The sequence below is a fragment of the Pseudomonas sp. Marseille-Q1929 genome (genome assembly GCF_017316265.1).
GTDB lineage: Bacteria > Pseudomonadota > Gammaproteobacteria > Pseudomonadales > Pseudomonadaceae > Aquipseudomonas.
On record NZ_JAFLWU010000006.1, the window covers coordinates 1 to 55,680 of the forward strand.

General features: G+C 59.5%; 55 protein-coding genes and 1 pseudogene (1 of these 56 only partly in view). 29 read left to right on the plus strand and 27 right to left on the minus strand.

Going from position 1 to position 55,680, the window contains the following annotated elements; genetic code table 11:
- Positions 1-532: 532 nt before the first annotated feature.
- Both J1G37_RS09520 and J1G37_RS09525 read right to left on the minus strand, forming a co-directional pair.
- Complete coding sequence (locus J1G37_RS09520; protein ID WP_207041347.1) at positions 533-2,014, minus strand: methyl-accepting chemotaxis protein; 1,482 nt, start codon at positions 2,012-2,014, stop codon at positions 533-535.
- 96 nt (positions 2,015-2,110) lie between these two features.
- Entirely contained in the window at positions 2,111-2,917 is an 807-nt protein-coding gene (locus J1G37_RS09525) for a TatD family hydrolase (protein ID WP_207041349.1), read from the minus strand.
- A 236-nt stretch (positions 2,918-3,153) separates the two neighbouring features.
- Between J1G37_RS09525 and J1G37_RS09530 the strand changes: the two genes are divergently transcribed.
- The 3 genes from J1G37_RS09530 (at position 3,154) to J1G37_RS09540 (ending at position 5,673) form a co-directional block, all read left to right on the plus strand.
- On the plus strand, positions 3,154-4,584 hold the full coding sequence (locus tag J1G37_RS09530) for a transglycosylase SLT domain-containing protein (RefSeq protein ID WP_207041351.1): 1,431 nt from the start codon (positions 3,154-3,156) through the stop codon (positions 4,582-4,584).
- A 94-nt stretch (positions 4,585-4,678) separates the two neighbouring features.
- Positions 4,679-5,113, plus strand: coding sequence for a DoxX family protein (locus tag J1G37_RS09535; protein WP_207041352.1), 435 nt, complete (start codon positions 4,679-4,681; stop codon positions 5,111-5,113).
- A gap of 251 nt (positions 5,114-5,364) precedes the next feature.
- Positions 5,365-5,673, plus strand: a complete 309-nt coding sequence (locus J1G37_RS09540; protein WP_026136480.1) for a hypothetical protein — start codon at positions 5,365-5,367, stop codon at positions 5,671-5,673.
- Between the two features lie 6 nt (positions 5,674-5,679).
- On the opposite strand, the gene J1G37_RS09545 is transcribed toward J1G37_RS09540, so the two are convergent.
- Genes J1G37_RS09545 through J1G37_RS09555 form a run of 3 tightly spaced genes read right to left on the minus strand, consistent with a single transcriptional unit; the run spans position 5,680 to position 9,044 of the window.
- Positions 5,680-7,380, minus strand: coding sequence for a Gldg family protein (locus J1G37_RS09545; RefSeq protein ID WP_207041354.1), 1,701 nt, complete (start codon positions 7,378-7,380; stop codon positions 5,680-5,682).
- 15 nt (positions 7,381-7,395) lie between these two features.
- The gene (locus J1G37_RS09550) at positions 7,396-8,121 is read right to left on the minus strand and encodes an ABC transporter permease (protein WP_207041356.1); all 726 of its coding nucleotides are present in this window, start codon (positions 8,119-8,121) and stop codon (positions 7,396-7,398) included.
- Positions 8,118-9,044, minus strand: a complete 927-nt coding sequence (locus J1G37_RS09555) for an ABC transporter ATP-binding protein (protein WP_207041358.1) — start codon at positions 9,042-9,044, stop codon at positions 8,118-8,120. Before J1G37_RS09555 ends, J1G37_RS09550 begins: the two co-directional genes overlap by 4 nt.
- Before the next feature lie 254 nt (positions 9,045-9,298).
- Between J1G37_RS09555 and J1G37_RS09560 the strand changes: the two genes are divergently transcribed.
- Complete coding sequence (locus J1G37_RS09560) at positions 9,299-10,429, plus strand: hypothetical protein (RefSeq protein ID WP_207041360.1); 1,131 nt, start codon at positions 9,299-9,301, stop codon at positions 10,427-10,429.
- A 125-nt stretch (positions 10,430-10,554) separates the two neighbouring features.
- A complete protein-coding gene (gene greB / locus J1G37_RS09565) occupies positions 10,555-11,028 on the plus strand; it encodes a transcription elongation factor GreB (RefSeq protein WP_207041362.1) in 474 nt (157 codons plus the stop codon).
- 42 nt (positions 11,029-11,070) lie between these two features.
- Here the strand turns inward: greB and J1G37_RS09570 are convergent, their stop codons facing one another.
- Complete coding sequence (locus J1G37_RS09570) at positions 11,071-13,581, minus strand: ABC transporter permease (RefSeq protein WP_207041364.1); 2,511 nt, start codon at positions 13,579-13,581, stop codon at positions 11,071-11,073.
- Positions 13,581-14,264, minus strand: a complete 684-nt coding sequence (locus tag J1G37_RS09575; protein WP_005786391.1) for an ABC transporter ATP-binding protein — start codon at positions 14,262-14,264, stop codon at positions 13,581-13,583. The genes J1G37_RS09570 and J1G37_RS09575 overlap by 1 nt, the downstream gene beginning before the upstream one ends.
- Positions 14,265-14,274: 10 nt before the next feature.
- On the opposite strand from J1G37_RS09575, the gene J1G37_RS09580 reads away from it, so the two are divergent.
- From J1G37_RS09580 to J1G37_RS09590, 3 genes are all read left to right on the plus strand, one after another.
- Entirely contained in the window at positions 14,275-14,880 is a 606-nt protein-coding gene (locus J1G37_RS09580) for an arylesterase (protein WP_207041365.1), read from the plus strand.
- Between the two features lie 58 nt (positions 14,881-14,938).
- Positions 14,939-15,229 carry a hypothetical protein gene (locus tag J1G37_RS09585; RefSeq protein WP_192298733.1) on the plus strand — a complete coding sequence of 97 codons (291 nt, stop codon included), beginning with the start codon at positions 14,939-14,941 and terminating at the stop codon, positions 15,227-15,229.
- An 85-nt stretch (positions 15,230-15,314) separates the two neighbouring features.
- On the plus strand, positions 15,315-16,283 hold the full coding sequence (locus tag J1G37_RS09590) for a L,D-transpeptidase family protein (RefSeq protein ID WP_207041367.1): 969 nt from the start codon (positions 15,315-15,317) through the stop codon (positions 16,281-16,283).
- 136 nt (positions 16,284-16,419) lie between these two features.
- Here the strand turns inward: J1G37_RS09590 and oprI are convergent, their stop codons facing one another.
- The gene (oprI, locus tag J1G37_RS09595) at positions 16,420-16,671 is read right to left on the minus strand and encodes an outer membrane lipoprotei OprI (protein WP_003172710.1); all 252 of its coding nucleotides are present in this window, start codon (positions 16,669-16,671) and stop codon (positions 16,420-16,422) included.
- A gap of 611 nt (positions 16,672-17,282) precedes the next feature.
- Between oprI and J1G37_RS09600 the strand changes: the two genes are divergently transcribed.
- Positions 17,283-17,564: a GNAT family N-acetyltransferase gene (locus tag J1G37_RS09600; RefSeq protein WP_003233387.1), complete on the plus strand. Its 282-nt coding sequence runs from the start codon at positions 17,283-17,285 to the stop codon at positions 17,562-17,564.
- Positions 17,565-17,630: 66 nt separating this feature from the next.
- On the opposite strand, the gene J1G37_RS09605 is transcribed toward J1G37_RS09600, so the two are convergent.
- Both J1G37_RS09605 and J1G37_RS09610 read right to left on the minus strand, forming a co-directional pair.
- Entirely contained in the window at positions 17,631-18,707 is a 1,077-nt protein-coding gene (locus J1G37_RS09605; RefSeq protein ID WP_124527136.1) for a 3-deoxy-7-phosphoheptulonate synthase, read from the minus strand.
- Positions 18,708-18,837: 130 nt separating this feature from the next.
- Positions 18,838-19,272, minus strand: a complete 435-nt coding sequence (locus J1G37_RS09610) for a PilZ domain-containing protein (protein WP_017734423.1) — start codon at positions 19,270-19,272, stop codon at positions 18,838-18,840.
- Between J1G37_RS09610 and J1G37_RS09615 the strand changes: the two genes are divergently transcribed.
- From J1G37_RS09615 to cysB, 5 genes are all read left to right on the plus strand, one after another.
- Positions 19,271-19,657, plus strand: a complete 387-nt coding sequence (locus J1G37_RS09615; protein ID WP_207041369.1) for a thioredoxin — start codon at positions 19,271-19,273, stop codon at positions 19,655-19,657. The genes J1G37_RS09610 and J1G37_RS09615 overlap by 2 nt on opposite strands.
- Positions 19,654-20,607, plus strand: coding sequence for a putative 2-dehydropantoate 2-reductase (locus J1G37_RS09620; RefSeq protein WP_207041371.1), 954 nt, complete (start codon positions 19,654-19,656; stop codon positions 20,605-20,607). Before J1G37_RS09615 ends, J1G37_RS09620 begins: the two co-directional genes overlap by 4 nt.
- Before the next feature lie 15 nt (positions 20,608-20,622).
- Positions 20,623-21,540, plus strand: a complete 918-nt coding sequence (locus tag J1G37_RS09625; RefSeq protein ID WP_207041372.1) for a 5'-nucleotidase — start codon at positions 20,623-20,625, stop codon at positions 21,538-21,540.
- A gap of 71 nt (positions 21,541-21,611) precedes the next feature.
- Complete coding sequence (locus J1G37_RS09630; RefSeq protein WP_207041373.1) at positions 21,612-22,112, plus strand: universal stress protein; 501 nt, start codon at positions 21,612-21,614, stop codon at positions 22,110-22,112.
- A gap of 103 nt (positions 22,113-22,215) precedes the next feature.
- On the plus strand, positions 22,216-23,190 hold the full coding sequence (gene cysB, locus J1G37_RS09635; protein WP_017734418.1) for an HTH-type transcriptional regulator CysB: 975 nt from the start codon (positions 22,216-22,218) through the stop codon (positions 23,188-23,190).
- A gap of 5 nt (positions 23,191-23,195) precedes the next feature.
- Here the strand turns inward: cysB and J1G37_RS09640 are convergent, their stop codons facing one another.
- The gene (locus J1G37_RS09640; RefSeq protein WP_124527714.1) at positions 23,196-23,678 is read right to left on the minus strand and encodes a GreA/GreB family elongation factor; all 483 of its coding nucleotides are present in this window, start codon (positions 23,676-23,678) and stop codon (positions 23,196-23,198) included.
- Between the two features lie 5 nt (positions 23,679-23,683).
- Positions 23,684-24,052, minus strand: a complete 369-nt coding sequence (locus J1G37_RS09645) for a hypothetical protein (protein ID WP_207041374.1) — start codon at positions 24,050-24,052, stop codon at positions 23,684-23,686.
- Between the two features lie 132 nt (positions 24,053-24,184).
- Between J1G37_RS09645 and earP the strand changes: the two genes are divergently transcribed.
- Entirely contained in the window at positions 24,185-25,318 is a 1,134-nt protein-coding gene (gene earP, locus J1G37_RS09650) for an elongation factor P maturation arginine rhamnosyltransferase EarP (RefSeq protein ID WP_207041375.1), read from the plus strand.
- 49 nt (positions 25,319-25,367) lie between these two features.
- On the plus strand, positions 25,368-25,940 hold the full coding sequence (locus tag J1G37_RS09655) for an elongation factor P (RefSeq protein ID WP_017734414.1): 573 nt from the start codon (positions 25,368-25,370) through the stop codon (positions 25,938-25,940).
- A gap of 65 nt (positions 25,941-26,005) precedes the next feature.
- Here the strand turns inward: J1G37_RS09655 and J1G37_RS09660 are convergent, their stop codons facing one another.
- The 3 genes from J1G37_RS09660 to J1G37_RS09670 all read right to left on the minus strand — a co-directional run bounded on the left by J1G37_RS09660 (position 26,006) and on the right by J1G37_RS09670 (position 28,189).
- On the minus strand, positions 26,006-26,425 hold the full coding sequence (locus J1G37_RS09660; protein ID WP_207041376.1) for an organic hydroperoxide resistance protein: 420 nt from the start codon (positions 26,423-26,425) through the stop codon (positions 26,006-26,008).
- Between the two features lie 282 nt (positions 26,426-26,707).
- Positions 26,708-27,160, minus strand: coding sequence for a MarR family transcriptional regulator (locus tag J1G37_RS09665; protein ID WP_207041377.1), 453 nt, complete (start codon positions 27,158-27,160; stop codon positions 26,708-26,710).
- A 78-nt stretch (positions 27,161-27,238) separates the two neighbouring features.
- On the minus strand, positions 27,239-28,189 hold the full coding sequence (locus tag J1G37_RS09670; RefSeq protein WP_207041379.1) for a LysR family transcriptional regulator: 951 nt from the start codon (positions 28,187-28,189) through the stop codon (positions 27,239-27,241).
- 107 nt (positions 28,190-28,296) lie between these two features.
- On the opposite strand from J1G37_RS09670, the gene J1G37_RS09675 reads away from it, so the two are divergent.
- Complete coding sequence (locus J1G37_RS09675; protein WP_207041381.1) at positions 28,297-29,046, plus strand: sulfite exporter TauE/SafE family protein; 750 nt, start codon at positions 28,297-28,299, stop codon at positions 29,044-29,046.
- Here J1G37_RS09675 and J1G37_RS09680 read toward each other — a convergent pair.
- The gene (locus J1G37_RS09680) at positions 29,036-29,917 is read right to left on the minus strand and encodes a LysR family transcriptional regulator (RefSeq protein ID WP_207041383.1); all 882 of its coding nucleotides are present in this window, start codon (positions 29,915-29,917) and stop codon (positions 29,036-29,038) included. The two genes, J1G37_RS09675 and J1G37_RS09680, sit on opposite strands and share 11 nt — an antisense overlap.
- A gap of 70 nt (positions 29,918-29,987) precedes the next feature.
- Here J1G37_RS09680 and J1G37_RS09685 point away from each other — a divergent pair, with 70 nt between their 5' ends.
- On the plus strand, positions 29,988-30,182 hold the full coding sequence (locus tag J1G37_RS09685) for a DUF1127 domain-containing protein (RefSeq protein ID WP_207041384.1): 195 nt from the start codon (positions 29,988-29,990) through the stop codon (positions 30,180-30,182).
- Between the two features lie 45 nt (positions 30,183-30,227).
- Positions 30,228-31,457, plus strand: coding sequence for a winged helix-turn-helix domain-containing protein (locus J1G37_RS09690; RefSeq protein WP_207041386.1), 1,230 nt, complete (start codon positions 30,228-30,230; stop codon positions 31,455-31,457).
- Positions 31,458-31,572: 115 nt separating this feature from the next.
- Here the strand turns inward: J1G37_RS09690 and J1G37_RS09695 are convergent, their stop codons facing one another.
- A complete protein-coding gene (locus tag J1G37_RS09695) occupies positions 31,573-32,919 on the minus strand; it encodes a 3-deoxy-7-phosphoheptulonate synthase class II (RefSeq protein WP_207041388.1) in 1,347 nt (448 codons plus the stop codon).
- Between the two features lie 124 nt (positions 32,920-33,043).
- On the opposite strand from J1G37_RS09695, the gene J1G37_RS09700 reads away from it, so the two are divergent.
- Complete coding sequence (locus J1G37_RS09700; protein WP_207041390.1) at positions 33,044-33,799, plus strand: spermidine synthase; 756 nt, start codon at positions 33,044-33,046, stop codon at positions 33,797-33,799.
- 120 nt (positions 33,800-33,919) lie between these two features.
- On the opposite strand, the gene J1G37_RS09705 is transcribed toward J1G37_RS09700, so the two are convergent.
- The gene (locus tag J1G37_RS09705) at positions 33,920-34,711 is read right to left on the minus strand and encodes a crotonase/enoyl-CoA hydratase family protein (protein ID WP_207041392.1); all 792 of its coding nucleotides are present in this window, start codon (positions 34,709-34,711) and stop codon (positions 33,920-33,922) included.
- A gap of 423 nt (positions 34,712-35,134) precedes the next feature.
- Here J1G37_RS09705 and J1G37_RS09710 point away from each other — a divergent pair, with 423 nt between their 5' ends.
- Complete coding sequence (locus J1G37_RS09710) at positions 35,135-36,808, plus strand: DEAD/DEAH box helicase (RefSeq protein ID WP_017734403.1); 1,674 nt, start codon at positions 35,135-35,137, stop codon at positions 36,806-36,808.
- A 187-nt stretch (positions 36,809-36,995) separates the two neighbouring features.
- On the opposite strand, the gene J1G37_RS09715 is transcribed toward J1G37_RS09710, so the two are convergent.
- Positions 36,996-37,763: a class III extradiol ring-cleavage dioxygenase gene (locus tag J1G37_RS09715; protein WP_207041394.1), complete on the minus strand. Its 768-nt coding sequence runs from the start codon at positions 37,761-37,763 to the stop codon at positions 36,996-36,998.
- A 103-nt stretch (positions 37,764-37,866) separates the two neighbouring features.
- On the opposite strand from J1G37_RS09715, the gene J1G37_RS09720 reads away from it, so the two are divergent.
- Positions 37,867-38,517: a thiopurine S-methyltransferase gene (locus J1G37_RS09720; protein ID WP_207041397.1), complete on the plus strand. Its 651-nt coding sequence runs from the start codon at positions 37,867-37,869 to the stop codon at positions 38,515-38,517.
- A gap of 163 nt (positions 38,518-38,680) precedes the next feature.
- Here J1G37_RS09720 and htpX read toward each other — a convergent pair whose 3' ends face one another.
- The gene (htpX, locus tag J1G37_RS09725) at positions 38,681-39,568 is read right to left on the minus strand and encodes a protease HtpX (RefSeq protein WP_124525376.1); all 888 of its coding nucleotides are present in this window, start codon (positions 39,566-39,568) and stop codon (positions 38,681-38,683) included.
- Positions 39,569-39,872: 304 nt separating this feature from the next.
- Complete coding sequence (locus tag J1G37_RS09730) at positions 39,873-41,084, minus strand: pyridoxal phosphate-dependent aminotransferase (RefSeq protein ID WP_017734399.1); 1,212 nt, start codon at positions 41,082-41,084, stop codon at positions 39,873-39,875.
- Between the two features lie 202 nt (positions 41,085-41,286).
- On the opposite strand from J1G37_RS09730, the gene msrB reads away from it, so the two are divergent.
- The 3 genes from msrB (at position 41,287) to J1G37_RS09745 (ending at position 42,777) form a co-directional block, all read left to right on the plus strand.
- On the plus strand, positions 41,287-41,679 hold the full coding sequence (msrB, locus tag J1G37_RS09735) for a peptide-methionine (R)-S-oxide reductase MsrB (RefSeq protein ID WP_207041398.1): 393 nt from the start codon (positions 41,287-41,289) through the stop codon (positions 41,677-41,679).
- A gap of 124 nt (positions 41,680-41,803) precedes the next feature.
- Positions 41,804-42,289: a glutathione peroxidase gene (locus tag J1G37_RS09740; protein WP_207041400.1), complete on the plus strand. Its 486-nt coding sequence runs from the start codon at positions 41,804-41,806 to the stop codon at positions 42,287-42,289.
- Positions 42,286-42,777: a MarR family transcriptional regulator gene (locus tag J1G37_RS09745; protein ID WP_207041403.1), complete on the plus strand. Its 492-nt coding sequence runs from the start codon at positions 42,286-42,288 to the stop codon at positions 42,775-42,777. The genes J1G37_RS09740 and J1G37_RS09745 overlap by 4 nt, the downstream gene beginning before the upstream one ends.
- On the opposite strand, the gene J1G37_RS09750 is transcribed toward J1G37_RS09745, so the two are convergent.
- Positions 42,731-45,040, minus strand: coding sequence for a response regulator (locus J1G37_RS09750; RefSeq protein WP_207041405.1), 2,310 nt, complete (start codon positions 45,038-45,040; stop codon positions 42,731-42,733). The two genes, J1G37_RS09745 and J1G37_RS09750, sit on opposite strands and share 47 nt — an antisense overlap.
- A gap of 163 nt (positions 45,041-45,203) precedes the next feature.
- Here J1G37_RS09750 and J1G37_RS09755 point away from each other — a divergent pair, with 163 nt between their 5' ends.
- On the plus strand, positions 45,204-46,094 hold the full coding sequence (locus J1G37_RS09755) for an ATP-binding protein (RefSeq protein WP_207041407.1): 891 nt from the start codon (positions 45,204-45,206) through the stop codon (positions 46,092-46,094).
- Entirely contained in the window at positions 46,091-46,573 is a 483-nt protein-coding gene (locus J1G37_RS09760; protein WP_207041409.1) for a GAF domain-containing protein, read from the plus strand. The genes J1G37_RS09755 and J1G37_RS09760 overlap by 4 nt, the downstream gene beginning before the upstream one ends.
- 46 nt (positions 46,574-46,619) lie before the next feature.
- Here the strand turns inward: J1G37_RS09760 and J1G37_RS09765 are convergent, their stop codons facing one another.
- The 4 genes and pseudogenes from J1G37_RS09765 to J1G37_RS09780 form a co-directional block, all read right to left on the minus strand.
- Positions 46,620-50,252, minus strand: a complete 3,633-nt coding sequence (locus J1G37_RS09765; RefSeq protein ID WP_207041411.1) for a transporter substrate-binding domain-containing protein — start codon at positions 50,250-50,252, stop codon at positions 46,620-46,622.
- Between the two features lie 8 nt (positions 50,253-50,260).
- The gene (locus tag J1G37_RS09770; RefSeq protein WP_124525368.1) at positions 50,261-50,884 is read right to left on the minus strand and encodes a response regulator transcription factor; all 624 of its coding nucleotides are present in this window, start codon (positions 50,882-50,884) and stop codon (positions 50,261-50,263) included.
- Between the two features lie 251 nt (positions 50,885-51,135).
- Positions 51,136-51,537 carry a response regulator gene (locus tag J1G37_RS09775; RefSeq protein WP_207041413.1) on the minus strand — a complete coding sequence of 134 codons (402 nt, stop codon included), beginning with the start codon at positions 51,535-51,537 and terminating at the stop codon, positions 51,136-51,138.
- Between the two features lie 173 nt (positions 51,538-51,710).
- Positions 51,711-52,451: pseudogene (locus tag J1G37_RS09780) on the minus strand (deoxyguanosinetriphosphate triphosphohydrolase); the annotation flags it as partial.
- Between the two features lie 242 nt (positions 52,452-52,693).
- Between J1G37_RS09780 and J1G37_RS09785 the strand changes: the two are divergent.
- Positions 52,694-53,860, plus strand: coding sequence for a hypothetical protein (locus J1G37_RS09785; protein WP_207041414.1), 1,167 nt, complete (start codon positions 52,694-52,696; stop codon positions 53,858-53,860).
- Positions 53,861-53,997: 137 nt separating this feature from the next.
- On the opposite strand, the gene J1G37_RS09790 is transcribed toward J1G37_RS09785, so the two are convergent.
- Positions 53,998-55,170, minus strand: coding sequence for an N-6 DNA methylase (locus tag J1G37_RS09790; RefSeq protein WP_207041416.1), 1,173 nt, complete (start codon positions 55,168-55,170; stop codon positions 53,998-54,000).
- 67 nt (positions 55,171-55,237) lie between these two features.
- Here J1G37_RS09790 and J1G37_RS09795 point away from each other — a divergent pair, with 67 nt between their 5' ends.
- Positions 55,238-55,680, plus strand: the 5' end (the start) of a protein-coding gene (locus tag J1G37_RS09795; RefSeq protein ID WP_207041418.1) for a zinc ribbon domain-containing protein. 1,261 nt of this gene lie beyond the right edge of the window; the window shows 443 of its 1,704 coding nt (coding positions 1-443); it begins with the start codon at positions 55,238-55,240; the stop codon falls past the right edge of the window.

The window sequence follows — 55,680 nt, forward strand, 5'->3', positions numbered from 1 at the left end:
GGGCGGGGCGGCGAATCAAGGCTGGCTATGGGGGCTATAGGGATCTGCACAACTTTCAGCATTGCTGCTGTACCCGTGACGGCCGGGCGATTTTTACCGGGTGTAAACCGGTTCAAAATGTGGGAGCTGGCTTGCCTGCGATAGCTATGTGTGAGGCGCTGGAGGGCTTTGGGTCGGAGTACATATCCGTTGCTGCGGTAACGGCCACTTAGGGTTCCGCTCTTACAGCGGCTCACTTTTGGAGGGACCCAAAAGTAAGCAAAAGGTCCTCGCCCCACCACTCGGCACCTCGCTTAGGCTCGGTGTGCCCTCACTCCGGCTTGAATCCGTGGGCCGCCGTCATGGGCCATCCTTGGCCCAGGACGGCTAACCCGGCGTCCTGCCGGGTTACCCACGGATTCAAGCCTGCGTTCGGCCAGCGTGGTTGACGGGGCGCCTAAGATCAAAAGCTGAAAAGCCAGAGCCAGAGCCAGAGCCAGAGCCAGAGCCAGAGCCAGAGCGAGAGCCAGAGCGAGAGCCAGCCTGCGTTAACTTACAACTTAAGTTGCCCAATGGCCTTGCTCAACTCGCCCGCCAAGGTCGCCAGCTCATTACTGGTGGTTGCCGACTCCACGGTTTGTTGCACGGTGTTTTCGGTGACGTCGCGAATGCTCACCACTGCCCGGTTCATCTCTTCTGCCACATGGCTTTGCTGCTCGGCGGCGACGGCGATCTGGGTGTTGCTCTCGCGCATCTGCGCCACGGCGCTGGTGATTTCGGCGAGGGCGTTACCGGCTTCGAGGGCTTGTTGCACGCAGTCATCGGCCTTGAACGAGCTTTCCTGCATAAAGTCCACCGCGTCGCGGGTGCCGGCTTGCAGGGCGGAGACCATTCGGGTGATTTCGTCGGTGGAGCTTTGCACGCGCTTGGCCAGGTTGCGCACTTCGTCGGCGACCACCGCAAAGCCACGGCCCATTTCGCCGGCGCGGGCGGCTTCGATGGCGGCGTTGAGGGCGAGCAGGTTGGTCTGTTCGGCGATGCTGTGGATCACCCCGACCACGCCGTTGATTTTCTGGCTGTCTTCGGCCAGTTTCTGGATCATCTCGGCGGTCTGCTGCACGCCGGTGGACAGCCCGGCAATCGAGCGTTGCACGCGGGTCACTACTTCCTGGCCGCTGCCGGCGAGGGAGTCGGCGGTCTGGGACAGGTCGCGGGTGGCGCCGGCGTGTTGGGCGATGTGGTAGACGGTGGCGGTCATCTCGTTGATGGCAGTGGCGGCCTGGTCGGTTTCGCTTTGCTGGCCGAGCATGCCGTGTTGCACCTCGTTCATGCTGCTGGCCAGGCGTGCGGCGCCGTCATCCAGTTGCTGGGCGGTGCGCGCCACGGTGTTGACCACCCGTTGGTAGCCGGCCTGCATGGCGTTGAAGGCGCTGGCCATCTGCCCGACTTCATCCTTGCACGCCAGTGGCACACGGGCGGAGAGGTCGCCGGTTTTTTCCACGTGCAGCATCACGTCCTTGAGGGTGTTGAGCTGGCTGAGCAGGAAGCGGATCAGCAACTGCGATGCACCGAGCATCGCCAGCATCAGGATGGCGACGGCGACGGCGTAGTTGGCAAAGCGATCTTCAAAGACCTGGCTCAAGCTTGGCGCGTAGGCCAGCACCGCAACGTACTGGCCGTCGGCGCGGGCCACCACGTCGGCGCCCAGCAGTGGGTTTTCGCCGAACCAGGGCATGTGGTTGAGTTCGACCCAGCCCGTGGCGCTGCCCAGGGCTGTCAGATCCTGATCCGCCAGTTGTGGGACTTGGCCACGGGAAAAGGCCAGCCAGTGCTCGCCCTTGGGCAACGGTGTGCCGGCTGGCCAGGCGCTGAGCACGCGCGCCTGGGCCTGCGCCGACGCTTGGGAAGCGTCGCTGCGCGCTTGTTGTTCGAGCTGCACGGCGTACAGCACCAGCAACAAGGTGGTGATGAAAGCGACCGCGTTGACGGCCCAGAATTTGTACTTCAGCGAGATGTTGCTAAGCCAGGCACCCATGGAAGGTTTTCTCTGATAGCGGAAACAGCATTGGCAAGGTGCCAGTATTGTGCCGCTATTCAGGAAAGCGCTTTTGACATGGGTCAATGCGCCGCATTACTCCACGGCGGGCAAGCCAAAAAACGCGCGGGCACAGGCGCTGCTGTGCTCGGCCAGGTCTTCCTCGGTCTCGTTGCGATGCAGGGCGACTTCGCGCAGCACTTCGGGCAGATAGGCCGGTTCGTTGCGGCCGTTTTTCGGCTTGGGCCGCAGGGTGCGCGGCAGCAGGTAGGGCGCGTCGCTTTCCAGCATCAGGCGACCCCGGGGAATTTCCCTGACCAGCGGGTGCAGGTGCGTCCCACGGCGCTCGTCGCAGATCCAGCCGGTAATGCCGATGTGCAAATCCAGGTCGAGGTAGCTGAACAGCGCCTGCTGCTCGCCGGTGAAGCAATGCACCACGGCGGCGCTCAGGTGGTCGCGGTAGTCCTTGAGGATGTCCAGCAGGCGCTGATTGGCGTCACGTTCGTGGAGGAACACCGGCAGTTTCAGCTCGACGGCCAGGGCCAGGTGTTCTTCGAGGACTTTTTCCTGTTGCGGGCGGGGGGAGAAATCCCGGTTGAAATCCAGCCCGCATTCGCCCACCGCACGCACGCGGCTTTCGCTGAGCAAACCGCGCAGGCGCTGGGCGCTGTCGCCATTCCAGTCGCTGGCGGAGTGGGGGTGGATGCCGGCGGTGCTGAACAGGCGCTGGCCGCTTTCATCGAGTTTTACGCAGAGTTCCAGGGCCTGTTCGCTGCCGTCGAGGCTGGTGCCGGTGAGGATCAATTGTTGCACGCCAGCGGCGTAGGCACGGTCGAGCACGGCCTGGTGCTTCTCGTCGAAACTGGGGTTGGTCAGGTTGACGCCGATATCAATGAGTTGCATGGTGCTATCTCCGCCTGCGGCCGGAAAGCATATCAGAGCTGTAGATTTATAAGAAAAACGAAGAACTACAACGAGTTATCGCTGTCTTTGAACGTCGCAACCGACATCGTGGTTGGCTGAACGCTTTGCCCTGTGTCACCGTTGCGCGTCTTGCCAGCGCTGAAAGCGCTCTGTTTCTGACCCCCACCGCCTCGTATTTCGCGAGGGCGTTGGCCAGTTTTCTTTCCGGAGAGCGGATGATCCGACCCTCGGCGTCTCTTATGTTGTGCCTGACGTTGCTGCTGCCCATGACGGCGGTCGCGCGTCTCGACGGGCCGCTGGAAGTGACCAAGCCCGGCAAGGTCCGCGACCTGGCGGAAATTCGCGCCAGCCGTACCCTGCGTGTATTGGTCAACCAGAGCCGCAACAGTTCCGGCGAAGTGCAAGGCCAGGCCATCGGCGTCGAATACCATCGCCTGCGCGCCTTTGAGCAATACCTCAACGGCCACGCCCGCGATGGCCAGGAGATCAACCTCAAGATCATTCCCAAGGCCAAGGACCAGTTGCTCGGCGCCCTGGCCCGTGGCGAAGGTGACTTGGTCGCCCCCGGTGAACTGCTCGACGTCAAGGCCGCGCACAAGATCAGCACCAGTGACCCGATTGCCAGCGGCGTACCGTTATGGCTGGTGGGGGTGAAGGGCGAACGGCGGTTTACCAAGCTGGAGCAACTGTCCGGGCGCACCCTGGCGCTGACCACCGGCAGTGCGGCGGCGGACGCCATCAACCAGGTCAACCAGAAGCTGGCACTGCACAAGCAGCCGCCGGTGAAAGTGGAATGGGTTGATCCGACCCTGGCCGTGGAAGATGTGCTGGAGATGGTCCACGCGGGTATTTTCCACCTGACCATTGTGGAGAAGCCGATTGCCGAACGGTGGTCGAAGATCTTGCCCAAGCTGCGCTTCGACAAGCAGGTGGCCATCAGCGAACCGGGCGACGAGTACTGGTTCGTACGCCAGGACGCGTCGATGCTGCGCGCGAGCATTGATCGATTCCTCAAGACCTATCACACGCCTTCCGACCAGGATGTGGCGTTCCAGCGCATCTACCGCCGCCTGTATCAAGTGCGCAATCCGCTGGCGCGTGTAGACCGCCAGCGCCTGGAAAAACTGCGTCCGGTCTTGCAAAAGCACGCCCGCGAGCAGGGCATGGACTGGTTGAACCTTGCCGCGCTGGCCTTCAAGGAGTCCGCCCTCGACCCCGGCGCACGCAACAGTGGCGGGCCCACCGGGCTGATGCAGATAACCCCGTCGGCGGCGCAGCGGGTGGGTGTCAACAACATCGAAAGCCTGGACAGCAATGTGCAGGCGGGCGCTCGCTACCTGGCGATGATCCGCCGCAAATTCTTCGCCAGCCCCAAGCTCAACGAGCGCGAGCGCATGGCGTTTGTCTTGGCGGCTTACAACATGGGCCCGGAGCGGGTGCAGGGGATGCGCACCGAGGCCAAGCGCCGGGGGCTGAACCCCAACCAGTGGTTCTTCCAGGTTGAGCGTATTGCCATGGAGCAGGTGGGAATGGGCAGCGTCAGCTATGTTAATAGCGTCAACAAATACTACTTGGCATTCGATCGGGAGCGGGAGTCCCTGGAGCCACCGGTGCCGAAAATCGCCTCACGGAAGCAATCGATTTAATCGATATTAATCAGGCATTTTTTCGGCTTTTATCATTCCATAAACTGATTAATATAGCGGCCAACCAACCCCTACATCGAAAAGGATTACCCCCATGAGCCCACTGATCAAAAACCTGCTGTCCACCCGCGCCGGTTACGGCCTGACCATTGTGCGTATTGTTGTCGGCGTGATTTTTGCCGCTCACGGTTCGCAGAAACTCTTCGGCTGGTTTGGCGGCTATGGTCTGGCAGGCACTGCCCAGTGGATGGAAAGCATCGGCCTGGCGCCGGGTACTTTGATGGCACTGTTGTCCGGCGGTACTGAATTTTTTGCCGGCCTGGCGCTGATCATTGGTTTGCTGGTACGCCCAGCGGCCTTGGGCCTGACCATTCTGTCGGTGGTCGCGATCTTCTCGGTGCATATCCACAACGGTCTGTTCATGGCCAACAATGGTTATGAGTTTGCACTGGCCTTGCTGGGCGGCTCGCTGGCCGTGTTGTTCGAAGGTGCCGGCAAGCTGTCTGCCGACCGCGCCATCGCCAACTGAGCCACCTGCAACACCCTATCCAGGCCCGCCATGTGCGGGCCTTTTCGTTGCGCGCAATTCTTGACATGGCCCCGTCGGCTTCTCTAGGATGCCCGCTCATGCGCCGATTTAAACAGCTAATTGCGGGGCGCCATGGGTGGCCGTTATCGGTCCCGACAGAAGCAATCACTTTGCTTCGAAATTCCGCTAAAGCGCTGGTTCGGTGTTGCCTCTCACCTGCCCGCAGACTTTTGAGGCAGAGACACGACACGATGACCGCACTACGCCCCCTCATACGCTTGGCCCCGATCACCGCTGACCTGACTCAGCGCAACCCGAAAATCCTCTTGGGCGGCAAACACCAGCCGACGCTGCTGCGTTACCTGGATGGCTGGCCGCGTCGTACCGGCCGGCCTTCGGCGTTCCTGATCCAGTTTGTCGAAGACGGCGATTCCCTCGCCCGTTTTGCCAATAACAGCTTTGACCTTGCGGTCATCCAGGCACCCAGCGCCGCTGACGCCGATGAGGTGATCCGTCACCTGACACGCGTTGCCAGGCAAGGGCTGATCGCGCGTCGCTAAGTCGTTTCACGGTGTTACGTGTCGACGCCGCCGTCGCAGATACAGGCCCCAGGCCGTCAGGCAGAGCAGTATGGGTATCGGTGCGCTCACCCCCAGCTTGATGTTTTGCACCAGGCGATCCAGCGGCGCATATACCGCCACTTTCAGTGCATGCAGTTCCATCGCCAGGCGCAGGCGCTCCTTGTTGTGCGCTTGTAATTGGGCATTGGTATTGACGGTTTCGGTACCCAAGGTTGTCACGGCTGGGTTCAAGCGCTGCCACTCGTATTCTGTTTGCGCCAGGCGCCGCTCCAGTTCGCGTGCCTGTTCCTGGTAGGCGCGTGCGGTGGCCTTGCGCTGGTTCTCCAGGCCATGCAGCGCGTATTCCGTCAGTGGCCGTGGGCGTATGTCGGCAAGCGCTTGAGGCGCTGCCAGGTTATCCAATGTGTTCAATACAAACAGGCTGTTGCTGTGGGGCGTCGATCGAGTTGACGGGCGCACGAGCAAGTCTGTGTCCGCCACCACCACTACCTGAATCTGCGCCGCCTTCTGCAACCCGGGGGCTTGGCCACCAATACCGTCGGGAAACGCCGAATAGGCCGGCCCCTCAAGGCGGGCGGCGATCACGTGACGTTCCCCGCCTGGAGACGGTTCGCCAGCATCGGACGATTTGCCAACCTTGCCGGCCTCCAGCAATGCAGACTGTTCGGAGCTGTACAGCAGGGGGGTGAAGCGTGTGCGGTGCTTGTCGAGGGGGAAGAGGGCGCCGCTGCTCGATACGCTGACAGCGTCCAGTTTCCAGGTGCTGATATCGTTTGCGGCCATTGCCTGCCTGGGCAGGCTCAGTGTGGTGGGAACGGTCCCCAAGGGCGCTTGCGTGGCATAGCGACTGTCGATCAACACCTGGCCGGCCGGCATACGGATGCCCCAGCTGGACAGCAGCGCCTCCAGCCGAGGGTTAAGGGCTTGTTGCCTTGAACCCTGTTCGCTCAGTGGGTCGATAAACACCATCAGTTTGCCACCACCCAGTACAAATTGATCAATGGCGTACAAGGCCTGTTCAGGTAGCGTCCGAGGGTGCACAAGCATGAGCGCTTTGATGTGCGCCGGCACGCGGTGCACGCTCGGCTCCAGCTCTACCACGCTCAAGTGCCGCTGCAGGTCCTGTAGCAGGGGGCCGGCCAGTTCCTTGATCGGCAGCCCGGATAGCAGGCCGATGGCTGGCGGTTGCGGGTGGAGTAACTGGTTGATCAAGTGGCCGATTTCATATTCCAGCAACGCTGCACGGTCGGCGCTGAACGATGTAATGCGTTGCGCGGCCTGACCGTCTCGGGTGCCAATGAGGCCAAAGAATCCCGCTTCGTCTTCCAGCCCATAGAGCCCTGCCCTGTAGGCGTCCTCTGAAAAAGCGCCTGGGTCGATAATGTGCAGATTGATCATGCCCTGTGCTGCCACTTCGAACGCCTTGAGCGTTTCCTCTACGCGCTTGGCATAGCGTTGGGTGGCGTGGCTTTTTTTCGGGTGACCGTTTGAATTGAAGTAATAAAGATCCAGCGGACTGTCCAGGGATGCCAGTAATTGCTGTGCAGGCGCCGATAGAGTATTGGTTTTCGAGTGTGAGACGTCCCAGCGCAGATCAGGCAGTTTAACGACCCACACCAGGTTAAAGGCCAGGAAAACCAACAGTAGGACCACCAGTGTCATACCGGCGTGCAGTGCGGATCGCATCGAGAACGCTCCCTCTCAGCTGTTTTTGTAGTTGAGGATGACGGTCGTCGCAGCGAGCGAGGCCACTATGACGCTGATAAAGTAAAGACAGTCTCGAAGAACAATCACGCCGTGATCAATCTGAGTGAAGCGTGACAGTGGGCTTAAGGACGCCACACTATCGATTACCCAGATTGGGGCTTGGTGCTCCAGTGCATCCAGTACACTGGAAAGTCCGCTGATCACCAGCAGAATGCTCAAGGTTAGTATGAATATAATCAGATGATGACGGCTCAGGGCACATATAAGACAGCCGATGGAAAGATAACTTCCGGCGAGCAGCCAGCTGGCCAGATATTGCGTGGCAATCACGGCGTTGTCTGCGCTCCCTAAAAGGTTGACCATCACGACAATGGGCAGTGTCAATGCCAGTGTCATTGCAGTTATGACCCAGGCAGCGAAGAATTTACCGATGATCAATTCGGCGTTTGTCACAGGCAGTGTGATGAGTAAATCACTAAGGCCCGTTTCATGTTCGTCGGCCCAGAGTTGCGTAGAGAGTGCGGGGATTAATAACAGATACAGCCAGGGGTGTAATTGGAAAAAGTCTTGCAGGTCAGTGCTGTTTTGCTCCAGTAACTGGCTGTTGTGTAGTCCAAGCGTAGTTGAAAGTGCCAGAAAAACTGCGATGCTCAAGTAGGTTGCTGGCGCGCAGAGGTAGCGGGCAAGTTGGCGCTTGATAATAGACGGCAGCATATTCAAAGGGACGCCCCTTGGCTTAAGTGATGGACGACGTCGTTCAGGCGGCCAGGCTCCAGGTTCAGTGCGGTTATTTGCCAGCCGCGTTTGGCAATCAGGGCGCTGATCGGGGGGTAGATGGCGTGGCCCGGCATGGCGAGAACGGTGACGGTACCAGGGCTACGGCGGTCCTCCTCAATGCCGGCAACACCCGGCAGTACGGCCAATGCCAGCAGGTCCAGCGGCGTATCCGCTGCCAGGGTGACTGCCCCGTAGTACCGAGAGCTGCGCTGTAGCTCGGGCAAGGGGGTGTCTGCCAGCAGGCGGCCCCCGCCAATGACCAGGGCGCGGGTGCAGATTCCCGACAGCGCATCACAATCCCGGGTGGCGACAATCACGGTCATCTCTTCGGCCAGCGTCTGGATGAGCGCGCGAATTTTGCACTGTTGATACGGGGAAAGGCCCTCGGTTGGCTCATCCAGCAACAGCACGCCGGGGTCATGCAAGATGGCTTGCGCCAGCGCAACCTTGCGTTGCAACCCCATGGGGAGTGCGTTGAGCGGTTCGTTGAGTACGGCCGACAGCTCCAGTTGCATGGTGATCCGGTCAAGGCGTTTGCGTTTTTCGGCGCCGCCGAACCTGCGAAAAGTGGCGATAAGGTTGAGGAAACCTGCGACAGACATCGTCGAATGGTTGATGCCGGGTTCAGGCTGGTAGCCTACCGCCTGGGCTACTTGAAGCCGATGGGTTCGTGTATTGAACCCCAGTATGCTCACGTGCCCGGAAGAGGGTTTGAGCAGGCCGGCCATCAGCTTCAGGAGTGCCGTTTTACCCGCGCCTCCATGCCCGAACAAACCTATGCATTCTTGGCTTTGGGCCACCAATGAAAGATCGTTGATAACATGCTGTTTGCCCAATTTTCTGGTCAGGTTACTTATCTCGATCATTATGCTTTTCTGCTGCATTAGTTTCGCAATATATATGAAGAGGCAAGCGCTTTGGTTGACGTGTGTCGGGGCTCGGGTTAAAAAATAGTACGTTCAATGCAGGGGCTTGGAAACGCGCAGGGGGATGAATAAGATTACTCCTACGTTCAGCCTTGCAGCTCGCTGAAACAATTGTTTTGTGAGTGGTGTTTGATGGTGGAATGTTTATTTGATGTTTATTTGAAGTTTATTCATTGGCGCGAGGCCCAACAATCATGATGCTTCTACGTACCCTTGTTCTTGCACGCTCCGGTGCGGATGCTCCGATCAATGGCGCACTGCTTTGTGGTTTTGCCGTGCCTCAGATCAGTTCAAACTTTCTGGTGTATAGCCTGGATGAAGAGGCGGAGCCAGGTAGTTCCCGGGTATATATCGCAGCCTTGCGTAAGAAACTTGAGCGTTATTATTTGGGTGGTGTCGATGTGCAAGCCGATTTGCAACTGGCGATGCAGGTATTCAAGCAGATATTGACGTGGGCGGCCTCTGGGGTGAAAGCCAGTGGCGCTACCGATACCCAGACGCCTTATCACTTCATCGACTTGAAAGGCTGCAAGTTACCCCCGGCACGGCCAGAGGATCACCACTCCCTGATCATCAAGAAAGCCCTGGTGATGAAAGTCATTACCTTGGGAACATCGGCTCCCGCGTCACCCGCTATTGAAAGCACTGCTGTGGTAGTGCCTTCCATTCGTTTCTCTTCTCAAATGGTATCGCCGCCCCAGGCTGCAAGCAGGCCTGAACCGCCCCAGCCGGCGATGCTTGAGCCGACGGCTGAGGTTCCCCGTGCACCTTTGCCACTGAGTGAGCCGCCATTTGAAACGCTGGGCGCGTCAATTGAAGCCCCGTCATTGTTTGAGGTGGATAGCACGCTGACCAGCCTTGCGCGCGTCGCCCAGGAGCTGACCCAACAGAAAATGGTGGTACTCAAGAAAGAGGCAGCACTTGAGCAGTGGCAAGTTCAACTGCAGCAAGGCCAGGCTGAGCTTGAGCAAAAGCGCCAGGAGTTGGCGAGCCGAACCCAGGAAAACGAGACCGCCCTGCAAATGCGGACGCAGGCCTTGGAGAATCGTGAAGGTCGCTTGGCGAGTGCCTCGGCCGTCTATCAACAGGCGCAGCAGCAAATGGATGAGCGAACCGATGCCCTTGAGAAGCGTGTGGCCCAGGTGCACGCCCAAGAGTTGGTGGTTCATCGCAAAGGCGAGCAGTTGGCAGCCATGCTTTTGCAGTTTTCCGGTTTGCGTCAGCGCATGCAGGTCATGCTCCCTGAGTTGGATCAAGTGGTGGGCGATTTCGACGGTACCGAGCGCACGGCATCGATGGTCGATCTTCGTTCGATGTCGACGTGATGCAGTTTGTCCGCGGGCCTGGCTACTTTTCCCTGTTCATTTATCATCAGGCTCTGTTCGCCGACGCCATGCCTTGATGCAATGGCGTAGTGGGGTCAATGAGCATTTTCCGGGGATGAAGGCGTTTGAGCACCAAGCTGATTACCAAAGAAGGTCATGAAGCGCTGAAAAAAGAGTTGGATTACCTGTGGCGGGAAAAGCGCCCGGATACCACACGCAAAGTGACGTGGGCGGCGTCCCTGGGGGATCGCAGCGAGAACGCGGACTACCAGTACAACAAGAAGCTGCTGCGTGAGATCGACCGTCGCGTGCGCTACCTGCGCAAGCGCCTGGAAGATATGCGGGTGGTGGAATATATGCCGGAGCAGGAAGGACGGGTATTTTTCGGCGCCTGGGTCGATATTGAAAACGAGCAAGGCGAGACCAAGCGTTTTCGCATCGTGGGCTATGACGAGATCTATGACCGGATGGATTACATCTCCATCGATTCCCCCATGGCCAGGGCGCTGCTGCGCAAGGAAGTCGACGATGAGGCCATGGTGCAGACGCCAAATGGCGAGGCCTGCTGGTGGATTACCGCGATCGAGTATGTGAAGTAGGCCAGGACGGCCCGTACCTGCGGGGTACGGGCCGTCGGCGTGTCAGCCTTCGCGCAGCACGGTCAGTGGGCTGGCGTTCAGTGCGCGGCGCGTGCCGAACACGCCGGCAGCACCGATCAGCACGGCACCGAGCACCGGCAGTAGCAACAGCCACGGGTGAGGGTGCCAGGCAAGATCAAAGGCATAGCGGTACAACACCAGCGTCACCAGTTCCGTGCCCAGCGCCGCCAGCAGCCCGCTGACCGCGCCCAGCAAGCCGAACTCGATACGCCGTGCCTTGATCAGCAGCTTGCGTTCGGCACCCAGTGCCCGCAGCAATGCGCCCTGGCGGATTCGCTCATCCAGGGTGGCCTGCAAACCGGAGAACAGCACCGCCATCCCGGCTGCCAATACAAACAACAGCACGTACTCCACCGCCAAGGTCACCTGGGCGAGGATGCTGCGCAATTGCTCCAGCAAGGCCTCGACTTGCAGGATGGTCACCGCCGGGAACGCCCGGGATAGATCGACGATCTGTTGGTCATGCCCAGGGGCCAGGTAGAAGCTGGTCAGGTAGGTGGCCGGCAGGTCCTTCAGGGTGCCAGGCTGGAAGATCATGAAGAAGTTAGGCTGGAAGTTATCCCAGTTGATGGTCCGCAAGCTGGTGACGCGCGCCTCGCGGTTTTCCCCGGCGACGGTGAACACCAGGTGGTCATTGAGCTTGAGCTTGAGGCTTTCAGCGACCTTGGCCTCTACCGATACCCCGGGAATCTCATCCGTTGGCTGCGACGACCACCAGGCCCCGGCCGTGAGGACGTTACCCGGTGGCAGGTCGGCGGCCCAGGTCAGGCTCAGGTCGCGCTGCACGGCACGGTCTCCGCTGGAGTCCTTGCTGACAATCGCCTGTACCGCTTCGCCATTGATGCTGATCAGGCGCCCTGGGACCACCGGGTACAGCGGCGCCGATTGGGCCTGCAAGGTCAGCAGGCGAGCACTGAAGGCGTCGGTGTCGGCGGGCAGGATGTTCAGTGCGAAGTAGTTGGGGGCGTCCTTGGGCAACTGGTTCTGCCAGGTGTCGAGCAGCTCGCCACGCAACAGGGCGATCAGCCCCATCGACAGCAGGATCAGGCCAAACGCCAGGGATTGGCCGGCTGCCGCCAGTGGGTGGCGCAGCAATTGGCCCAGCCCCAGCCGCCACGGCAGTGATGCGCGCGCCAGTAGCTTGCGCAGGCTTTGCAGCAACAGCAGGAGCAGGCCGCCGAGGATCAGTGCGGCAATCACCCCGCCGCCGAGCAAGGCGAAGGTCAGCACCAGGTCGAGGCTCAGGCGCCACATGATCAGGCCCAGGGCGAACAGCGCTGCGCCGTAGACCATCCAGGTGCTGGAGGCGATGGGTAGCAGGTCGCGGCGCAACACGCGCAGGGGTGGTACGCGGCCCAGTGCGGCCAGCGGCGGCAGGGCGAAACCGGCGAGGGCGACCAGCCCGGTGCCGATTCCGGCGACGGCCGGCAACAGGCCGCCGGGCGGTACGTCGGCCGGCAGCAGGTCGTGCAGGAAGTAGAACAGGCCAAATTGCGCCAGCCAGCCGAGCAGGGCGCCCGTCAGGCTGGCCAGCAAGCCCAGTACGCTCAGTTGCAGGCTGAACAGCAGCATGGTTTCGCGGCGCGACAAACCGAGGCAGCGCAGCAGTGCGCTGGCGTCGAAACGGCGGCTGGCGAAGCGGTTGGCCGACAACGCCACGGCCACGCCGGCCAGCAGTACGGCGACCAGGCTGGCCATGTTCAAATAGCGTTCGGCCTTGCCCAGGGCGCCGCCGATCTGCTGGTTGCCGTCCCGCGAGTCTTGCAAGCGCTGGTTGGCGGCGAGGCCCGGCTTGATAAGGTCGCGATAGGTTTGCAGGGTCGTGCTGTCGGGTGGCGCGCGCCACAGTTCGCGGTAGCTGACGCGGCTGCCGGGCTGGACCACGCCGGTGGCGTCCAGGTCGGCCAGGTTGATCATCACGCGTGGCGTAAGGCTGTAGAAGTTGCCGGCACGGTCGGGTTCATAGGTCAGGATGCGGGCCAGGCGCAGGGTCTTCATGCCCACGTCGATGCTGTCGCCGACTTTCAGGCTCAGCGCCGTCAGCAGGCGTGCCTCCACCCAGGCTTCGCCGGGTTTCGGGCCGCCACCTGGGGTTTCTTCGGCGAAGGGCTCGGCGGCGCTTTTCAGTTCGCCGCGCAGTGGGTACTGCTCGTTGACCGCTTTGATGCTGGAGAGCTGGATGCCATTGTCGGTGGCGATAACGCTGGAAAATTCGACGATGCGTGCATGGTCCAGGCCCAGCTCGGTGCCGGATCTGATTTGTTCGGGACGCGCGGGCGAGCTGCCTTCGAGCACCAGGTCGGCCCCCAGGAACTCGGTGGCGCGCAACAGCATGGCGCCGTTGAGGCGCGCACCGAAGTAACCGATGGCCGTACTGGCGGACACCGCCACCAGCAGGGCGAAAAACAACACGCGCAATTCACCGGCGCGGGCATCGCGCAGGAGTTGGCGCATGGCCAGGCTGAACAGACGCAATAGCGGCAAACGTGCCATCAAGGCTCCAGGGGCGCGACCATCAGGCCGGCTTCAAGGCGGATCAGGCGTCGGCAGCGGTGTGCCAGGCGCTCGTCGTGGGTCACCAGCACCAGGGTCGTGCCGCTCTCTTTGTTCAGTTCGAACAGCAGGTCGCTGATGCGCTCGCCGGTGTGGCTGTCGAGGTTGCCGGTGGGTTCATCGGCAAACAGCACGTCCGGTTCGGCGGCGAAGGCGCGGGCAATCGCCACGCGTTGCTGCTCGCCACCGGACAGCTGGCGGGGCGAGTGGGTCAGGCGCTGGCCCAGGCCGACACGTTCGAGCAGGTGCCGGGCGCGCTCGCGGGCGTCTTTGCGGCCGTCCAGCTCCAGCGGCAGCATGACGTTTTCGAGGGCGTTGAGGCTGTCGAGCAGTTGAAACGACTGGAACACAAAGCCCACGTGTTCGGCACGGATGCGTGCGCGCTGGTCTTCGTCCAGCGTACTGAGGGCTTGGCCGGCGAGGGTGACTTCGCCGCTGCTGGGCAGGTCGAGGCCGGCGAGCAGGCCGAGGAGGGTGGATTTGCCGGAACCGGAGCTGCCGACGATAGCCAGGCTATCGCCCTTGTTCAGTTCCAGGCTCAGTTCGTGCAGGATAGTCAGTTCACCTTCCGCGCTGGGAACCACTTTGCTAAGGTTCCGCGCGGTGAGAATGCTTGCGCCCATGGAGAATCCGATGCGAATGTGGTTTTTGAGTGCTGGCCTGGCCTTGATGTGCGTGGCCCAGAGCGCAGCGGCGGGTACAGTCCTGATCGTTGGCGATAGTATCAGTGCCGGTTTCGGCCTGGATACCAGCAAAGGGTGGGTCGCGCTGCTCGAACAACGGCTCAAGCGCGAAGGTTTCGACGATAAAGTGGTCAATGCCTCCATCAGCGGCGACACCAGTGCCGGGGGCCTCGCGCGGCTGCCGGCGGCGCTTGCAGAGCATAAACCGGAACTGGTGATCATCGAACTGGGCGGCAATGACGGCCTGCGTGGTCAGCCTCCGGCGCAATTGCAACAAAATCTTGCCTCGATGATTGACCAGTCCAAGGCCATTGGCGCCAAGGTGCTGTTGCTGGGCATGCAATTGCCGCCGAACTACGGCCCGCGCTACACCAACGCCTTTGCTGAAGTGTACGGCAGCCTGGCCAAGGAAAAAGCCGTGCCGCTGGTGCCGTTTTTCCTTGAAGGTATCGGTGGCCACCCGGAGTTGATGCAGGCTGACGGGCTGCACCCGGCGGTCGGCGCCCAGGGCAAGTTGCTGGAAAATGTCTGGCCGACGCTAAAACCGCTGTTATGACGCTTTTCTACCGGCAGGCTTTCGGCTAAGGTGGCGCCCCCCCGATCTGGAGCCCCCGATGTCACGCCCTGCCTGGTCCCTGTTCAACTACCAACTGATCGAGCCTGACGAGCAGTTGGATCTGTTCGCCTGCCAGGAAGTCCGGGTGCATCTGGTGGCACGCCAATTGGAGCTGGGCGGCACGATTGACCGCACGTTATGCGGCACCTTGCTGCCAGCCCAGCCTCGTTGGTCATCGGTGGATCGTGCGATTTTCCAGGACCAGCGGCTGTGCCCGTTGTGTCGGGCGATCCTCGAATCCCAGAAGCGCGGCACGCCGCTGATCTGGCCGGAGCTGCGCTTCGAGTAGTCTCGGGGGCAGATGGATGCTCCCGGCGTGCTTCACGTATACAATCAGTTTTTTCCTACCCGTCGTTCTGCGAAGGATTTTCCGGATGTTGTCGCGCCTCTCCGTCGTCACCTGCTGCCTGTCCCTTGCTGCCGTTTGCGCAGCCGGTCCTGCAGCGGCCCTGCAGTTGCCATTGCCACCACCGGGCGAAGACATCGTTGGCCAGGTCCAGGTGATCAAGGCCAAGTACGAAGACACCTTTGCCGACCTGGGCACCACCTACGACCTGGGCTACTCGGAGATGGTCGCGGCCAACCCGGGTGTGGATGCCTGGCTGCCGGGTGCTGGCACCGAGATCGTGTTGCCGACGCGCTTCATCCTGCCGCCCGGCCCACGGGAAGGCATCGTGATCAACCTGGCGGAATACCGGCTTTACTACTACCCGAAGGGGCAGAACGTCGTCTACACCTTCCCGCTGGGGATTGGTCGTGAAGGCTGGGGCTCGCCCATCGCCCATACCAGCATCATCGCGAAGACGCCGAACCCGACCTGGACCCCGCCTGCGTCGATCAAGGCCGAGCACGCCGCCAATGGCGATCCGTTGCCCAACGTGGTACCTGCCGGCCCGAACAATCCGCTGGGGCCATTCAAGTTCACCCTGGGCACGCCGGGTTATCTGATCCACGGCTCCAACATGAAATTTGGCATCGGCACGCGGACCAGCCACGGCTGCTTCCGCATGTTCAACAACAACGTACTGGAAATGGCCGGCATGGTGCCGGTGGGCACGTCGGTGCGCATCATCAACGATGCCTACAAGTTCGGCAGCAGCGGCGGCAAGGTTTACCTTGAAGCGCACACGCCGTTGAATGATGACGGCACGCCGTCGGTGGTCGATAAGCACACGGCAGTGATCAACGCCTTGCTCATGCGCGAAGACCTGGCCAATAACCTGCGGGTGAACTGGGATCAGGTGCGTGATGTGGTCGCCGCGGAAGACGGCTTGCCGACTGAAATCGGTGTGCCCGGTGGCGCGCCGATCGCCGCCAGTGCCCCGATCGATCTGCAGCAGTAAAGCTGCCGGATCAAAAGCCCGCCACGGTCTTGCGCTGAGGCGGGCTTTTTTATTGCCTGGAGTTCAGTGCCGAATCCCAGGCAATAAAAAAGCCGACCCATAAATGGATCGGCTTGATAACAACCCCGAGGGATTATTACTTGCGGCTAGCTTTTTCAAGCATACGCAGAGCGCGCTCGTTAGCTTCGTCAGCAGTCTGTTGTGCTTTTTGAGCAGCAGCCAGAGCTTCATCAGCTTTACGGTAGGCTTCGTCTGCACGAGCCTGGGAGCGAGCTGCTGCGTCTTCAGTTGCAGTCAGACGAGCTTCGGTTTCTTTGGAGACGCTGCTGCAACCGGTAGCCAGAACTGCGGCCAGAGCCAGAGCAGAGAATTTCAGAACGTTGTTCATCGTGTTCCCCTTCAAGGACTTTCTATTAAATAGCTACTTGCTCAGAGTGAGCAAAAGCCGGCGTACATACTACCCATTACTTGTAGTAAGTAAACTGACGTAGCGCAAGAAGCAAAAAAAATTCTCGCGCCGAATCTATTTTGGCTAATCTTTTGAAGGTTTGTATAAAAACCGTTCAATTTTTTTCAATCGGATGTGCATTGGATCCCGTCTGAAAGCTACGGCCCGCATGCGTCGGGCTGGGTACGTGGAAAGATATTTATATATCGGCACCTGTTCTTTTGTTCCGCTTGGCGTTACCCCGTCTCGCATCTTTTACGCATGTAGAGGTGACTTTAAGAGCGCCTGTTCGTCTCAAGCTTCAACTGCCGGCAATGTTCAGGCTATCGATCACCGGTTGATCGATGCCCTTTCTATAACCGCCAGCGGCGGGGGGATGATGAGCGCGCCTTGAGCAATTTCAGGATTGGTGCCTACTATTCCCTACGTGCTGGTTGTGAGCGCTAGAGGTTTCTCGTTGTCGAAACCGGCACGGGGTGGCGTAGATGTTCCTTCGCCGGGAAAACATCGGTAAGGTAGGGGTCGAAATCCAAGACCCGCGAGGAGTAGTGATGAGCGAGGCGTTGTCCATCCACCATGACCAGGCTGGTCATCAGTTCGAGACCAATGTGGACGGTCATCGTGCCTACCTGACCTACATGGACCTCGGGAAGCAGACCCTGGATATTTATCGGACCTTCGTGCCCAACGCACTGCGCGGCCGGGGTATTGCAGCGGCGCTGACCGAGGAAGCCCTGAAGTTTGCCGAAGAGTCCGGCTACACGGTGATCCCGTCCTGCTCCTATGTCGAACGCTACATGGAGCGCCACCAGCGCCATGCGGCGAAGCTGTAAGGCATTAAAACAGCACCATGAAAAACGCCGGGCTTAGCCCGGCGTTTTTGTGTGCGCAGTGCGGGTTCAGGTGCGTTTGCGTTTCGGCAAGACGTCCTTGAGCTTGGCGTGCATGCTGCGCAGGGTGTTTTCGGTGGCCGCCCAGTCGATGCAGGCATCGGTGATCGACACGCCGTACTGCAAGTCGGCCAGGTCTTTTGGAATGGCCTGGCAACCCCAGTTCAAGTGGCTCTCGACCATCAGGCCGATGATCGACTGGTTGCCTTCCAGGATCTGATTGGCGACGTTCTCCATCACCAGCGGTTGCAGCGCCGGGTCCTTGTTGGAGTTGGCGTGGCTGCAATCGACCATGATGTTCGGCTTGATCTTGGCCTTGTTCAGCGCCTGTTCGCACAGGGCAACGCTGACCGAATCATAGTTGGGCTTGCCGTTGCCGCCGCGCAGGACCACGTGACCGTAGGCGTTGCCTTTGGTGGTGACGATGGAAACGCCACCTTCCTGGTTGATCCCCAGGAAACGGTGCGGGCTGGAGACCGATTGCAGCGCGTTGATCGCCACGGTCAGGCCGCCGTCGGTGCCGTTCTTGAAACCCACGGCCGACGACAGGCCGGACGCCATTTCGCGGTGGGTCTGGGATTCGGTGGTGCGTGCGCCGATGGCCGACCAACTGATCAGGTCCTGCAGGTACTGCGGGGAGATCGGGTCCAGCGCTTCGGTGGCGGTGGGCAGGCCCATTTCAGCCAGGTCCAGCAGCAGCTGACGGCCGATGTGCAAACCGTCCTGGATCTTGAACGAGTCGTCCAGGTACGGATCGTTGATCAAGCCTTTCCAGCCGACGGTGGTACGCGGTTTCTCGAAATAGACGCGCATCACCAGGTACAGGGTGTCGGACACTTCCGCCGCCAGCACCTTGAGGCGCTCGGCGTACTCGTGGGCCGCCTTGAGGTCGTGGATCGAGCAAGGCCCGATGACGACGAAGAGGCGATGGTCGGTGCCGTCGAGAATCTCACGGATGACTTCGCGGCCCTTGGTGACGGTCTGCAGGGCAGCGTCGCTCAGGGGGATTTCGCGCTTGAGCTGATCGGGCGTGATCAGGGTCTCGTTGGATTCGACGTTTAGGTCATTGATCGGTAAATCAGCCATCGTTTACTCGTCAGGGTCACGGGTGCCGGCCGCCAGCCATCCCCGTGCGGCGGAGCACAGCATGATTTGAATGCAGGGGGGAGGAACCTTAGCGCGTAACACGGGCCCGCGACAATGGGCAAAGCCCGCTTTAATCCAGTGCTGGCGCCGCAAAGGCCTCATGGGAGAACTCGACGGCATGGCGCGACACCCACTCGCGCGCCAGGGCTTCGAATTGTTCGGGCGTCGGTTCGGCGTCTTCGTGCTGGCGGCAATAGCGCTCTATCCGGCATGCTTGCTCACCCATCCGTGCACCAAACAGGGCATGCTCATCGGTAAACGCGATGCCGATGCGATAGCCGTCCGCGACCTTGCGGCACCATGCCACGTAGCCCGGATAACGCGCGCTGGGCCCCAGGGAGGGAATGTGCAGGTCAACCGCCGTACCCTGGCGCCAGGCGCGCGGCCACTGGCAGGCGATGCCGCCCAGGCCGATCGTGAGCAGGCGTTGACGGGGAATGGCGGGGGAGGGACGTTGTGTTAACTCGACAGCGACATCATCAGGGTGAGGTAAAAAACGACCCATGTACACGGACTCCGAGCACCGTCCTGTTGACGGCGGCAGCAGCAGTATAGTGAAGGAACTGGAATTGACCGACCTGGATATTGACCAGCAATTGCTGGGATTGCCAGGCCTTTCTCTGCTGGTGTTTACCAGCGTGGGGTGTTCCAGTTGCCGTTGGGCACGCCAGCAGTTACCCGGTTGGTCATTGCCGGTGGACCGCGTGTGCTGGGTGGACGCCGGCCACAACGGCGGCGCGGTTGAACGCTACCAGATCTTTCATTTGCCGGCGTTGTTCGTGGTGTGCGAGGGTCAGTTTCTTGGGCAATTGCAGACGCGCCTTACAGCATCCGACCTTGCCGACAGCATCAATCTAGCCCTTACCCGCATTCCAGAGGATCTGCCATGACCGCACCATCGCCACGCATTGGCATCATCGGCACCGGCGCTATCGGTGGTTTCTACGGCGTGATGCTGGCCCGTGCCGGCTTTGACGTGCACTTCCTGCTGCGCAGCGAGTACGCGGCGGTCAGCAAGCAGGGCCTGCGCATCAATAGCAGCGTGCACGGCCCTTTGCATCTGCAGCCGGTGCAGGCCTATGCCAGCGCCGCCGATATGCCACCGTGTGACTGGCTGCTGGTGGGCACCAAATCCACCGGCAACGTGGACCTGGCCCCAACCATCGCCCAGGTCGCGGCGCCGGATGCCAAGGTGGTGCTCCTGCAAAACGGCCTGGATGTCGAAGACAGCCTGCGCGAACACCTGCCCGCTTCGCTGCATCTGCTGGGCGGCTTGTGCTACATCGGCGTGCACCGTTCCGGGCCCGGCGTGGTTGAGCATCAGGCCCTGGGCCGGGTCAACCTGGGTTATCACAGCGGCACCGCGGCCAATGATGAAGCGCAGCAGAAGGCGATTGTCGACGCCGGCGCGGCGTTGTTCCACCAGGCGGGCATCGAGTCCCAGGCCATGGCCAATGTGCATCAGGCACGCTGGCACAAGCTGGTGTGGAACGTGCCGTACAACGGCCTTTCGGTGTTGTTGGGCACGGGTACGACGGCGATGATGGCCGATGAGTCCAGCCGCGAACTGATCCAGGCGCTGATGGCCGAAGTCGTGGCGGGCGCCCACGCCTGCGGCCATGAGATCCCTGCCAGCTACGCCGAACAGATGTTCGCCATGACCGAAACCATGGACGATTACCTGCCCAGCATGTACCACGACCATGTCCACAAGCGCCCGCTGGAACTGGCCGCCATCTACGCACGGCCGTTAGCCGCCGCCAAGGCCGCCGGTTGCGAGTTGCCACGGATACAGGCGCTGTATCAGGCGTTGAGTTTTATTGATCGGCATAACCGCTGATTCGGAGGGCATACGATGGCGAAGGGATTGGGCGACAAACTGGTGCTGGCGATTTCTTCGCGGGCGCTGTTCGACCTGAGCGACAGCCACAAGGTCTACCTGGCCCAGGGTGTGGAGGCGTACCGCCAATACCAGATCGAACATGAGGAAGAAGTCCTCGCGACCGGCGATGCGTTTGCGCTGGTCAAAAAGCTCTTGAGCCTCAACGCCAGCCTCGGTCGTGCCCGGGTCGAAGTGGTATTGGTGTCGCGCAACAGTGCCGACACCGGCTTGCGGGTGTTCAATTCGATCCAGCACTACGGCCTGGATATTTCCCGCGCCGCTTTCGTAGGCGGGCGTAGTCCCTATCCTTATTTGGCGGCCTTCGGTTGCCATCTGTTTCTTTCGACCCATGCTGAAGATGTACGCAGCGCCCTCGATGCTGGCTTTGCCGCGGCGACGATTTTGTCCGGCGGCCCGAACCGCGCGAGCAGCGACGAACTGCGCATCGCGTTTGACGGCGATGCGGTACTGTTTTCCGATGAGTCGGAGCGTGTGTACCAGGCCGGAGGGCTGGAGGCGTTCCAGGCCAGCGAGCGGGAGTCGGCGCGCCAGCCGTTGCATGGCGGCCCCTTCAAGGGCTTTTTGGCGGCACTCAATTTGTTGCAGCGCGAGTTCCCGCAGGAGGCGTGCCCGATCCGCACCGCGTTGGTCACCGCTCGCTCGGCGCCGTCCCACGAGCGGGTGATTCGTACCCTGCGCGAGTGGGACATCCGCCTGGACGAGTCGTTGTTTCTCGGCGGCCTGGAAAAATCCGCTTTTCTGGAGGCGTTTGCCGCCGATGTGTTTTTCGATGACCAGGCCGGTCATTGCGAGAAAGCCAGGGAGGTGGTGGCCACCGGGCATGTGCCCCACGGCATCAGCAATGAGGTAAGGGGTCAGACCGAGAGCTAAGCCAATCGAAGTCGTTGATGCGCTGCTAAGCTCATTCAATCTCCGCCATCCTGGCTATCCAGGGGGGTTCTATGATTCGTTCGATGTTGTACGCCACGGACCTCGGTCTGTATGCGCCTTATGTGATGCAACACGCACTGGCACTGGCGCGAACGTTCAAGGCGGACCTGTATGTGATCCATGTGGTCGAGCCCATCGGGCTGTTCGCCGAATCGGTGTTGCAAAGCTACCTTGATGAGAAGGCCCTGAGTGAATGGCAGAGCCAGGGGCTGACCACGGTCATGGCGACCATCGAGCAACGGGTGCTGGACAGTTTTCGCGAGGAGTTGGGGGACGGTGAGCAAGACCTGAAGCTGATCCGCTCGGTACGGGTGATCCAGGGGGACCCCTGCGAGGTGATACTCGACCAGTTGCGTAAACTGTCTGTCGATCTGTTGATCGTCGGCAGTCATAGCCATGCAACGGCGGCGGCCACACCGCTTGGACGCACCGCTGCACGGGTGCTGCAACTGTCTACGGTGCCGGTTTACCTGGTGCCCTCGCTACAGCGTCGACGCAGTGACGACACGTGAGGGTAGAAAACGATAAAAAGTTCTAGATTTATCTGTCTAACCTTTAATATAGTTATATACCGTCGCTGATACCCGTGGCGTCTATCTGCTTTGAGGGATACATATGAAGCTTCAACAACTGCGCTACATCTGGGAAGTGGCGCACCACGACCTCAACGTTTCCGCTACGGCTCAAAGCCTTTACACCTCGCAACCGGGTATCAGCAAGCAGATCCGCCTGCTCGAAGACGAGCTGGGCGTTGAAGTATTCGCTCGCAGCGGCAAGCACCTCACCCGTGTGACCCCGGCCGGTGAGCGCATCATCACCACCGCTGGCGAGATCCTGCGTAAAGTCGAAAGCATCAAGCAGATCGCCCAGGAATTCTCCAACGAGAAAAAGGGCACGCTGTCCATCGCCACTACCCACACCCAGGCACGTTACGCGTTGCCACCGGTGATCCGCGATTTCATCAAGCAATACCCGGACGTGGCCCTGCACATGCACCAGGGTTCGCCGATGCAGATCGCCGAGATGGCCGCTGATGGCACCGTCGATTTCGCCATTGCCACCGAAGCCCTGGAGCTGTTCGGTGACCTGGTGATGATGCCGTGCTACCGCTGGAACCGTTGCGTGGTGGTGCCGCAAGGTCACCCGCTGGCCAAGCTGCCGAAACTGACCCTGGAAGCCCTGGCCGAATACCCGATCGTGACGTACGTGTTCGGTTTCACTGGCCGTTCCAAGCTCGACGAAGCCTTCAGCCATCGCGGTCTTACGCCGAAAGTCGTGTTCACCGCTGCCGACGCCGACGTGATCAAGACCTACGTGCGCCTGGGCCTGGGCGTGGGCATCGTCGCCAAGATGGCGGTGGACACCAACCTCGACAAAGACCTGGTGGTGCTCGACGCCAGCGAGCTGTTCGAATCCAGCGTGACCAAGATCGGCTTCCGTCGCGGTACCTTCCTGCGTGGCTTCATGTGCGACTTCATCGAGAAGTTCGCCCCGCACCTGACTCGCGAAGTCATGGCCAAGGCGATCCAGTGCCACAACAAGCAGGAACTGGAAGAGCTGTTCGAAGGCGTTGAACTGCCCGTCCACTGAGTGGCTTATTTGGCCTCGGTAACCGTAAAGTGTTGCCGGGCGCCCGCCACCAGAATCTCCACCTCATCACCTTCGAACTTGCCCAGCAGGCTTTTGCCCAGGGGCGAGCGAGGGGTGATGACGGTCACCGGTTGCCCCACCACATCCACCTTCAAGCCTGCGCCATCCGGCGCGAGGAACAGCCATTGCTGGCGGCCGTTCTCGTCTTCCAGGCCCAGTAGCGCGCCAATTTCTATACCCCGTTGATCATCGTAGGCCCGCAGTGGCAGGTTCTGGCACAGCGTCAGCGCCTGCTTGATCTCTTCGACGCGCTTGGCTTGCCCGGCCGCGAGGTAGGACGCTTCCAGCCCCAGGGTGTCGTACTTGTTCTCGGCGATGTTTTCTTCGTGGGTCGCGGTTTCGTAGGCGGTTTGCGCAGCGCGTTGGGCGATGTCGAGATCGACGCTGAGTTTTTCCAGGATCAGTGAATGGACGGCGTGTTTATTCATGGTCATCAATCGCAGAATTGCAGGACATTGGCCCGGGTCTTTTCGTTGGGGGCGTTCTGGTCCTGTTGCAGCCAGAACTGGCATTTGGGGTTGGACAGGTTGCGCGCATTGTTGCGGGCCTGGTCCAGGGTTTGTTGCTGTTCCTGCTTGTGCAGGTTCTGTTGATACTGCTCGAACATACGGTTTGGTTGTTCAGGCGCCACTTCCACCGGCTTGCCCAGTTGTTGCACCGCCTGCGCCACCGGCGCCAGGCTTTCTGGGAACAGGTAGCGCGACGCCAGCCAGGCGGTCAGCGCAAGGGCGACAAACCCCAGCCATACGCCAAACGCGATGGCGGCACTGAGCTTGAACAACGACAACGGACGATCAGACATGGCGGCCTCCTGGCAGGCATTTGCGGCGTGGCGGCGATTGTCGCACAGCCATCGTGCAGAATAATCGCGATCAAGTCTTCTGCATCGGCGCATTTATACGGACAATCGAGCCTTTAAGCGTTGGAGCCCGGAATGAAAGCCCGCTGGGATATTTTTTGCAGCGTCGTCGATAACTACGGCGACATCGGCGTGACCTGGCGCCTGGCCCGGCAACTGGTGGCAGAACATGGCTGTGACGTGCGTTTGTGGGTCGATGACCTGCGTGCTTTCGAGCGCATGTGCCCCGAGGTCGACGTACAGCTTGGCCAGCAATGGCAGGCCGGCGTCGAAGTGCGCCACTGGCCGGCCGAGTGGCAGGGCGCGGCAGCAGCGGATGTGGTGATTGCCGCGTTCGCTTGCCAACTGCCGCCTGACTATATGGACGCCATGGCCGCGCGCGAACGCCCGCCGTTGTGGATGAACCTGGATTACCTGAGCGCCGAGGATTGGGTCGTGGGCTGCCACCGGTTGCCTTCGGTGAAGTTCAAGGGCGTGCAGAAGTACTTCTTCTTTCCTGGCTTCAGGCCGGGTACGGGCGGGCTGTTGCGTGAGGCGGGGCTGCTTGAGCAGCGTCGGGCGTTTCAGCAGGATGCCGGCGCGCAGCAACAATTCCTGCAAACCCTGGGAGTATTTCCGGCAACAGGTGCGCGGCTGATCTCGCTGTTTGCCTACGAAAACGCCGGGCTCGCCGCGTGGCTGGACGTGTTATCGACGGACGGGCGTACCACCCATCTATTGGTGCCGGAAGGACGCATCCTGGGTGATGTGCAGCGTTGGCTGGGTGTCGAGGGGCTGGCGGTGGGCGACGTGCATCAGCGCGATGCCCTGACGGTGCAGGTGCTGCCGTTTGTGCGCCAGGACCAATATGACCGCCTGCTGTGGTGCTGCGAGTTCAATGCGGTGCGCGGCGAAGACTCCTTCGTGCGGGCGCAATGGGCCGGCCGGCCGCTGTTGTGGCACATCTACCGGCAGGATGAAGACATTCACCTCGACAAGCTCGACGCGTTTCTGGCGCTGTACACCGCCGCCTTGTCACCGGCGGCGCGGGCGGCCCTGATCACGCTGTGGCAAGCCTGGAACACGCAGGGCGATATGGCGCAACCGTGGAAAATGCTTATGGAGCACTGGCCAGAGCTCAGCCAACACGCCGAATCCTGGTGTCTGGAACAGGCCTTGCAGGCCGATCTTGCGACGGCGCTGGTACAGTTTTATGAAAGTTGGATATGATACGCCACCTTGAATTTTGTAAATCCCATCCAAATTTCGGATATATGCAATGAAAACTGGTAAAGAACTGAAACCCGGTACAGTGATCCGTCTCGAAAACGACCCTTGGCTGGTTCAGAAAGCTGAGTTCACCAAGTCTGGTCGTAACAGCGCAATCATGAAGACCAAGCTGAAGAACCTGCTGACCGGTTACAAGACCGAGATCGTTTACAGCGCCGACGACAAACTGGACGACGTAATCCTCGACCGCAAAGAAGCGACCCTGTCCTTCATCAGCGGCGACACCTACACGTTCATGGACACCACTGACTACACCATGTACGAGCTGAACGCTGAAGATATCGAAGCCGTTCTGCCGTTCGTTGAAGAAGGCATGGAAGACATCTGCGAAGCGATCTTCTTCGAAGACCGTCTGGTTTCCGTAGAACTGCCGACCACCATCGTGCGTCAGGTTGACTACACCGAAGGTTCCGCTCGCGGCGACACTTCGGGCAAGGTGATGAAGCCTGCCAAACTGAAAAACGGTACCGAGCTGGCTGTTGCAGATTTCATCGAAATCGGCGACATGATCGAGATCGACACCCGTGAAGGTGGTTCGTACAAAGGTCGCGCCAAGAAGTAATTCTGGCCCCGCCGCTACGAAAAAAACCCGACTTAGCGTCGGGTTTTTTTATGGGCGTCTGTTTATCAGACCGTGACGTGCAGGCGCACATCCACATTGCCGCGGGTGGCGTTGGAGTACGGGCACACCTGGTGGGCCGCGTCGACCAGGCTTTGTGCATCGTCCTGATCCAGGCCCGGCAGGCTGATGTGCAGGTCGATGTCCAAGCCGAAACCACCGGGGATTTGACCGATGCCGACGTGGGCAGTGATCGAAGCGTCATCCGGGATCTTGCGTTTGGTCTGGCTGGCTACAAATTTCAGCGCGCCGATAAAGCAGGCTGAATAACCAGCGGCGAACAGTTGCTCAGGGTTGGTGGCCTGACCGCCGGCGCCGCCCAATTCCTTGGGGGTGGAGAGTTTGACGTCGAGGATGTTGTCGTTGGAAACCGCACGACCATCACGGCCGCCGGTGGCGGTGGCTACTGCGGTATAGAGAGTTTGCATGGTGTGGTCCTCTTGGGCTTGTAGCGCTAAATGTTTGCGCGCTAAGTAGTTGGTGAGGCGAATGTATAGCGCTAATGTTTTGCGCGCAAGATAAATTTGCAAATTATTTTGCATGCTTCAATTTTTGCCACATCACACAAACAAATGTGGGAGCTGGCTTGCCTGCGATAGCGGTCTGTCTGTGCCAGATGCATAGGCTGACACACTGCTATCGCGGGCAAGCCCGCTCCCACATTGATGGCTCCCACACTTCTTCAGGTGTTGGGTGGCTGGTCTACAGTGTCAGACGCTGGCTTGCAGGTTGCTGCGCAGCGCGATCAGGTCTTCCTGCAACTTGCGCAACTGCGCCAACTCCAGGCCGCTGGCGCCAAGGATGCACTGCGGAATGCCCATGGCTTTCTCCTGCAGGGCGCGCCCGGCATCGGTCAGTTCCACCACCACCACCCGCTCATCCGCACGGCTGCGCGTGCGGCTCAGCAGTCCTTCAGCTTCCAGGCGCTTGAGCAGCGGGGTGAGTGAACCCGGATCCGTCAGCAGGCGGCTGCTGATTTCGCCGACGGTCAAACCGTCTTCTTCCCACAGGACCATCATGGCCAGGTACTGCGGATAAGTCAGGCCAAGGGCTTGCAGCAGCGGCTTGTAGACCTTGGTCATCAGCAGCGACGTGGAGTGCAGGGCGAAGCACAGCTGGTTGTCCAGCATCAGGGATTCGCAGGGGGCGGGATTTTTGCTCATGGGGTACCTCGCAAAGCATCTATGGGCTGGAATCTAGCGGGCAAATGTTTAATGCGCCAGATAATTCTGGCCGCACGGTCAGACCAAACCGCTCTGCAACGCCAGGTCCCAGGGCGGTACCGGGCTGAAACGGGTTTTCAGGTACTCCAGCAACAACCGGCTGCGGGCGTTGGGCTGTTGTTCCAGGCGCAGGGCGTAGATGCCGGTGGTCTCCGGGCTTGGCAGGCCGTCTTCGCAAAACAGCGGCACCAGTTCGCCGCGCACCAGGTATTCGCTGGCCAGCCACGTCGGCAAATGTGCGATGCCCAGCCCGGCCAAGGCGCCGGAGAGCAGGGCCTCGGCGTTGTTGGCGCTCATGCGGATGCGCTGCGGGCGATAGGTGACGCGGCGCCCGTCCAGCTCGAAACGCCAGGCGAACATCGGCGCCAGGCCATCCCAGTCGAGCCCGTCATGCTCACTCAGCTCACTCGGATGGCGCGGCGTACCGCGGCTTTTCAAGTAGGCCGGGCTGGCGCAGGCGATGCGCACGATACTGGCCAGCGGCGTGGCGATCAGCCGGGTGTCGACGATATGCCCGGCACGCAGCACCAGGTCAACCTTGCCCAGGTGTGCGCCCTGCATATCCACAAAGCTGTCGATCAGGTGCAGGTGTACATCCAGCCCCGGGTACACATTGAGGAAGTCGGCGATCACCGGCGCCAAGTGCCGGCGGCCAAACGCGGCTGGCGCATCCACCCGAATCAAGCCCTCCGGCGCATGGCTCAGGGATACCGCTTCGGCCCGCGCCAACTGCAACTCACTGACAATCCGCCGCGCCCGCTCGGCAAACGCCAGGCCCGCCGGGGTTGGCACCACGGCGTGGGTGCTGCGCTGGAACAGGCGGCTGCCCACAGAATGCTCCAGGCTGTCGATACGCCGCGCCACCGCCGAGGGCGTCAGGGGATGGCGGCGCGCGGCGGCGGAAAAGCTGCCGGTTTCCAGTACATCGAGAAACAGGCTCAGTTGGTCGGTCAACGTATTCGGGTTCATGGCAGGTGCTTATGCGAGATCGGCACAGCCATTGTGCGTTGCTGTGCGTTTCCGTGCTAGAGCGGACTGCGTAGCATGCAGGTCTTGGGATCGTGGAGTGGCCAGTTGTGTTGGATTTAGCGTTGTACCTGGTATTGGGCGGGGTCTTGGGCACGCTGGGTGGTTTGTTCGGCATCGGTGGCGGGCTGATTGCCATCCCGGTGCTGGGGGTGTTTTTTGGCCTGGATCAGCAGATCGCCCAAGGCACCGCCTTGGTGATGGTGGTGCCCAACGTGATGCTCGCGCTGTGGCGCTACCACCAGCGCAACCGTATTCAACTGCGGCATGCCCTGCCGTTGGGCATCATGGGGTTCTGCTTCGCGTGGCTGGGTTCGATCTGGGCGGTGGGCCTGGATGCGGGGGCGATGCGTGTCGGTTTTATCGCCTTCCTCGTAGCGTTGTCGGCCTACAACCTGTTGCGCATGTTCACACGAAATGCGCCGCCAACGGCCGAGATGCGCTACTCGTGGCCATGGCTCGGGGTGCTGGGCGCAGCGTCCGGGTCCATGGGCGGTTTGTTTGGCGTCGGCGGCGCGGTGGTTGCGACGCCGGTACTGACCAGCCTGTTCGGCACCACCCAAGTCGTCGCCCAAGGCCTGTCCCTGGCCCTGGCATTGCCCAGCACCGGCGTGACCCTGGTGACCTACGCCTGGCACCACGAAGTCGATTGGTTGATCGGCGTGCCCTTGGCGGTCGGGGGGTTGCTCAGCATCAGTTGGGGGGTAAAAGTCGCCCACGCTCTGCCGGAGCGGGTGCTGCGCGGGCTGTTCTGCGGCTTCCTGATCGTGTGTGCGGTGATGCTGACCTTTAAAGTCTGAAACCTTCGATGATGTAATCGGCCAGGCATGCGGTAATCGGCGAGGCCATCAGCGGATTGCGCAGCAAGTGCAGGTTCATCGACGGCAGTGACGGGAACCCCTGGTCGCTGCCCAGCACGCGCAGGTCTTCGGTCACCAGGCTTTCCATGCTGACCATCACCGCCAGGCCGGCGTTGACCACCGCCTGGATCGCCGCGACATTGGAGCTGTGATAGGCCAGGCGATAGTCGCGGCCGATGGCATCCAGGGCCGAGCAGGCCCACTGGGTGTAGAGGCAGTCGGGGCCGGAAATCGCCAGCGGCAGGGCGGCATGTTCGTCCACACAGAAGCACGGCGCTGCCGCCCACACCATGCGTTCGGTGCGCAGCAACTCGCCGACTTCCTTGGTGGGTTCGCGACTGATAACCGTCAAGGCCAGGTCGCGGCGTTGCATCAGCACCGTTGACGACTCGCAGTGCAGCTCGATCTGGATCAGCGGGTAGGCCTTGGAAAACTGCTTCAAAATCCCCGGCAGGAAACGCATCACGTAGTCGTCCGGCGTGCCGATGCGCACCAGCCCGACCATATGGGGCTCGCGCAAGGTGTTGAACACCTCGCTGTGCAGTTTCAGGATGCGCCGCGCATAGCCCAGCAACACTTGCCCCTCGGGGGTCAGGCGTACCTGGCGGCCATCGCGCTCGAACAGCTTGCGCTGCAGCACGTCCTCTTCCAGGCGTTTCATCTGCATGCTCACCGCTGACTGAGTGCGGTTGACCTGTTCGCCAGCGCGGGTAAAACCGCCCTGGTCGGCGATGGCGACGAAGGTGCGCAGCACTTCGGTATCGATACTGGGGTAGTCTGACAAATCATCAATCTCTGAGATGTATTGCATAAGAAACATTCGTTGGATTGATCTTAAGCCGGGCCACACACTTGCGCCATCCCCAAGGGAGGGCGAAAAGATGAAAGGTCAAAAAGGTTTTGTATTGCTGGCAAAGCGGCCATTTAGTGGCGTGCTGAATGCACTGGCCCGCTGGCAGGAGCGCCAGGTGTTGGCGGGTTTGAGCGATGACGCGCTCAAGGACATCGGGCTGCGCCGTGCGGATGTGGAGCGCGAGCGCCGCCTGCAGGCCTGGCAAGATCCGCTGCGAAAATGAGTGCGGATGCAGTAGGGTGGTCGGCGCGCCCACACGGAGAATCCCATGCCCGCCGACCTGTCTTTTACACTTAAGCAAGCTCGCCGCATGGCGCTGGCGGCCCAGGGTTTTTCCGGGCGCCAGGCGCCTGCACAGATCAAGGCTGCGCACCTCAATCGCGTGATCGAACGCCTGGGTGTGTTGCAGATCGATTCGGTCAACGCCGTGGTGCGCTCGCACTACCTGCCGCTGTTTTCCCGCCTGGGCAACTATTCTGCGCAGATCCTCGAACAGGCCGCCTGGAGCCAGGGGCGGCGGCGTTCGCTGTTTGAATACTGGGGGCACGAGGCCTCGCTGCTGCCGATGGCGCTGTACCCGTTGATGCGCTGGCGCATGGAGCGGGCGCGGCAAGGGCAGGGGATTTACGCGCAGATGGCGCGCTTTGGGCGCGAGCAGCAGGCGACTATCCAACGCGTCCTGAAGACGGTTGAGGAGCAAGGCGCCGTCGGGGCGGGCAGCTTGTCCACCCGTGAAGAGCGCGCCGGGCCGTGGTGGGACTGGAGTGAGGAAAAGCACGCGCTGGAATGGTTGTTCGCCGCTGGGCTGGTCACCGTGGCGGGTCGGCGCGGGTTTGAGCGGCTCTATGATTTGCCGGAGCGGGTGATCCCGGGCGAGTTCCTGCAAACCCGCGTAGGCGAAGCCGAAGCGCTGCGTGGCTTGTTGCTGCACAGTGCCACCGCCTTGGGGGTGGCTACGGAAAAGGACCTGCGCGACTACTTCCGCCTGGACCCTGCCGACAGCCGCAATCGCCTCGCGGAGTTGGTGGAAGATGGGCAATTGCTGGCCTGCCAGGTTCAAGGCTGGAAGCCGGCGGCGTACTGCCTGCCGGCACCGACAGTGCCGCGCAAAGTGCCGGCCAGTGCATTGCTGTCACCGTTCGATTCACTGGTCTGGGAGCGCAGTCGCACCGAGCGTCTGTTCGATTTCCGTTATCGGCTGGAGATCTACACCCCGCAGGAGAAGCGGGTGTACGGCTACTACGTGCTGCCGTTTTTGCACCACGAACGGATTGCCGCGCGTGTTGATCTGCGGGCTGAGCGCGCCAATGGCTGCTTGGCGGTGCATGCGGTGCATGAAGAAGAGCCTGGGCTGGATGAGGAGGGGATGGTGGCGTTGGCGCTGAATTTGCGGCAGATGGCGGATTGGTTGGGGTTGGAGCGGGTGCAGTTGAATTGTCAGCGGGCGAGTGCCGATCGGTTGAGGGTGGCAATGCTCAATACAAGTGTCGGCCTCTAGGGCCCTATCGCGGGCAAGCCCGGCTCCCACGGGGTGATGCATTTCAGCAGGAAAAATGCATTCCAATGTGGGAGCGGGCTTGCCCGCGAAGGCGTCAGCCCAGGCAACTAGAATCTCAGCGCTTGACCTGCTTCAAGGTCTCGGCAATCAAAAACGCCAACTCCAGCGACTGGTCCGCATTCATCCGCGGATCACAGTGGGTGTGATATCGGTCCGACAAGCCATCCTCGGTAATCGGCCGCGCGCCGCCGATGCACTCGGTGACATTCTGCCCGGTCATCTCGATATGAATCCCGCCGGCATAGCTGCCTTCAGCCTGGTGCACCTGGAAGAACTCCTTCACTTCGCCCAGGATCTGCGCAAAGTCGCGGGTCTTGTAGCCGCTGCTGGCCTTGATGGTGTTGCCGTGCATCGGGTCGGAACTCCACAGCACCTGCTTGCCCTCGCGCTGTACGGCGCGGATAAGGTGTGGCAGGTGGTCGCCGACCTTGCCGGCACCCATGCGCGCGATCAGATTGAGGCGGCCGGGGTCGTTGTCCGGGTTGAGGATGTCGATCAGGCGGATCAGGTCGTCGGGGTTCATGCTCGGGCCGACCTTGACGCCGATCGGGTTGTTCACGCCGCGCAGGAATTCGACGTGGGCGCCGTCCAGCTGGCGGGTGCGGTCGCCGATCCACAGCATGTGCGCCGAGCAATCGTAGTAGTCGTTGGTCAGGCTGTCGCGGCGTACGAAGGCTTGCTCGTAGTTCAGCAGCAGCGCTTCGTGGGCGGTGAAGAAGCTGGTTTCGCGCAGTTGCGGCGAGCTGTCCATGCCACAGGCGCGCATGAACGCCAGGGTTTCGTCGATGCGGTCGGCCAGTTGGCTGTACTTCTCGGCCAGGGCGGAGTTGGCGATAAAGTCCAGGTTCCACTTGTGCACCTGGTGCAGGTCGGCGAAACCGCCCTGGGCGAAGGCCCGAAGCAAATTGAGGGTGGCGGTGGACTGGTGATAGGACTGCAACAGACGGTCGGGGTCCGGCACGCGGCTTTTTTCATCGAAGCCGATGCCGTTGACGATGTCGCCACGGTAGGCGGGCAGGGTGATGCCGTCGATGGTTTCATCGTTGGCCGAGCGCGGCTTGGCGAACTGGCCGGCCATGCGCCCGACCTTCACCACCGGGCAGCCGGCGGCGAAGGTCATCACGATCGCCATCTGCAATAGCACCTTGAAGGTGTCGCGGATTTTCGCGGCGGAGAACTCCACAAAGCTCTCGGCGCAGTCACCGCCTTGCAACAGGAACGCGCGACCCTGGGTCACTTCGGCAAACTGACGGCGCAACTCGCGGGCTTCCCCGGCAAACACCAGCGGTGGGTAGCTGGCCAGGCTCTGCTCCACTTGCAGCAAGTGTGCAGCGTCCGGGTACTGGGGTTGTTGCTGGATCGGCAGGGCGCGCCAGCTGTCGGGGCTCCAGGGTTGGCTCATCTTGAACTCGATTGGCTGATTGACGGTCGGGCGCCAATGTTATCAGCAATTAGTGCGTGACCTGTTGCCGCCGGTTGGCCGACAATCGCGCCTTTGCCGTGCGGTAAACCCTTTAGGAGTAGTGATGACCGAGGAGCGTGTCGAGCGCCTGTTGGCCGAAGTCCATGATGACTTCGGCATGATCCGTGTGCTCGAAGTGGCCGATTACCGTTTTCTCGAGTTTGGCGATGCCATCGAGCAAAGCTGTGTGTTCACTGCCGACCCGAGCTGGCTGGAGTACGACTACACCCGCGCGATGCTGATCGGTGCGTTGTGCCATGAGCAGCCGGAGAGCGCGCTGTTCCTTGGGCTTGGCGCCGGCACGCTGACCCAGGCGTGCCTGAAGTTCCTGCCACTGGAAGATGTCGAAGCCATCGAGCTGCGCCCGGATGTGCCGCGCCTGGCCATTGAATACCTGGGGCTGGATGACGATCCGCGCCTGTACATCCGCATCGGCGACGCCCTGCAATTGCTGGAGACCGCTGAGCCGGCCGACCTGATCTTTGTCGACCTGTATACGGATGTCGGCCCTGGGGTCGGGCACTTAGCCTGGACCTTCCTGGAGAACTGCCAGAAGAAACTCAACCCCGGCGGTTGGCTGGTGATCAACCAGTGGGCCACCGACGACGGCAAACCGTTGGGTGCGGCGTTGCTGCGTGGGTTGTACCACCGGCATTACTGGGAGCTGCCGGTGAAGGAGGGCAATGTGATTTTGCTGGTGCCTTCGGAGTTGGATCAGGAGCTGGATATGCAAGCGTTGACGGCCCGTGCCGAGGCATTGGCGCCGCGCCTGGGCTATTCGTTGCAGGGGTTGATCAAGGCGATTCGGCCGGCTACTTGATTGCCTGAACGGGCCCCTTCGCGGGCAAGCCCGCTCCCACATTTGGATTGCATTCTCCCGTTGAAATGCATTCCCCTGTGGGAGCGGGCTTGCCCGCGAAGAGGCCATCACTGCCGACGACTAAATCCCCTTGAACACCCCCGGCCGCTTCTCCACCATCGCCAGCACACCTTCCTTGGCATCCTCGCTATTCAGCAGTTTATCCACCATCGGCTGCAATGCGGCGGCCGCCACGGTCTCGCCTTCCATCCGCGCCAAGCGCGCCGACATCAACGTCGCCTGCACCCCCAGCGGCGCCTGCCGCGCAATGCGGTTGGCCAGCTCAATGGCACGGGGCAGCAAGTCCTCACTGGCCATCACCTCCTGCACCAGGCCCAGGCGCAGCGCCTCATGGGCATCGAACTCATCACCGGTAAGCAGCCAGCGCATCGCATTGCCCCAGCCGGCGATCTGATGAAAGCGCAACGTCGCGCCGCCAAATGGAAAGATCCCACGCTGCACTTCCATCTGCGCAAAGCGCGTGTTGCTCGCGCACAGGTTGATATCTGCCGCCAACATCAACTCGATCCCGATGGTCAGGCAATAGCCCTGGGCCGCCACGATCACCGGTTTACTGACCCTGGGGCCGGCGAACACGCCCCACGGATCGCAGCCGCCCAACGGTGGTTGCCAGCCACCGGCCATCACGCTGCTGACATTTGCCAGGTCGAGCCCGGCGGTGAAGTGCTCGCCGTGGGCAAATACCACGGCCACTCGGGCCTCATCATTTCGATCAAATTCGCCATACGCCAGGCTCAGCTCATTGAGCAGGTCCAGGTCGAAAGCATTGCGCTTGGCCACCCGGTCTAGGCCCAGCAGCAAGACATGGCCCTGTAATTCACGGCTGACGCGACTGCTGCTGGCTGGATTCATCGGGTGTGCCCTCGGGCGCGGGAGAGGTTTCAGACCGAAGGGCCTGAAGGGTTGGGTGAACCGTTTAAGCGTTATGACCAGCAGGGCCGGGCCTTTAAAAAATAGACCCTGTGGCAGTTATCTGCAAAGACTGTGACGCAGCGCGGTTTATCGGCGCTTTGCGATAAAAAAAGCTCCCTTTTTCAGGTATTTCCGGTATAGTGCGCGCCGGCCTTTAACCGGGCCGCGTTTAGGTAGCGCAATTCCCCGAAGTCAGCTTCGGCTGCACGTCCGCACAGCGGACTCTTCCTTGACGAATCTTTTTTCTTTCATTCGTTTTCGCAAATCCCCGCCGACAAAGCAGCCAGGGCGACTCTTGAGTCTCAACACGGCATGCGCAGCTTTGGAGCATGGGTCTTTGCGGATGCACTTAGAGGCAGACCCATGACCCAGGAAACCGGCGGCTTCGCCGCTTTTAATCTTAACCCGAACATTCTTGCTGCCGTCATCGCGACTGGCTACGAAGAACCTTCGGCGATTCAGCAGCAATCGATCCCGATCATCATGGCCGGCAAAGACATGATTGGCCAGGCGCAAACCGGTACCGGTAAAACCGCCGCGTTCGCCCTGCCTATCCTGCACTGCATCGATCCTGCCAAGCGCGAGCCGCAAGCCCTGATCCTGGCGCCAACCCGTGAGTTGGCGCTGCAAGTAGCAACCGCTTTCGAAACCTACGCCAAGCAAATGCCAGGTGTAACCGTTGTGGCCGTTTACGGCGGCGCGCCTATGGGCCCACAACTGAAAGCAATCCGTAATGGCGCACAGATCGTTGTCGCCACGCCGGGCCGTCTGTGCGACCACCTGCGTCGTGACGAAAAAGTCCTGTCGACCGTGAACCACCTGGTTCTCGACGAAGCTGACGAAATGTTGAAGCTGGGCTTCATGGATGACCTGGAAGTCATCTTCAAGGCGCTGCCACCGACCCGTCAGACCGTACTGTTCTCGGCTACCCTGCCACAGTCGATCCGTGCCATTGCCGAGCGTCACCTGCGTGACCCAGAGCACGTCAAGATCCAGACTAAGACTCAGACCGTTACCGCGATCGAACAGGCTCACCTGTTGGTTCACGCTGACCAGAAGACCTCGGCTGTATTGAGCCTGCTGGAAGTCGAAGACTTCGACGCTCTGATCATGTTCGTGCGCACCAAGCAAGCGACCCTGGACCTGGCCAGTGCCCTGGAAGCCAAAGGCTACAAAGCCGCTGCGCTGAACGGTGACATCGCCCAGAACCAACGGGAGCGCGTGATCGACTCCCTCAAGGATGGCCGTCTGGACATCGTTGTAGCGACCGACGTTGCCGCTCGTGGCCTCGACGTTCCACGTATCACCCACGTGTTCAACGTTGACATGCCTTACGATCCAGAGTCCTACGTTCACCGTATCGGCCGTACCGGCCGTGCGGGTCGCGAAGGTCGTGCGCTGCTGCTGGTGACTCCACGTGAGCGCCGCATGCTGCAAGTGATCGAGCGTGTAACCGGTCAGAAAGTTGCCGAAGTCCGCCTGCCGGATGCCCAGGCAGTTCTGGATGCGCGCATCAAGAAACTGACCAACAGCCTGTCGCCACTGGTGGCTGACGCTGAATCGACCCACGGCGACCTGCTGGACCGCCTGACCGCCGATATCGGTTGCACCCCGCGTGCCCTGGCTGCAGCCCTGCTGCGCAAAGCAACCAACGGTCAGGCCCTGACCCTGGCTGCTATCGAGAAAGAGCGTCCACTGGTTCCGAACAACGCGCCACGCGGTGATCGTCCAGAGCGTACTGGCGACCGTCCAGACCGTGGTGATCGTGAGCGTCGTGCTCCGGTTCCATTGGCTGAAGGCCGCGCTCGTTGCCGTACCGCGCTGGGCGCGCGTGATGGTATTGCTGCCAAGAACCTGCTGGGCGCTATCCTCAACGAGGGTGGCCTGGCACGTGAAGCCATCGGTCGCATCCAAGTCCGTGACAGCTTCTCCCTGGTGGAGCTGCCGGAAGACGGTCTGGAAAAACTGCTGGCCAAGCTGAAAGACACTCGCGTTGCCGGTAAGCAGCTGAAGCTGCGTCGCTACCGCGAAGATTGATCCGCCCTTGGGCTGATTGATCGCACATAAAAAATCCCCGACTGGTTCGGGGATTTTTTTTGCCTGCTCAATCTAGGGTCAACCCCAATCAAGTGTGGGAGCTGGCTTGCCTGCGATAGCGGTGGTTCAGTCAGCACATTGGTCACTGTTACACCGCCATCGCAGGCAAGCCAGCTCCCACAGGGATTCAGCCAAACCGATAGATGTCCATGCCCAGCGCGCCCATGGTGAAACCCTGGTGCGCGATGCTGAAATCGCCACCAGCACCACGCGCAAAGTACAACGGCAACAGGTGCTCATCACTCGGATGGCTACGCACGGCATGCGGTGCCTGGCGGCGATAATCATGCAGCGCGCTTTCATCGTTGGCTGCCAGCTTGTCCACCACCCAATCGCGGAAATCCCGGGCCCACGGCTCGATGCTTTCCGGCCCGGCGTGCCAGTCCAGCTCGCCGAGGTTGTGGGTGATGCTGCCCGAACCGATCAGCAGCACGCCTTGTTCACGCAGGCTGGCGAGCGCATGCCCGATCCGCGTCTGCAGGGCAGGGCCCATGCGGCTGGGCAGGGAAACCTGCACCACCGGAATATCCGCCGCCGGGTACATCAGCGACAGTGGCACCCAGGTGCCATGGTCGAAGGGACGACGTTCATCGATGCGCGCATTCAGGCCGTCGGCGTGCAGCAACTCGACAATTTCTCCGGCCAGCTGCGGGTCGCCGGGCGCCGGGTATTGCACCGCAAACAATTCACGCGGGAAGCCACCGAAGTCGTGCCAGGTTTGCGGTGCGGCGCTGCCGCTGACCAGCAGTTCATGGCTTTCCCAGTGCGCCGAGACCACCACGATCGCCTGCGGGCGTGGCAGTTGCGCGGCCAAGCGCTGCAAGGCCGGGCCGCTGGCGCCGGGTTGCAGGGCGAGCATGGGCGAACCATGGGAGATAAACAGGCTAGGGAGCATAAGAAGGGTCCTGAGCGTTAATATGGGCCCATCTTCAATCAGATCATTGATCTAAATCTAATATAAGTTTTAGCGCTATTTGATCGAATTTTCGGGGTGATCCATGGAGCCTAAGTTTTGGCAGGAGCGCTGGGCGCGCAATCAGATCGGCTTTCACTTGCCCGAGGTCAACCCTTACCTGCAGCGGCACTGGCCGCCATTGGCCGAAGGCGCCAAGGTGCTGGTGCCGTTGTGTGGCAAGAGCCTGGACCTGATGTGGCTGACCAGCCAAGGCCTGCGGGTAGTGGGCGTGGAGCTGTCGGAGCAGGCGGTCGAGGCGTTTTTCAGTGAGCAGAACCTGACGCCGCGAATCACCGGGCGGGGCGTGTTCAAGGTGTATCAGGCGGATTCGATCGAGATCTGGTGCGGCGATTTCTTCGCATTGGGTGCCGAGGTGTTGGCGGATTGCACGGCGTTCTATGATCGCGCGGCGTTGATTGCATTGCCGCCGCTGATGCGGGCGCAGTACGCCGATCATTTGAATACGTTACTGCCATCAGGCTGCCAGGGTTTGTTGATTACCCTGGACTACGAGCAAGTACAGAAGGCGGGTCCTCCGTTCGCGGTGACGGACGACGAGGTGCAGCTGCTGCTAGGCGAGCACTGGACGCTGCAGGTGCTGCAAGAGCAGGACATCCTGGGTGAGAGCTGGAAGTTTGTGCAGGATGGCGTTACGCGGCTTGAGGAACGGGTGTATCAGTTGGTCAAGCGCTGAGTTTGCTGGCGCCATCGCGGGCAAGCCCGCTCCCACAGGGGGGGGGCATTTCAACAGGGGAATGCAGCTCGAATGTGGGAGCCGGGCTTGCCCGCGATGACGATATAAGCAGCCACAAAAAAGGGGCGATCAGATCGCCCCTTTTTGTATCACCCGTGGCCTATCAGCCCCGACGACGCAGTGCGTCGATCCGCTCTTCCAGCGGCGGGTGGCTCATGAACAGGCGGGCAAAGCCCTGCTTGATGCCACCGTTGATGCCGAAGGCGGTCAGGCTGTCCGGCATGTGCACCGGCAGGCCTTGTTCGGAGCGCAGGTGTTGCAGCGCTGCGATCATCGCCCCGGTACCGGCCAGGCGGGCACCGGCTTCGTCTGCGCGGAATTCCCGTTTGCGCGAGAACCACATGGTGATCGCACTGGCCAGGAAGCCCAGTACCAACTCGGCGAAGATGGTCGCCACGTAGTAGGCAATGCCGCGGCCTTCTTCGTTCTTGAAGATCACCTTGTCGACAAAGTTGCCGATGATCCGTGCGAAGAACATCACGAAGGTGTTCACCACGCCTTGCACCAGCGCCAGGGTGACCATGTCACCGTTGGCCACGTGGCCGATCTCGTGAGCCAGTACCGCCTTCACTTCGTCATACGAGAAGCGTTCCAGCATGCCCTGGCTCACTGCAACGAGCGCGTCGTTCTTGTTCCAGCCAGTGGCAAAGGCGTTGGCTTCATAAGCCGGGAAGATCCCGACCTCAGGCATCTTGATGCCGGCCTCGCGGGACAATTGCTCGACGGTCTGCAGCAACCATTGCTCATGCCGGGTGCGTGGCTGGGTGATGACTTGGGTGCTGGTGCTCATTTTCGCCATCCACTTGGAGATGAACAGCGAGAACAGCGAACCGGCAAAACCAAAGACCGCACAGAAAACCAGCAGCTGATTGAGGTTCAGGTCAACCCCGTTGGCCGCCATGAACCCGTTGAAGCCAAAAAGGCTCAGGGTGATGCTGGCAATCAGCACGACCGCCAGGTTAGTGGCCAAGAACAGCAGGATGCGCATCATGGTTGTAGAGTTCTCCTCATGCTTAATATGTCGCGTACTGCGGGGTATATAAGGTGCGGCATGGGGCTATTCAACCGAGCGACTATTTCAAACTGTGTCCTACAGCTTGAACGTAGAGCCTTGAAGGGATTTTCCGACCCGCAAAACCGCTCGTGATCGTCGCACCCATGCCTTTGCGTCCCGTAATTATAGGGGGCTTACCGGTCCTTGGCAGGCAGTGACGGGGGAAGTGGCGCAAAGGGTAGAGAAGTGTTGCCAGATACTCGCTGTACGACCGATTGTCGGTCGCACAGCGCCATTGTCGTTACTGGCGATAGGACTTCAGGAAGTTGCCGATGCGACCAATGGCCATGTCCAGGTCGTCCACGCGCGGCAAGGTCACCACGCGGAAGTGATCCGGCCACGGCCAGTTGAATGCCGTTCCCTGGACCACCAGCAGCTTTTCCGACAGCAGCAGGTCGAGCACGAACTTCTCGTCGTTGAAGATCGGGCAGACTTTCGGGTCGATCCGTGGGAACGCGTACAGCGCGCCCATGGGTTTCACGCAGCTCACGCCGGGGATCGCGTTGAGCAGCTCCCAGGTACGGTTGCGCTGCTCCAGCAGGCGGCCCTGGGGCAGGACCAGATCGTTGATGCTCTGGTATCCGCCAAGGGCTGTCTGGATGGCGTGCTGGCTCGGCACGTTGGCGCACAGGCGCATATTGGCCAGCATGTCGATGCCTTCGATGTAGCTCTGGGCATTGTGCTTGGGCCCCGAAATGGCGATCCAGCCGGAGCGGAAACCCGCCACGCGGTATGACTTGGACAGGCCGTTGAAGGTCAGGCACAGCAGATCCGGCGCCAGCGAGGCGGTGCACACGTGCACGGCGTCGTCGTAGAGGATCTTGTCGTAGATCTCGTCGGAGAACACCACGAGGTTGTGCTGGCGTGCCAACTCCAGCATGCCCAGCAGCACTTCCTTGGAGTACACGGCGCCGGTCGGGTTGTTCGGGTTGATGATCACCAGGGCCTTGGTGTTCGGGGTGATCTTGGCCTTGATGTCGGCCAGGTCCGGGAACCAGTCGGCGCCTTCGTCACACAGGTAGTGCACCGGGTGGCCACCGGCCAGGGTCACGGCGGCAGTCCACAGCGGGTAGTCCGGCGCCGGGACCAGCACTTCGTCGCCGTTGTTGAGCAGGGCCTGCATGGACATCACGATCAGCTCGGACACGCCATTGCCCAGGTAGATGTCTTCGATGCCAACGCCTTCTACCTGCTTTTGCTGGTAGTACTGCATCACCGCCTTGCGCGCGCTGAACAGACCTTTTGAGTCGCTGTAGCCTTGGGCGGTTGGCAGGTTACGGATCACGTCCTGGAGGATTTCGTCCGGCGCTTCGAAACCAAAGGGCGCCGGGTTGCCAATGTTCAGCTTGAGGATGCGATGGCCTTCCTCTTCCAGGCGTTTGGCGTGCTTGAGCACTGGGCCGCGAATGTCATAGCAGACGTTGGCGAGCTTGTTCGATTTGCTGACCTGCATGGCGATGTGATCCTGAAAATGAACGATCCAGAAGGTAGGGGCACTACCGTACTGTGAATCCTGCGGGGCCGGCACCCATAAATACGTTTGAATGCCGGTAGCGCGGGTGCCAGACTGGCGTTTTGAAGAGGCGCAATCATACGTGCCACCTGATCTACGGAAAAGACACAGATCAGGGTTTTTCAGTTGCCGAGGTGTACCGATGGAAAAGTTGCAGAAAACCCTTCAGGAATGGCAGGACATGCTCGACCCGGCGCAGTACCAGGTGTGCCGCCTCAAAGGTACCGAGCGCCCGTTTTCCGGTAAGTACAACGCCACCACCACCGACGGTGTGTACCACTGCATTTGTTGCAACGAGCCGTTGTTCGATTCGCGTACCAAATTCGATGCCGGCTGCGGTTGGCCGAGCTTCTACGAGCCGATTGCCGAGAGCGCGATGATCGAGATCCGTGACGTCAGCCACGGCATGATCCGCACCGAAGTCACTTGTGCCAAGTGCGATGCGCACCTGGGCCATGTGTTCCCGGACGGCCCGCCGCCGACGGGCCTGCGCTACTGCATCAACTCGGTGTGCCTGGACTTCGTGCCGCGCTAGAACTGGGGGGAGGGGAGGGCTTGCCCCCTCCCACAACGGGCTCCGTTCCAATCAATTAAATTGCACACAATTTAATTGTTGGCTATCTTTCAGTTTCTCCCCCTTTTTTCACCGAGGCACTGCCATGAGCAACAACCTGCTGAGCATCCCCTGCACCACCATCAAGGGTGAGCAAAAGACCTTGGCCGATTTTGCCGGCAAGGCCATCCTGGTGGTCAACACCGCCAGCAAATGTGGCTTCACCCCGCAGTACAAGGGTCTGGAGCAACTCTGGCAGGACTACAAGGACCAGGGCCTGGTGGTGCTGGGCTTTCCCTGCAACCAGTTCGGCAAGCAGGAGCCCGGTAACGAAGGCGCGATCACCGAGTTTTGCGAGTTGAACTTCGGTGTCAGTTTCCCGCTGTTCAAGAAGATCGATGTCAATGGCCGCGATGCCCACCCGTTGTTCGTGCAGTTGAAACAACAGGCACCGGGCTTGCTGGGCTCCAAAGGCATCAAGTGGAACTTCACCAAGTTCCTCATCGGTCGCGACGGCCAGGTCGTCAAGCGTTTCGCCCCGACCACCAAGCCGCAAGACCTGACCCAAGAGATTGAAGCCCTGCTCAAATGACCGACCAGCCCAACGTGTCCCTGGCCCTCGACGATCAGTTGTGTTTCAAACTCTATGCCGCGTCACGCGCGGTGACCCGCGCCTACAAACCCATGCTGGACCGGCTCGGCCTGACCTATCCGCAATACCTGGCCATGCTGGTGCTATGGGAATGGCACGGCGCGTCCCCGGTCCAGCCCACGGTCAGGGCGCTGGGGGAGCGGCTGATGCTGGACTCGGGAACGCTCACGCCGCTGCTCAAGCGCCTGGAGCAGCTTGGGCTGGTGCGGCGCCAGCGCAGTGCGCGGGACGAGCGCGAAGTGCATTTGAGCCTGAGCGAGGTGGGTGTGCAGTTGCGCGATCAAGCCCATGCCCTGAAAACCCGCCTGCTGTGCGACAGCGGTGTCGACCTGAACCAGGCCGACGCCCTGCGCGACGGTCTTGATCAGTTACTCGCGCAAATCAGAGGCTTGTCGAGCGCGGCACCCATAGATCCAGCAGGCCCTTGAGCTCTTCACGGCGGAACGGCTTGGCCAGGTAGTCATTCATCCCGGCCGCCCGGCAGCGCTCGCGCTCTTCGGCCAGGGCGTTGGCGGTCAAGGCCACGATGGGCAGGTCCGGCCAGCGCCCGCTGCGACGAATCTGCCGGCTGGCCTCGTAGCCATCCATGACCGGCATGTTGCAGTCCATCAAGACCAAGTCAAAGTGCTGTTCCTCCAGGCACTTGAGCGCTTCACCGCCATGGGCGGCGACGATCACTTCGCAGCCCAGCTTGCCGAGCATGCCCTTGGCCACCAGTTGATTGACCGGGTTGTCCTCCACCAACAGGATGCGCGCGCGGTGCGTGAGGGGTGGGGCGTCCATCTGGATCGGGTCGAGGAACGGTTGCGCGTCGCTGCGCAGGTTGCGTTGCAGGATCTGGTACAGCGCATTGCGGCTCAAAGGGCGCGCCTGTTGCTGCAACGGCGCCAGCGCTGCGACTTCTTCGCTGGGCATGAAGCTGCCATAGGCGGTGACCAGCAGGATCGGCGCGCTGAGGGTCGGGCGCAGGCGGAACAGGCATTCGGGGCAATCGGTGATCAACAGGTCGGGTTTTTGCCCGCTCATATCCGCGTCACGGGGATAGCAATGGGGCGTGAGCCCCCAGTGGGGCAGCAGGCTGGTGAGTAGTTCCGCCAGGCCGCTGCCGGTACTGGTAATGACGATCACCTCACCCTGCAGTGGTGCCTGGCGGGCGGCGGGCAAGTGGGTGGGCAGTGGCAGCTCGGCGCAGAACTGGCTGCCGAAGCCCACTTCGGAACTGATGCTCAAACGGCCGCGCATCGCTTCGCACAGGTTGTGGGTCAAGGCCAGGCCTAGCCCGGTGCCGCCGAACTGCCGGGTGATACCTGCGCCCGCCTGGGTAAACGGCTGGAATATTTTCAACTGTGCTTCCGGCGCAATGCCGATCCCGGTGTCACACACCTCAATCCTCACCTGGCCGTTGTGGGCACTGAGGCGCAGGTCTACGCGGCCGAAGCGTGTGAATTTCAGCGCGTTGGAGAGCAAGTTGCTGACAATCTGCCGCACCCGCGTCGGGTCGCCGATGACCTGGGCCGGAAACAGCGGATCGATCAGGCAGGTCAGCTCGACGCTCGACGCGGCGTTCTGCGACAGCAGGTTCGCGGTGTCTTCCACCAATGAGCCGAGGTCGAAGGGAATCGACTCCAGTTCAAGCTGACCGGCATCGAATTTGGACAGGTCGAGAATATCGTTGAGCAATTCCACCAGCACCTTGCCCGAATCATGGGCGATGGACAGTTGTTGGCGCTGCTCTGCGTTCAGCGGGCTGTCCAGGGACAGGGCGATCATCCCCAGCAGACCGTTGAGCGGCGTGCGGATCTCATGGCTCATGTTGGCCAGGAACGCCGCTCTTGCCTGCGCCATGCCAATCGCGTTGACCTTGGCGGCTTCCAGCTCGTCATTGGACTGGCTCAGCCGCTGGTTGCTGGTCTTGAGCTCCAGGGTGCGGGCCGAGACGATATGTTCCAGTTGCCCCAGGTATTCGGTGAGGCGGTCTTCGGCGTGGCGGCGCTGCTGGATCTCGGTCTCCATGTTTTCGAATTGCTGGTTGGCCACGTTCACCAACACGCCGATCTCGTCGTTTTCGTGACCGGGCGGGCAATCCAGGCGCGTTTGTTTGCTGGTGCTCAGTGCTCGAATGATGCGCACCAGGGGTTGGGTCAACATCACATAGAACAGGCCAAGCAGGATCCCGGTCAGTAGCAGGCTACGGGCAAAGCCATTGAGCAGAGTGATCTCGGCGCGGCGCAGGAAGCGGCTGCCAAACGCGTAGGTGTCGACATCCAGGTGCAGCTCGCCGAGGGATTCGTTGGGCATGTGTGTCAGAAACAATCGGTCTTCAAACTCGCGGTTGGCACCAAACAGAAAGTCGCTGATGGGCCGGTAGGAGCTTTGCGCGCGGGGTCGGTTGACGTCAGCGAGCACCACGCCGTTGTTATCGACCAACCGGGCGCGGATTATCGCTGGAGAATGCAGCAGGCCCAGGGTCAGCTCTTGCGCCAGTTCGGCGTCGATGTTGTAGGCGATACGTGACGCGGGGTTGTGGCTGATTTCGAGCAGCGAGCGTATTTCACGGTTGATGGATGCGTCTTCGCTGGCATAATCAATGCCGATTTGGATCAGACTGAGCAAGGTTCCCAAGACGAAACCGACCAGCACAGTCAATCTGGCTTGTTTATAAGACAAGCGGTGGGCGAACTTGATATCCATCGGGTGTTGAACCACTTCACGTTTCCCTTCGCCCGGCAAGCATAGCTGAACATCCACCGGCTCTGGCTTGCCCGGCATTAATCGGTTTTTACGCAGCCTCGTGTGTTCTGCCGCGGGGCTGCCAATACGCCATCTTTTGCAAGAACTTGCCAGAGGAATAATCGTGGATTCTCGATTGAATGCCTTTCTTGAGCGGGCCGATGCCGTGCTCGCCCGCCTGGAACCCTTGTTACCCGCGCCGCGCCAAGCCATCGATTGGAACCAGTGCCTGGCCGCCCGTTGGCAGCGTGAAGGCCGCAGCGGTTTCTTGCTGCCACTGGACGTGAGTCTGGATATGCGCCTGTCCGACCTGATCGGCGTCGACAAGCAGCGTGAAACCCTGGCGCGCAATACCCAGCAGTTCCTCGACGGCCTGCCCGCCAACCATGCGTTGTTGTGGGGTTCACGTGGCACCGGCAAGTCGTCCATGGTGCGCGCCTTGCTGGCCCAGCACGCGCAGGCCGGCCTGCGCTTGATCGAGATCGAACGCGACCACCTGGCCGACCTGCCACGCGTGGTCGAGCAACTGCTCAAGCTGCCGCAACGCTTCATCCTGTTTTGTGATGACCTGTCGTTCGAAGCGGGCGAGGGCGACTACCGCGTGCTCAAGAGCGTGCTCGATGGATCCCTCGAACAGGCGCCGGAAAACGTGCTGCTGTACGCCACATCGAACCGTCGTCACCTGGTGCCGGAAAACCAGAGCGACAACGACAACTGGAAGCGCGTAGACGGTGAGCTGCACCCAAGCGAAGCCGTGGAAGACAAGATTGCCTTGTCTGACCGTTTTGGCCTGTGGCTGTCGTTCTACCCGTTCACCCAGGAACACTTCCTGGATGTGGTGGAGCACTGGATCGGCGAGCTGGCGAGCAAGGCTGGCTTGCAGTGGCAGCGCGATGAAAACCTCGACATCCTTGCTGTGCGCTGGGCAACCGGGCGCGGCAATCGCAACGGCCGTTGCGCGTATCAATTCGCCCGTTACTGGGTGGGCCTCAAACTGCTGGAGCGTCAACCGTGATCGATCTACAACAAGCCGGCACCGGCCTTGATGGCTATGCCATGCTGTGTGCGCAACTGCAATCGCTGCTCGCCGACGAGCGTGACTTCATCGCCAACAGTGCGCAGTTTTCCGCGTTCCTGTTCAACCAGCTGGACGACCTGAACTGGGCCGGCTTCTATCTCAACCGCAATGAAGAACTGGTGCTCGGGCCGTTCCAGGGTCAGATCGCCTGTGTGCGTATCCCGTTTGGCCGTGGCGTGTGCGGTGCGGCGGCGGCCTCGCGGCAAACCCAGCGGGTGGAAGACGTGCATGCATTCCCAGGGCATATCGCCTGTGACAGCGCCTCCAACAGCGAGCTGGTGGTCCCGTTGGTCAAGGATGGCCGGCTGGTTGGTGTCCTCGATCTCGACAGCCCTTCGCTGGCGCGCTTCACCGCGCAAGATCAGGCGGGCATCGAGCAGTTGGCGGCGATTTTCCTGCGTTTGACCGACTGCTGATCCGATCCCTCAGGGAGCGAGCAATGTCGCTCCCTGAGGAAGGCTGTCAGGCACGATTGAGCTCGTTGAGTTGTGTTTGCAGCATTCTCTCCAGTTCAAGCATGCATTTTTCCAGGGCCTTGACCCCTGTTTCGATCGCCGGCTGCTGCTCCCCTCGGGCGCAGGCTTGCTCCAACGCCTCACATTGCCCGGCCAAATCGCGAGCCTGCACGATACGCGCGGCACCTTTGATCTTGTGGGCCTGCTCGATAATGTCCTGTGCCGGGGCCTGACGTACCGACAACGCCACCAGTTCCTCCCGATCATGGCGACTACTGCTGAGCAGCTCCTCCAGCAGGCGCTGGCTGAGTTGCGGGTCACCTCCCGTCAGCGCGTCCAGGCTACCAAGGTCCAGTTTTACGTTGCAGGGTTGCGGCCTGATTTGTGTGAGTTGCCGTTCCAACGCCGTGAGGCTGATGGGTTTGAACAGACAGTCATCCATGCCCGCTTCGGCGCAGCGCTGTTTCTCTTCGGGTTGGGCGTTGGCGGTAAAGCCCAGCACAATGCACGGCGGTCGCTGCTCGCGCAGCTCGTACTCGCGGATAGACCGGCTCAATTCGTAGCCGTTCATGATGGGCATGTTGCAGTCGGCGATCACCAGGTCGAAGTGTTCCTGGCGCCAGGCCTGGAACCCCGCGGCACCGTGCTGGGCGGCCGTGAACTGGTGCCCCAGGTAGCCCAGTTGCTGGCACATCAGCAAGCGATTGGCGGGATGGTCGTCCACCACCAGTACGTTAAGCACCGAGGCAGACGCGGGTGTCGCCGGCTTGAGTTGATCCACTTCCTTGAGCGGTGGCAGGCGCGGCATTTTCAAGTTGATATGCACCTGGGTGCCCACCATGGGTACGCTGCTCAGGCTCAATTGCCCGCCCATCATCGCGCACAGGCTGCGGCAGATGACCAGTCCCAGGCCCGCGCCAGTGCGGGCCAGGTGCCCTGAGTTATCTGCCTGGGCGAAGGGTTCGAACAGGCGTAGTTGATCATCCCGGCTGATACCAATGCCGGTGTCTTCCACGACCAGTTTCATCTCGACCTGCTGTGGCAGGTTGGTGGCAAGTACCTCGACGCGGATCTTCACCTGGCCGCGCTCAGTGAACTTGATGGCATTACTGACCAGGTTGGACAGCACCTGCTTGAAGCGCAACGGATCGATCAGTACGTCGTTGTCATCCAGATCAGGCGTGTACTCAAGCAGCAAACTGAGGGTTTTCTGACGTGCCAGGCCGTCGAACACGCGCACCACTGACTCGATCACCTCTTTCAGGTTGACGCGCTCGGGGGCCAGGCTCAGGCGACCGGATTCGATGCGCGCGATGTCGAGGATGTCGCCGATCAACTCCAGCAGGTCCTTCGCCGAGTTGTAGGCCACCTCAATCGCCGGGCGGTCCAAATGGCCCTGGTCAGCCCGCTTGAGCGTCAGCTCCAGCATGCCGATCACCGCGTTCATCGGGGTGCGGATTTCGTGGCTCATGGTTGCCAGAAAGGTGCTTTTGGCACGGTTGGCCTCGTCGGCACGCTCCTTGGCGGTGCGCAGTTCATCGAACAGCTGGCGCCGTTCGCTGATGTCGATCCAGCCACCGATGATGCCTTGGACCTCTCCAGTGGAATCGCGGTAAGGCAGGATCCAATGGTAGATCGTGTGTTTTTTGCCACGGATATGCAGGGGACGATCGAGAATTTGCGGATTGCCTTGCGCCACGACGCGTTGGTAGTCGGCGTGGTAATGAGCGGCTTCAGTGTCGAGGGCCGTGCTGATCTGCATGACACTTTTGCCGATCACGTCCTCGCGCTTGACGTCAAATACTTGCAGATAGCTGTCGTTACAGGTTTGCAGTAACCCCTTGCGGTCACGCACGTAAATGGGGTGTGGGGTTTCGTTGACCAGCGCCCGCATGAACTCGAACTGATCGTTGAGTGCGCGCTCGGCCATCTTGCGATGCTTGATCTGCCGGCGCATGTAGGCGTTCCACGCCAGGGATATCAACAGTAACAGCCCAGTACCGAGGATGATCTGGGCAATCAGGTCGTGGTAGTTGCGCCAGTAACTGTCGGAGGCGGCGGTGTAGCCTCGCCACCGACTGTTGATGACCCCCAGTTCATCCGGGTCGATGCTCAGCAAGGCCTTGTCCAGGATTGAACTCAGTTCGGTCGCTGAGCGTGACGTCGCCAGGGCAAAGGCGGCTGGCGTCGTGCCAATGCTGAAGCTGGTCTGAATCCTGTCCTGGAACATCGGCGAGGACAGGAAATAGTTGGCAACCACCAAGGTGTTCACCGCGCCATCCACATGGCCCTGGACCAGTAGTTCGGCGGATTTGAACGTGTCGATCGTCTCTACCAGTTGAATCCTCGGGAAGTTTTCACGCAGGAACTTTGAAATCGGGCTGCCTTGGGTCAATGCCAGGCGTTTTCCGTCCATTGCCTCCAGGCTGGCTGGTGCCTGATCTTCTTTGCGCGTCAACATCACATAGGAGTTTTCCAGGTAGGGCCGGCTGAAGTTGAGCTGGGCTTCCCGCTCGGGGCTTGGCGCGATGGCGCTGATCATGTCGGACTTGCCAGTCTCCAACTGTTCGATCATCGCGCTGATACCCCGCACGCGGACGATCTCGAAACGCATCCCGGTACGCAGGCGAATCAGCTCCAGCAGGTCGGCAGCAATGCCACGGAAATTGCCGTCGGCGTCAAAGAACGTCATCGGCGCGAAGGTTTCGTTTACAACCACCTTGACCACCGGGTGTTCCCTCAGCCAGCGCTCCTCGCGGTCGTTCAGTTGCAGCTTCTGGTCGGTCAGCAGGATGTCGCTGCCTGCACTCCAGCGTTTGGCAATGCTGTCCCGTTCGTTGCTGGGTACCGTCGCGAGCACCGAATTGACGATACCCAGGAGCATCTGCTGGTCCTGGCGCAGGGCAAAGCTGAATCCGTAGGCCTCGTGTTTGCCGAAGTTGGCCATGCGGATATTCTTCAGGTAGCCCTTGTTGATCATGTAGTGGGTAGAAATGGTGTCGCCGAGAAACACGTCTGCCTGATCGAATGCCACCGCGTTCAAGGCATTCTGATACGAGGGATAGGCACGGATGACTGCTTTGGGGTACAGCTTTTGCACTTCGTCCAGTGGCAGGTAGTGATAAACCAGGCTCAAGCGCAGCCCCGCCAGGCCCTCGCTGAGGCTGCGGGTCTCGCGCTCACGGGTCACCAATACCGGTTGGTCTACGGCATACGGCGTGGAAAGCGTGAGCCGGGGGTTTGCAGCCTCAAAGCCGTTGGAGGAACCGAGCAGGTCGATTTCACCTGTATCGAGTGCTTGAATGGCGGCCTCTCGGGTGGGATAGCGCAACACCTTGACCGGCATCGCCAGTGCCTTGGCGAGAATCCCGGCATAGTCGGCAGTTAGCCCTTCGTAGTCTTGCCCGCTGGACGTAAGGTCAAAGGGCGGGTAGTCCGGTTGCGCGGTGCCCAGCACCAATTCGCGTTTGTTCTGTAGCCACTGGCGCTGGGCTTTGTCCAGCTGAGTATCCAGTTGAAGGGACCCCGCACGGCTCAACAGGGTGAAATATTGCGGTTCGGTTTGAGCCGCAAACACGGCCGTGCTCAAGCACAGGCCTGCACCCAATACAATCAGATAATCCTTTATACGCCTGGGCATCCGCTTTCTCACACTAGCGCGTTTCGTTTTGCCAACTCGATAAGTTCTACCAAGGATTTGGCTTTCAGTTTTTGCATGAGCCTCTTTTTGTAGGTGCTGACTGTTTTGTTACTTAAAAACATCCCTTTGGCGATTTCTTTGTTGGTGCGGCCTTGTGCAAAAAGTTGCAACACCATTAACTCCCTGTCGTTAACTGACTTGAACAGTTCAAGTTCCTGGGAGTTGGTGTCCACGCCGCTGGCATTCAATGCCTGGCTAGGGAAGTAGTTGTAGCCTGACAATACGGCGCGGATGGCACTCAGCAGTTCACTCAGGTCGCCCTCCTTGCACACGTAGCCATCGGCACCCGAACGCATGCAGCGCGTGGCGAACAGCGTGGGGCTCTGGGCGGTCAGGACGAGGGTTTTCATCTGGGTGTTCATGGCGTTGAACCGGCACAGCACTTCGAGCCCATCAAGTTTTGGAATACTGATGTCAAGAATGATCAGGTCCGGTAGGCATTCGCGGACCATCTGTATCGCATCACAACCGTTATCTGTTTCACCGACGACTTTATAGCCTTCGTGTTCCAGCAGCATTCGAATCGCCAGCCTTATAACAGGGTGGTCATCGATAATGAAAACTGAGTTCATAATCCCATTCCATGCAAGTGCAAATAAAGCGGGCACATTAGCTCAGATGGTGTGTTGTGAGCATGAGCCTCAGTGGTGCTGGATACAAAACAGGAAAACTCCTACAGCAAAAAAGGCAGTTGCTTACGAATTGTCAGGACTTAATGCTTGGGTGTGTCCGTGTGTCGATCGTTGTATGGCGGCAATGGCGTGGATAACGCTCCGAGATTGGCTTTGTACTGTGCTTTTCGTATGGGTTAATGTTTAAAGTCTTACGGCTGTATGTCAGAAGTTGAATTTATCAGTGCGCTAAGTTCATCTCGATTCAAGGGCTTGGATAAGTAGCCCAGCAAGGGTAGGCCGCGTTGCCGTGCCTGGGCATAGAGCTTCGACAGTTCAAGCATGGACAGGCCACTGAGCAGGATGGCTGCGCTGATGAAGCCCCGACGGCTGGCTATGTCGACCAGTTCCAGCCCAGGCAGGTCCGGCAGGCACTGGTCGCAGAGCATGAGGTCGAAAGGTGTCCGGGACCGGATCATCTGGCGAATCGCATGTTCGGCATTTTCCGCCAGCGTCAGTTGCTCGAAGCCGAAGCTCTTGAGCAGGCACTGGGTTGCCAGGAGCTGGAAGGGATGATCCTCCACCAGCAGAATACGCAGGCAATGTTGGGGCATAAAAGGGCACACACTGAGTCAAGCGTCGATGGGGCGGAGCGTAGGAATTGCTCTCAAGGTCGGCCGGAAGCGCGCGTGATTATTCTTTGAGTGGTTGTGCGAATTCGATCAGGCCGCTCTGTTCCCGTCGTAGGGCGATTCTTTTCAGGGAACAGGCTGCTTGATTGTCGACGTTATTGCGGGCTGGAGCGCCCAGTCATCTCCCGTGCCATTTCGGTGGCGTAGCTGTCGGTCATGCCGGCGATGAAATCGATCATGCGCAGGAACGAAGCGTGCAACGGCCAGGCCGGGTTTGGCGCGCTGTTGCCGAGCAAGTCGAGAATGCGCCGGTTCTTGAACGACGGCGTACGGCCGCCATGCTGTTCCAGCGCGGCACCGCAAAAGGCGTTCAGGAGGATTTCCAGGGTGGTGTAGGCGCCGATTTCATGCAGGGTCTTGCGCTTATCCTGGAAGATTTTCTTGCGTGCCATGTCCTTGGCATCCAGCACGCAGCGTTGGGCCGGGCCGTGCATATGTTCCACCAAGTCACCGGGCAGGGTGCCGGCGAGCAAGGCGTCCTGCTGTTCTACGAAGGCCTGTGCCGCAGCGTTGGTCAGGTGTTCGATGGCCTTGCCGCGCAGGATCGCCAGTTTGCGTCGACGCGAGTCGCCGGGGCCCAGCTGTCGATAGGTTTGCGGCAAGTCATCGCCCACCAGGTTGAGCAGCAGTGCTTCGACCTCGGCGTATTGCAGCAACTCCATTTCCAGGCCGTCCTCCAGGTCGATCAAGGCGTAGCAGATGTCATCTGCAGCCTCCATCAAATACACCAGCGGATGGCGCGCCCAGCGTTGTTCCTCCAGCTGCGGCAGGCCGAGCTTTTGCGCGATTTGTTCCAGGATCGGCAGCCCACTACGGGCAATTCAGCAACCAAACTGTAAAGTTGCTATCTAATTGATTTATATGAGTAAATCGTAGTTTTAGGCCTTGTTCTGAAAAGCCCAGAGATCGTGATGCCAGCGTTAGCGGTAGGGAACGTTTCTAAGGAATCGTAGAAAATTGCCGTCAGGTAGCGAGCTTCTTGGTGGTGGAGAGGCTTTGCAGGCATGCGTCCCCATCAGTCACGCCCTTGGCGTTCCCATTGCGTTAAACGACAATGAGGAACACCAAAGGAGTCGTCATGAAAGCAAATTGGATTTTGGCGGGAATCGGTATTGCGGTAGGGACCGGCGTTCTGGTTGCCATTGGTGTCCTCTGGGCTTATGGGTATTACCTTGGACCAGTATCAAGACAAGCAACAGACTGGGGAAGCTTCGGATCCGTGATGGCGGGGGCATTCACGTTACTCAGTTCGTTCGCGACTATCGGGACTCTACTTTTCCTTTATCTTCAACAAGTGAAGAACGACGAAAAACAGGAAAAAACCGACTTGCAAAACCTGCTTAAAGAGAAAAAACACGATGAGGTCGTAGAAAAACAACTGAAAGCTTTGGCTTTTGAGCAATATTTGAATCACCGAAAACTATTTATAGAACGGCTAAACGAGCAAGCAACATATTTTCGAGGGGAGATTGGATTCCCTAATCCTGAGCGTGTCTATAACGCAGTGTTCCCCAAAAATAGCCCAAGCCATTGTGAGTACCGGGTTGATCTCCTCGATCCCAAAGATGCAAAAGCTTACGATCTGACTGACTGCGTAGCAATTTACCGATCAATCGGATTACTGTTGGAGAATTATAGCGACAAGGAGAAGCACTTAACCTTGATTCAAAAAATTGTGCATATACAAGGGTGTCTCGGTATAAGCTATTCTGGACAACATCGGGAAGGCGATATCTATTTCGTTGGTGTGAACGCAGGTTTAAATATTTACACGATTGAGAAAACACTCATTCGTATAGAAAACGTACTTAATTCAATACTTTTCTACACTGGAAATGAAGCACTACCACAAATTCATCACAAAGGACAAAGCTCACTTATACGTGATGCCCTGTATGACACAATTACCAACTACCATAGAGCAAAAGGTGGTATTGAAATTAGGTATACAATTGAAGCTCTTCCGTTTCTTCATCAATTATATGAGGATAGTCAAATTCATTTCGTCGTAACGGAGAGGCTGCTAGAAGAAAGCTATATAGCGTTAGTAGAGTTGTTTTCAAGTCACGACGAGATGGCGAAGTTAAATGATCATGACTACGCGGATAGACTCACAGACATAATTCTTTACGAACTGAATTCGGCAAAAAAAATATACGCTTCAGAACCTGACCATATGACTATACTGCAAAGAATTGAGAATACCAATTGGTGTGCAATGGAGTCTCTTGGCGTTACAGTGTGATTGAATATTATTATCTATGTGTTGATAGCGTGCTCCCGATTAGGGAGCAAACGCTCGCAACCGTAGTTATCAAATGTTAGACGACTGAAACTCCAATGAAGAGAGTTAACAGTATTGTGAAAAAAAGAATAAAAATATTATCGGATAGCTGATGCAAAATTTTCGTCAGAAATTCGCAAAAACTCTCTCAGATATACGGTTAAGTCTTGAACAGTAATATACTTAGCACAAGTTCCTCTGGCCTGCGACACAACCCTAGGCAAACAGCTCTCAATCCAATATTTCAAAAAAACGTTGGAGCTAATAGACGGCGGTAGACGCACTCTAAAAACACAATCAGATACTAAGTACTCACCCTCTTCGACAGTAACGGCTCGCCCAACAACCCTACTACCTACGCGGCTAATTAAAATATCACCCTTGGTCGCTATTAAGAGTTTCTTGCCTATAATCATAGTCGGCTTTAAAGGAATAGGGGCAACGCCAATCGCACTGTTAGAAAAGCCGCTTGTATGATAGAAAGGCAAACCTAGTGATCTACATTCCTTGCCCGAAAGTTGTCCTCTTTTTATCGAGAAGCCATCTGAGTCCGAATAGGGTTGGCATCCAGCATTTAACTCTTTCAAACCAAGGTTAAAGTCGGACTGCTGTTTTGCTACCGATGCTCCAGAAGTATCTATAAAAGTGAAGCTTTCATCTGACTCACCCTTCTTCAGTATAACTATGTAAGTTTTAGCCTCGGTTCCTTTGAAGGCACCGCTGCCAATTTCGGCTACAGCAACCACACTACAAAACTTTAATAATCTAGAACGAAATTTTATAAAAGCAGCCGAACAAACAATCAACTCTGGAAGAATGAAAGCCACACAGGCTGAGTCAGCCATCAATCTCAGATACTGCAAAACGAAGAGTACTTCGCTTCTGATGCGTAAACCGCTGAACACATCACGCAGCCCAAACGCTTCTAGGATGGAAATATCATAATCAGAAACTTTCCTCCATGAAAAAGGAGGATTGCTAACAGCAAAATCGAAACTAGAAAGCTTGCCCAGAAATATACTTTCGAAGGACTCGGAAAGGACATCAATATTATAATGCTTTCCTTTAAAGCTTGATTTCAATTTCGACACGTTTAGCGGATCAAGTTCGCATGTGGTTATTTTTATTTTTGGCCACTTCCGGATTATAGGAAGCAAAAGAGCCCCTTCGCCTGCACTAAGCTCTATACATTGCCGTGGCGTCATAGCAGGTAACATTGAGGCCAATCTTTCCCCAATCCCCTCTTCAGTGTAATATTGCTCCAATGACACCAAAAAAACCTCATAAATTGACGCTACAAAATACCAAAAAATAGCGGCCCTGTAAAGGAAACAGGTAATGAAAAGTACGCAAGAAGAGTTGGACTTTAAAGAGCTTGAGTCTCATGAGTTCGAAGAAAGAGCAGACTATCTCCCTGATAGCTATATTAAGGACAAGACAGCCAAGGGGCAGTATTTTGATGAAATACAAAAAAAATTATTCCAAGTAGGTGCGAAGCTGCTTATTGGCCCACGGGGCACAGGTAAAACTCACCACATGAGACTTGCCTACATTAGTTGCAAAGAAGACAAGGCTAAGCCTTTGCCCATATATGTCTCTTTCAATCATTACCTTCGCTTAGAAACTTATCTTAATGAAACATCCAACGCGATTGGGGTATTTCACGCTTGGGTGCTTAGCAAAATCCTTCTGGATTGTCTAAAAACCTATAACATAACTCCAGAGCAGGCCGAACTAGAACCTAAAAACCTTCAGGATTTTATCGAGGCGGTTGAAAAACA

Bases quoted from the DNA above. Each gene is read 5' to 3' on its own strand.
- J1G37_RS09520 (WP_207041347.1), bottom strand. From the start codon at position 2,014: ATGGGTGCCTGGCTTAGCAACATCTCGCTGAAGTACAAATTCTGGGCC.
- J1G37_RS09525 (WP_207041349.1), bottom strand. From the start codon at position 2,917: ATGCAACTCATTGATATCGGCGTCAACCTGACCAACCCCAGTTTCGAC.
- J1G37_RS09530 (WP_207041351.1), top strand. From the start codon at position 3,154: ATGATCCGACCCTCGGCGTCTCTTATGTTGTGCCTGACGTTGCTGCTG.
- J1G37_RS09535 (WP_207041352.1), top strand. From the start codon at position 4,679: ATGAGCCCACTGATCAAAAACCTGCTGTCCACCCGCGCCGGTTACGGC.
- J1G37_RS09540 (WP_026136480.1), top strand. From the start codon at position 5,365: ATGACCGCACTACGCCCCCTCATACGCTTGGCCCCGATCACCGCTGAC.
- J1G37_RS09545 (WP_207041354.1), bottom strand. From the start codon at position 7,380: ATGCGATCCGCACTGCACGCCGGTATGACACTGGTGGTCCTACTGTTG.
- J1G37_RS09555 (WP_207041358.1), bottom strand. From the start codon at position 9,044: ATGATCGAGATAAGTAACCTGACCAGAAAATTGGGCAAACAGCATGTT.
- J1G37_RS09560 (WP_207041360.1), top strand. From the start codon at position 9,299: ATGATGCTTCTACGTACCCTTGTTCTTGCACGCTCCGGTGCGGATGCT.
- J1G37_RS09570 (WP_207041364.1), bottom strand. From the start codon at position 13,581: ATGGCACGTTTGCCGCTATTGCGTCTGTTCAGCCTGGCCATGCGCCAA.
- J1G37_RS09575 (WP_005786391.1), bottom strand. From the start codon at position 14,264: ATGGGCGCAAGCATTCTCACCGCGCGGAACCTTAGCAAAGTGGTTCCC.
- J1G37_RS09580 (WP_207041365.1), top strand. From the start codon at position 14,275: ATGCGAATGTGGTTTTTGAGTGCTGGCCTGGCCTTGATGTGCGTGGCC.
- J1G37_RS09585 (WP_192298733.1), top strand. From the start codon at position 14,939: ATGTCACGCCCTGCCTGGTCCCTGTTCAACTACCAACTGATCGAGCCT.
- J1G37_RS09590 (WP_207041367.1), top strand. From the start codon at position 15,315: ATGTTGTCGCGCCTCTCCGTCGTCACCTGCTGCCTGTCCCTTGCTGCC.
- oprI (WP_003172710.1), bottom strand. From the start codon at position 16,671: ATGAACAACGTTCTGAAATTCTCTGCTCTGGCTCTGGCCGCAGTTCTG.
- J1G37_RS09600 (WP_003233387.1), top strand. From the start codon at position 17,283: ATGAGCGAGGCGTTGTCCATCCACCATGACCAGGCTGGTCATCAGTTC.
- J1G37_RS09605 (WP_124527136.1), bottom strand. From the start codon at position 18,707: ATGGCTGATTTACCGATCAATGACCTAAACGTCGAATCCAACGAGACC.
- J1G37_RS09615 (WP_207041369.1), top strand. From the start codon at position 19,271: ATGTACACGGACTCCGAGCACCGTCCTGTTGACGGCGGCAGCAGCAGT.
- J1G37_RS09610 (WP_017734423.1), bottom strand. From the start codon at position 19,272: ATGGGTCGTTTTTTACCTCACCCTGATGATGTCGCTGTCGAGTTAACA.
- J1G37_RS09620 (WP_207041371.1), top strand. From the start codon at position 19,654: ATGACCGCACCATCGCCACGCATTGGCATCATCGGCACCGGCGCTATC.
- J1G37_RS09625 (WP_207041372.1), top strand. From the start codon at position 20,623: ATGGCGAAGGGATTGGGCGACAAACTGGTGCTGGCGATTTCTTCGCGG.
- J1G37_RS09630 (WP_207041373.1), top strand. From the start codon at position 21,612: ATGATTCGTTCGATGTTGTACGCCACGGACCTCGGTCTGTATGCGCCT.
- cysB (WP_017734418.1), top strand. From the start codon at position 22,216: ATGAAGCTTCAACAACTGCGCTACATCTGGGAAGTGGCGCACCACGAC.
- J1G37_RS09640 (WP_124527714.1), bottom strand. From the start codon at position 23,678: ATGAATAAACACGCCGTCCATTCACTGATCCTGGAAAAACTCAGCGTC.
- J1G37_RS09645 (WP_207041374.1), bottom strand. From the start codon at position 24,052: ATGTCTGATCGTCCGTTGTCGTTGTTCAAGCTCAGTGCCGCCATCGCG.
- earP (WP_207041375.1), top strand. From the start codon at position 24,185: ATGAAAGCCCGCTGGGATATTTTTTGCAGCGTCGTCGATAACTACGGC.
- J1G37_RS09655 (WP_017734414.1), top strand. From the start codon at position 25,368: ATGAAAACTGGTAAAGAACTGAAACCCGGTACAGTGATCCGTCTCGAA.
- J1G37_RS09660 (WP_207041376.1), bottom strand. From the start codon at position 26,425: ATGCAAACTCTCTATACCGCAGTAGCCACCGCCACCGGCGGCCGTGAT.
- J1G37_RS09665 (WP_207041377.1), bottom strand. From the start codon at position 27,160: ATGAGCAAAAATCCCGCCCCCTGCGAATCCCTGATGCTGGACAACCAG.
- J1G37_RS09670 (WP_207041379.1), bottom strand. From the start codon at position 28,189: ATGAACCCGAATACGTTGACCGACCAACTGAGCCTGTTTCTCGATGTA.
- J1G37_RS09680 (WP_207041383.1), bottom strand. From the start codon at position 29,917: ATGCAATACATCTCAGAGATTGATGATTTGTCAGACTACCCCAGTATC.
- J1G37_RS09685 (WP_207041384.1), top strand. From the start codon at position 29,988: ATGAAAGGTCAAAAAGGTTTTGTATTGCTGGCAAAGCGGCCATTTAGT.
- J1G37_RS09690 (WP_207041386.1), top strand. From the start codon at position 30,228: ATGCCCGCCGACCTGTCTTTTACACTTAAGCAAGCTCGCCGCATGGCG.
- J1G37_RS09695 (WP_207041388.1), bottom strand. From the start codon at position 32,919: ATGAGCCAACCCTGGAGCCCCGACAGCTGGCGCGCCCTGCCGATCCAG.
- J1G37_RS09700 (WP_207041390.1), top strand. From the start codon at position 33,044: ATGACCGAGGAGCGTGTCGAGCGCCTGTTGGCCGAAGTCCATGATGAC.
- J1G37_RS09705 (WP_207041392.1), bottom strand. From the start codon at position 34,711: ATGAATCCAGCCAGCAGCAGTCGCGTCAGCCGTGAATTACAGGGCCAT.
- J1G37_RS09710 (WP_017734403.1), top strand. From the start codon at position 35,135: ATGACCCAGGAAACCGGCGGCTTCGCCGCTTTTAATCTTAACCCGAAC.
- J1G37_RS09715 (WP_207041394.1), bottom strand. From the start codon at position 37,763: ATGCTCCCTAGCCTGTTTATCTCCCATGGTTCGCCCATGCTCGCCCTG.
- J1G37_RS09720 (WP_207041397.1), top strand. From the start codon at position 37,867: ATGGAGCCTAAGTTTTGGCAGGAGCGCTGGGCGCGCAATCAGATCGGC.
- htpX (WP_124525376.1), bottom strand. From the start codon at position 39,568: ATGATGCGCATCCTGCTGTTCTTGGCCACTAACCTGGCGGTCGTGCTG.
- J1G37_RS09730 (WP_017734399.1), bottom strand. From the start codon at position 41,084: ATGCAGGTCAGCAAATCGAACAAGCTCGCCAACGTCTGCTATGACATT.
- msrB (WP_207041398.1), top strand. From the start codon at position 41,287: ATGGAAAAGTTGCAGAAAACCCTTCAGGAATGGCAGGACATGCTCGAC.
- J1G37_RS09740 (WP_207041400.1), top strand. From the start codon at position 41,804: ATGAGCAACAACCTGCTGAGCATCCCCTGCACCACCATCAAGGGTGAG.
- J1G37_RS09745 (WP_207041403.1), top strand. From the start codon at position 42,286: ATGACCGACCAGCCCAACGTGTCCCTGGCCCTCGACGATCAGTTGTGT.
- J1G37_RS09750 (WP_207041405.1), bottom strand. From the start codon at position 45,040: ATGGATATCAAGTTCGCCCACCGCTTGTCTTATAAACAAGCCAGATTG.
- J1G37_RS09765 (WP_207041411.1), bottom strand. From the start codon at position 50,252: ATGCCCAGGCGTATAAAGGATTATCTGATTGTATTGGGTGCAGGCCTG.
- J1G37_RS09770 (WP_124525368.1), bottom strand. From the start codon at position 50,884: ATGAACTCAGTTTTCATTATCGATGACCACCCTGTTATAAGGCTGGCG.
- J1G37_RS09775 (WP_207041413.1), bottom strand. From the start codon at position 51,537: ATGCCCCAACATTGCCTGCGTATTCTGCTGGTGGAGGATCATCCCTTC.
- J1G37_RS09785 (WP_207041414.1), top strand. From the start codon at position 52,694: ATGAAAGCAAATTGGATTTTGGCGGGAATCGGTATTGCGGTAGGGACC.